The 52,746-nt window shown below is 47.4% G+C and carries 48 protein-coding genes, 1 tRNA gene, 1 other RNA gene and 1 riboswitch; of the genes, 36 read left to right on the top strand and 14 right to left on the bottom strand.

What is annotated here, in order from left to right:
- The first annotated feature begins 454 nt into the window (after nt 1-454).
- The 6 genes from guaB (at nt 455) to ABEQ74_RS11190 (ending at nt 6,768) form a co-directional block, all read left to right on the top strand.
- Entirely contained in the window at nt 455-1,912 is a 1,458-nt protein-coding gene (guaB, locus tag ABEQ74_RS11215; RefSeq protein WP_430122262.1) for an IMP dehydrogenase, read from the top strand.
- A gap of 159 nt (nt 1,913-2,071) precedes the next feature.
- Entirely contained in the window at nt 2,072-3,490 is a 1,419-nt protein-coding gene (locus ABEQ74_RS11210) for a D-alanyl-D-alanine carboxypeptidase family protein (protein ID WP_430122261.1), read from the top strand.
- Between the two features lie 162 nt (nt 3,491-3,652).
- Complete coding sequence (gene pdxS, locus ABEQ74_RS11205) at nt 3,653-4,534, top strand: pyridoxal 5'-phosphate synthase lyase subunit PdxS (RefSeq protein ID WP_430122260.1); 882 nt, start codon at nt 3,653-3,655, stop codon at nt 4,532-4,534.
- A gap of 15 nt (nt 4,535-4,549) precedes the next feature.
- Nucleotides 4,550-5,140, top strand: coding sequence for a pyridoxal 5'-phosphate synthase glutaminase subunit PdxT (pdxT, locus tag ABEQ74_RS11200; protein ID WP_430122259.1), 591 nt, complete (start codon nt 4,550-4,552; stop codon nt 5,138-5,140).
- 183 nt (nt 5,141-5,323) lie between these two features.
- A complete protein-coding gene (gene serS, locus ABEQ74_RS11195) occupies nt 5,324-6,607 on the top strand; it encodes a serine--tRNA ligase (RefSeq protein ID WP_430122258.1) in 1,284 nt (427 codons plus the stop codon).
- Between the two features lie 72 nt (nt 6,608-6,679).
- A tRNA-Ser gene (locus tag ABEQ74_RS11190) sits at nt 6,680-6,768 on the top strand.
- Nucleotides 6,769-7,017: 249 nt separating this feature from the next.
- Here ABEQ74_RS11190 and ABEQ74_RS11185 read toward each other — a convergent pair.
- Nucleotides 7,018-7,362, bottom strand: a complete 345-nt coding sequence (locus ABEQ74_RS11185; protein WP_430122257.1) for a hypothetical protein — start codon at nt 7,360-7,362, stop codon at nt 7,018-7,020.
- 203 nt (nt 7,363-7,565) lie between these two features.
- On the opposite strand from ABEQ74_RS11185, the gene ABEQ74_RS11180 reads away from it, so the two are divergent.
- The 3 genes from ABEQ74_RS11180 (at nt 7,566) to ABEQ74_RS11170 (ending at nt 9,553) form a co-directional block, all read left to right on the top strand.
- On the top strand, nt 7,566-7,907 hold the full coding sequence (locus tag ABEQ74_RS11180; RefSeq protein WP_430122256.1) for a hypothetical protein: 342 nt from the start codon (nt 7,566-7,568) through the stop codon (nt 7,905-7,907).
- A gap of 114 nt (nt 7,908-8,021) precedes the next feature.
- Nucleotides 8,022-8,171 carry a hypothetical protein gene (locus ABEQ74_RS11175; protein ID WP_054404963.1) on the top strand — a complete coding sequence of 50 codons (150 nt, stop codon included), beginning with the start codon at nt 8,022-8,024 and terminating at the stop codon, nt 8,169-8,171.
- Between the two features lie 305 nt (nt 8,172-8,476).
- Nucleotides 8,477-9,553: a hypothetical protein gene (locus ABEQ74_RS11170; protein ID WP_430122255.1), complete on the top strand. Its 1,077-nt coding sequence runs from the start codon at nt 8,477-8,479 to the stop codon at nt 9,551-9,553.
- Between the two features lie 80 nt (nt 9,554-9,633).
- Here ABEQ74_RS11170 and tadA read toward each other — a convergent pair whose 3' ends face one another.
- Nucleotides 9,634-10,143, bottom strand: a complete 510-nt coding sequence (tadA, locus tag ABEQ74_RS11165; protein WP_430122254.1) for a tRNA adenosine(34) deaminase TadA — start codon at nt 10,141-10,143, stop codon at nt 9,634-9,636.
- A 343-nt stretch (nt 10,144-10,486) separates the two neighbouring features.
- Between tadA and ABEQ74_RS11160 the strand changes: the two genes are divergently transcribed.
- Together ABEQ74_RS11160 and rluF are read left to right on the top strand one after the other, a co-directional pair.
- A complete protein-coding gene (locus ABEQ74_RS11160) occupies nt 10,487-12,772 on the top strand; it encodes an ATP-binding protein (protein WP_430122253.1) in 2,286 nt (761 codons plus the stop codon).
- Nucleotides 12,773-12,794: 22 nt separating this feature from the next.
- Entirely contained in the window at nt 12,795-13,496 is a 702-nt protein-coding gene (rluF, locus tag ABEQ74_RS11155; protein WP_430122252.1) for a 23S rRNA pseudouridine(2604) synthase RluF, read from the top strand.
- A gap of 117 nt (nt 13,497-13,613) precedes the next feature.
- Here the strand turns inward: rluF and ABEQ74_RS11150 are convergent, their stop codons facing one another.
- Both ABEQ74_RS11150 and motA read right to left on the bottom strand, forming a co-directional pair.
- Nucleotides 13,614-14,420, bottom strand: a complete 807-nt coding sequence (locus tag ABEQ74_RS11150; protein ID WP_430122251.1) for a flagellar motor protein MotB — start codon at nt 14,418-14,420, stop codon at nt 13,614-13,616.
- Complete coding sequence (gene motA, locus ABEQ74_RS11145) at nt 14,404-15,204, bottom strand: flagellar motor stator protein MotA (protein WP_430122250.1); 801 nt, start codon at nt 15,202-15,204, stop codon at nt 14,404-14,406. The genes ABEQ74_RS11150 and motA overlap by 17 nt, the downstream gene beginning before the upstream one ends.
- Before the next feature lie 190 nt (nt 15,205-15,394).
- Between motA and ABEQ74_RS11140 the strand changes: the two genes are divergently transcribed.
- Nucleotides 15,395-15,688 (top strand): hypothetical protein, encoded by a 294-nt coding sequence (locus ABEQ74_RS11140; RefSeq protein WP_430122264.1) that lies wholly within the window; start codon nt 15,395-15,397, stop codon nt 15,686-15,688.
- Between the two features lie 106 nt (nt 15,689-15,794).
- Nucleotides 15,795-16,106 (top strand): 4a-hydroxytetrahydrobiopterin dehydratase, encoded by a 312-nt coding sequence (locus tag ABEQ74_RS11135; protein ID WP_430122249.1) that lies wholly within the window; start codon nt 15,795-15,797, stop codon nt 16,104-16,106.
- Between the two features lie 105 nt (nt 16,107-16,211).
- Here ABEQ74_RS11135 and ABEQ74_RS11130 read toward each other — a convergent pair whose 3' ends face one another.
- From ABEQ74_RS11130 to ABEQ74_RS11110, 5 genes are all read right to left on the bottom strand, one after another.
- Nucleotides 16,212-16,568, bottom strand: coding sequence for a c-type cytochrome (locus ABEQ74_RS11130; RefSeq protein WP_430122248.1), 357 nt, complete (start codon nt 16,566-16,568; stop codon nt 16,212-16,214).
- A 161-nt stretch (nt 16,569-16,729) separates the two neighbouring features.
- Entirely contained in the window at nt 16,730-17,239 is a 510-nt protein-coding gene (locus tag ABEQ74_RS11125; RefSeq protein ID WP_430122263.1) for a GNAT family N-acetyltransferase, read from the bottom strand.
- Nucleotides 17,240-17,611: 372 nt separating this feature from the next.
- On the bottom strand, nt 17,612-18,085 hold the full coding sequence (locus ABEQ74_RS11120; protein WP_430122247.1) for a C40 family peptidase: 474 nt from the start codon (nt 18,083-18,085) through the stop codon (nt 17,612-17,614).
- A gap of 4 nt (nt 18,086-18,089) precedes the next feature.
- A riboswitch (cyclic di-AMP (ydaO/yuaA leader) is annotated at nt 18,090-18,228 on the bottom strand.
- Nucleotides 18,229-18,563: 335 nt separating this feature from the next.
- A complete protein-coding gene (locus tag ABEQ74_RS11115) occupies nt 18,564-19,391 on the bottom strand; it encodes a hypothetical protein (RefSeq protein WP_430122246.1) in 828 nt (275 codons plus the stop codon).
- A gap of 11 nt (nt 19,392-19,402) precedes the next feature.
- Complete coding sequence (locus ABEQ74_RS11110) at nt 19,403-21,394, bottom strand: M1 family metallopeptidase (protein WP_430122245.1); 1,992 nt, start codon at nt 21,392-21,394, stop codon at nt 19,403-19,405.
- Between the two features lie 149 nt (nt 21,395-21,543).
- Between ABEQ74_RS11110 and ABEQ74_RS11105 the strand changes: the two genes are divergently transcribed.
- Nucleotides 21,544-22,062 carry a YwhD family protein gene (locus ABEQ74_RS11105; protein WP_430122244.1) on the top strand — a complete coding sequence of 173 codons (519 nt, stop codon included), beginning with the start codon at nt 21,544-21,546 and terminating at the stop codon, nt 22,060-22,062.
- Nucleotides 22,063-22,194: 132 nt separating this feature from the next.
- Here ABEQ74_RS11105 and ABEQ74_RS11100 read toward each other — a convergent pair whose 3' ends face one another.
- Nucleotides 22,195-23,364: a stalk domain-containing protein gene (locus tag ABEQ74_RS11100; RefSeq protein ID WP_430122243.1), complete on the bottom strand. Its 1,170-nt coding sequence runs from the start codon at nt 23,362-23,364 to the stop codon at nt 22,195-22,197.
- Between the two features lie 350 nt (nt 23,365-23,714).
- Between ABEQ74_RS11100 and ABEQ74_RS11095 the strand changes: the two genes are divergently transcribed.
- Entirely contained in the window at nt 23,715-24,593 is an 879-nt protein-coding gene (locus ABEQ74_RS11095) for a hypothetical protein (protein WP_430122242.1), read from the top strand.
- Nucleotides 24,594-24,698: 105 nt separating this feature from the next.
- On the opposite strand, the gene ABEQ74_RS11090 is transcribed toward ABEQ74_RS11095, so the two are convergent.
- Nucleotides 24,699-26,759 (bottom strand): transglycosylase domain-containing protein, encoded by a 2,061-nt coding sequence (locus ABEQ74_RS11090; RefSeq protein WP_430122241.1) that lies wholly within the window; start codon nt 26,757-26,759, stop codon nt 24,699-24,701.
- A gap of 332 nt (nt 26,760-27,091) precedes the next feature.
- On the opposite strand from ABEQ74_RS11090, the gene speE reads away from it, so the two are divergent.
- Together speE and speB are read left to right on the top strand one after the other, a co-directional pair.
- Nucleotides 27,092-27,919: a polyamine aminopropyltransferase gene (speE, locus tag ABEQ74_RS11085; RefSeq protein ID WP_053490655.1), complete on the top strand. Its 828-nt coding sequence runs from the start codon at nt 27,092-27,094 to the stop codon at nt 27,917-27,919.
- Between the two features lie 18 nt (nt 27,920-27,937).
- Nucleotides 27,938-28,807 (top strand): agmatinase, encoded by an 870-nt coding sequence (gene speB / locus ABEQ74_RS11080; protein WP_430122240.1) that lies wholly within the window; start codon nt 27,938-27,940, stop codon nt 28,805-28,807.
- A 462-nt stretch (nt 28,808-29,269) separates the two neighbouring features.
- Here speB and ABEQ74_RS11075 read toward each other — a convergent pair whose 3' ends face one another.
- The gene (locus ABEQ74_RS11075) at nt 29,270-31,342 is read right to left on the bottom strand and encodes a serine hydrolase domain-containing protein (protein WP_430122239.1); all 2,073 of its coding nucleotides are present in this window, start codon (nt 31,340-31,342) and stop codon (nt 29,270-29,272) included.
- Nucleotides 31,343-31,574: 232 nt separating this feature from the next.
- Entirely contained in the window at nt 31,575-32,099 is a 525-nt protein-coding gene (locus tag ABEQ74_RS11070) for a phosphatase PAP2 family protein (RefSeq protein ID WP_430122238.1), read from the bottom strand.
- A 341-nt stretch (nt 32,100-32,440) separates the two neighbouring features.
- Between ABEQ74_RS11070 and ABEQ74_RS11065 the strand changes: the two genes are divergently transcribed.
- The 5 genes from ABEQ74_RS11065 to argS all read left to right on the top strand — a co-directional run bounded on the left by ABEQ74_RS11065 (nt 32,441) and on the right by argS (nt 37,405).
- Nucleotides 32,441-33,298: a carbon-nitrogen hydrolase family protein gene (locus ABEQ74_RS11065; protein WP_430122237.1), complete on the top strand. Its 858-nt coding sequence runs from the start codon at nt 32,441-32,443 to the stop codon at nt 33,296-33,298.
- A 48-nt stretch (nt 33,299-33,346) separates the two neighbouring features.
- Nucleotides 33,347-34,018: a GNAT family N-acetyltransferase gene (locus tag ABEQ74_RS11060; protein WP_430122236.1), complete on the top strand. Its 672-nt coding sequence runs from the start codon at nt 33,347-33,349 to the stop codon at nt 34,016-34,018.
- 336 nt (nt 34,019-34,354) lie between these two features.
- Nucleotides 34,355-35,026: a GNAT family N-acetyltransferase gene (locus ABEQ74_RS11055; protein ID WP_430122235.1), complete on the top strand. Its 672-nt coding sequence runs from the start codon at nt 34,355-34,357 to the stop codon at nt 35,024-35,026.
- 277 nt (nt 35,027-35,303) lie between these two features.
- Entirely contained in the window at nt 35,304-35,726 is a 423-nt protein-coding gene (locus ABEQ74_RS11050; RefSeq protein ID WP_430122234.1) for a DUF1934 domain-containing protein, read from the top strand.
- Complete coding sequence (argS, locus tag ABEQ74_RS11045; RefSeq protein ID WP_430122233.1) at nt 35,726-37,405, top strand: arginine--tRNA ligase; 1,680 nt, start codon at nt 35,726-35,728, stop codon at nt 37,403-37,405. The genes ABEQ74_RS11050 and argS overlap by 1 nt, the downstream gene beginning before the upstream one ends.
- Nucleotides 37,406-37,503: 98 nt before the next feature.
- On the opposite strand, the gene ABEQ74_RS11040 is transcribed toward argS, so the two are convergent.
- Complete coding sequence (locus ABEQ74_RS11040) at nt 37,504-38,649, bottom strand: S8 family peptidase (RefSeq protein WP_430122232.1); 1,146 nt, start codon at nt 38,647-38,649, stop codon at nt 37,504-37,506.
- A 367-nt stretch (nt 38,650-39,016) separates the two neighbouring features.
- On the opposite strand from ABEQ74_RS11040, the gene rpoE reads away from it, so the two are divergent.
- From rpoE to ABEQ74_RS10970, 14 genes are all read left to right on the top strand, one after another.
- The gene (rpoE, locus tag ABEQ74_RS11035; RefSeq protein ID WP_430122231.1) at nt 39,017-39,571 is read left to right on the top strand and encodes a DNA-directed RNA polymerase subunit delta; all 555 of its coding nucleotides are present in this window, start codon (nt 39,017-39,019) and stop codon (nt 39,569-39,571) included.
- Nucleotides 39,572-40,263: 692 nt separating this feature from the next.
- Nucleotides 40,264-41,865 (top strand): CTP synthase, encoded by a 1,602-nt coding sequence (locus tag ABEQ74_RS11030; RefSeq protein ID WP_430122230.1) that lies wholly within the window; start codon nt 40,264-40,266, stop codon nt 41,863-41,865.
- Between the two features lie 265 nt (nt 41,866-42,130).
- A complete protein-coding gene (locus ABEQ74_RS11025) occupies nt 42,131-42,523 on the top strand; it encodes a response regulator (protein ID WP_053490642.1) in 393 nt (130 codons plus the stop codon).
- A 173-nt stretch (nt 42,524-42,696) separates the two neighbouring features.
- Nucleotides 42,697-43,551: a class II fructose-1,6-bisphosphate aldolase gene (gene fba / locus ABEQ74_RS11020; protein WP_430122229.1), complete on the top strand. Its 855-nt coding sequence runs from the start codon at nt 42,697-42,699 to the stop codon at nt 43,549-43,551.
- Between the two features lie 239 nt (nt 43,552-43,790).
- Entirely contained in the window at nt 43,791-45,050 is a 1,260-nt protein-coding gene (locus ABEQ74_RS11015; protein ID WP_430122228.1) for a UDP-N-acetylglucosamine 1-carboxyvinyltransferase, read from the top strand.
- A gap of 154 nt (nt 45,051-45,204) precedes the next feature.
- Nucleotides 45,205-46,533 carry a transcription termination factor Rho gene (rho, locus tag ABEQ74_RS11010; RefSeq protein ID WP_430122227.1) on the top strand — a complete coding sequence of 443 codons (1,329 nt, stop codon included), beginning with the start codon at nt 45,205-45,207 and terminating at the stop codon, nt 46,531-46,533.
- Between the two features lie 35 nt (nt 46,534-46,568).
- On the top strand, nt 46,569-47,846 hold the full coding sequence (locus ABEQ74_RS11005; protein ID WP_430122226.1) for a radical SAM protein: 1,278 nt from the start codon (nt 46,569-46,571) through the stop codon (nt 47,844-47,846).
- Between the two features lie 182 nt (nt 47,847-48,028).
- Nucleotides 48,029-48,226 (top strand): 50S ribosomal protein L31, encoded by a 198-nt coding sequence (gene rpmE, locus ABEQ74_RS11000; RefSeq protein ID WP_006207505.1) that lies wholly within the window; start codon nt 48,029-48,031, stop codon nt 48,224-48,226.
- Between the two features lie 117 nt (nt 48,227-48,343).
- Nucleotides 48,344-48,610: signal recognition particle sRNA large type (gene ffs, locus ABEQ74_RS10995), an RNA gene on the top strand.
- Nucleotides 48,611-48,917: 307 nt separating this feature from the next.
- The gene (gene dnaX, locus ABEQ74_RS10990) at nt 48,918-50,633 is read left to right on the top strand and encodes a DNA polymerase III subunit gamma/tau (RefSeq protein WP_430122225.1); all 1,716 of its coding nucleotides are present in this window, start codon (nt 48,918-48,920) and stop codon (nt 50,631-50,633) included.
- Between the two features lie 40 nt (nt 50,634-50,673).
- Nucleotides 50,674-50,985 (top strand): YbaB/EbfC family nucleoid-associated protein, encoded by a 312-nt coding sequence (locus ABEQ74_RS10985; protein ID WP_009595540.1) that lies wholly within the window; start codon nt 50,674-50,676, stop codon nt 50,983-50,985.
- A 25-nt stretch (nt 50,986-51,010) separates the two neighbouring features.
- Nucleotides 51,011-51,610, top strand: coding sequence for a recombination mediator RecR (gene recR / locus ABEQ74_RS10980; protein ID WP_430122224.1), 600 nt, complete (start codon nt 51,011-51,013; stop codon nt 51,608-51,610).
- 222 nt (nt 51,611-51,832) lie between these two features.
- Nucleotides 51,833-52,123, top strand: coding sequence for a hypothetical protein (locus ABEQ74_RS10975; protein WP_430122223.1), 291 nt, complete (start codon nt 51,833-51,835; stop codon nt 52,121-52,123).
- 43 nt (nt 52,124-52,166) lie between these two features.
- A complete protein-coding gene (locus ABEQ74_RS10970) occupies nt 52,167-52,436 on the top strand; it encodes a pro-sigmaK processing inhibitor BofA family protein (protein ID WP_430122222.1) in 270 nt (89 codons plus the stop codon).
- Nucleotides 52,437-52,746 lie beyond the last annotated feature (310 nt).

Here is a 52,746-nt window from a genome sequence, read left to right as displayed (position 1 = left end):
GAGTAGGACGTCGCCAAGCGAACAACCATAAAGACCGTTATCGAATCATCGATAACGGTCTTTTCCTATTTTCCAATCGAACATTTACGAATTGCAGACTATCTCTTGCCGGCTTGGGTGATACTAAACGACAGTGATTCCTGCTGATTAGATGGTTCTAATCAAACGAGTATTTAAATGGAGTTTAATGGACAAAAGATATCAAAGGTGGAAGGTGGACCACTTATTATAGGAAACTACGTACATTTGTCCTCTCTGCGTAGACAAGATAACACACAGGGCGGATACTTGGATGGCCGTAAAAAAGGGGCATATTCAATCCTTGACAGCCTATGGGCCCTTTGCTAAGATGGCAATAATATATTTTCTGAAAATACTTGAAAATGCCGTCCGGTCCAGCACTGACAGTAATTAAAAGTCCGCAGGAAGACGACAAAAAGGAGGAATAACCCAGGTGTGGGAAGATAAGTTTAGCAAGGAAGGCTTCACTTTTGACGATGTATTGTTGGTTCCTAGAAAATCCGAGGTACTTCCAAAAGAAGTGGATGTTAGCACTAAATTAAGTGAGCATGTAAAATTGAACATCCCGCTTATCAGTGCAGGAATGGACACCGTAACGGAGGCTCCCTTGGCAATTGCCATTGCCAGAGAGGGCGGAATCGGCATTATTCATAAAAATATGACGGTTGAACAACAGGCTGAGGAAGTCGATCGTGTAAAACGTTCTGAGAGTGGCGTTATTACGAATCCGTTCTCGCTGCATGCACATAACCTGGTTTCTGATGCTGAGAAGCTCATGGGTAAATTCCGGATCTCCGGTGTGCCAATTGTGGATGAGAACAATAAGCTGATCGGGATTTTGACGAATCGCGACCTTCGCTTCGTGCACGATTACAATACGGTGATCAGCGATGTGATGACGAGCGAGAACCTCGTAACTGCACCTGTAGGCACAACGCTTCAAGATGCTGAAATGATTCTACAGAAGCATAAGATTGAGAAGCTGCCTCTGGTAGACGAGAACAACACGCTTAAAGGACTTATTACCATTAAAGATATTGAGAAAGCTATTCAGTTCCCAAGAGCAGCGAAAGACGCGCAAGGTCGTTTGCTTGTAGGGGCAGCAATCGGTATCTCTAAGGATACATTCGAAAGAGCTGAAGCGCTTGTAAAAGCAGGGGTAGACGTCATTACCGTTGACTCCGCTCATGGACATCATATCAATATCATTGATTCTGTTCGCAAGCTGCGCGAAATTTATCCGGAGCTCACGATCATTGCAGGTAACGTGGCTACAGGCGAAGCTACAAGAGACCTTATTGAAGCCGGAGCATCCGTTGTTAAAGTCGGGATTGGACCAGGTTCGATCTGTACCACCCGTGTCATTGCGGGGATTGGCGTACCGCAAATCACAGCGATTTATGACTGTGCAACGGTGGCTAAAGAGTATGGAGTACCGATTATAGCAGACGGCGGTATTAAATACTCCGGAGAGATCACCAAAGCCATCGCAGCTGGCGCAAGTGCCGTTATGCTGGGCAGCATGTTTGCGGGTACGGAAGAAAGCCCAGGCGAATCTGAGATCTATCAAGGACGTCGCTTCAAGGCTTACCGCGGCATGGGATCCCTCGCTGCTATGAAACAAGGCAGTAAGGACCGTTATTTCCAGGATGATGACAAGAAACTTGTACCGGAAGGCATCGAAGGACGCGTTGCTTATAAAGGACCATTGGCGGATACCATCCATCAGTTGATCGGTGGATTGCGTTCCGGTATGGGCTATTGTGGTACGGGGAACCTGGAGGAGCTGCGTAATGATACACAATTCATTCGTATTTCCGGTGCTGGACTGCGCGAAAGCCATCCGCACGATATTCAAATTACGAAGGAAGCTCCTAACTATTCATTGTAATTCAATGGAAGCAATAAACTTTACAAATATGACGAATATGTAATTTATTCCCTGGACAAGCTGGATGGAATTCATCTAGCTTGTCTTTTTTTGATAGTCTCCCTATGGTAGAATAGAACGAGTTAATGACTTATTGAGAAGTAGAGGGGAGTAATTCCATTGGTAGACAAGTCTGTGAAGAAGAACAAGCGCCAACGAATTCAAAGAACGCTGGCCTCCTTGATGCTGTTTAATATACTATGTTTCTCTGCGGCACCAGCAGTTTCACTGGCAGCGCCAAATCAGCTGGCTACAGCGGATACAACGAAAGCTGTGGAGGACAAAGCGACAACCGAGAAGGCAACCAACGATAAAGCAAAACCGGACAAAGTGCCTTCTGTTGATCAACTTGGACTCCAGGTAAGCTCGGCCGTTCTGATTGAGCCATCAACAGGAGAGATCCTGTTATCCATAAATGCAGATGAAGCTTTGCCACCGGCGAGTATGACGAAGATGATGACGGAATACATCGTGGCAGAGAAAGTTAAGCAAGGTGAACTGTCATGGGACGAGAAGGTCACGGTAGGAGAGAACGCAGCCAAAACCGTGGGGTCGCGAATATTCTTGGCTGAAGGCGATCAACATACAGTGGAAGAGCTCTACATAGCTATGGCTGTCGGTTCAGCCAACGATGCTACAGTGGCATTGGCTGAACATGTCGCTGGTTCCGAAGCAGAGTTTGTTACCATGATGAACGATACGGCGAAAAAGATGGGATTAAAGACCGCTTACTTCATTAATTCCACAGGTCTTAGCCGTGCAGATATGCCGGAGAAATACCGTCCAGAAGAAGATAAAGAAACCGTGATGTCGGCAATGGATACCGCATTGCTTGCCAAGTATATCGTTGAGGATCATCCTGATTTTGCGAGATTTACGGCCATTCAGTCCTATAAATTCCGGCCGCGCGATACGAATCCGATCATCAACTACAACTGGATGCTAGAAGCGAACAAAGACATTACAAACTTTAAGGCCTATGCTTATGAAGGTTTAGATGGTTTGAAAACAGGTCATACGAACGCAGCGAAATATTGCTTTGCCGGTACTGCCGAACGTGATGGCATGCGATTGATTAGCGTGGTTATGGGAACGAAAAACGAAGGGGCCCGTTTTAAAGAGACCAAGAAAGTCCTGGATTACGGCTTTGACAATTTTGAAGTAAAAGAAGTTCAAGCAGCTGGTGCAACCGTGGAAGGCTTCGACAAGATTGAAGTAAAAAAAGGTAAAGCTAAGACAGCGGCGTTGGTGACGGATAAAGCTGTAACTTTTGTTGTTCCAAAAGGTTCAAGCGGCAAAAATATTACCTTTGAAGCTAAGCTAGATTCCGCCAACATCACGGGCCCGGTTGCTAAGGGGACGAAGGTAGGCGCGGTGACCTACACATATAAAATAGAAGGAATGAAGGATGCTCAGACGGAAACAGTAAATCTGATTACAGCCGACGAAGTAGAGAAGGCGGGCTGGTTCAGCCTCTTCCTGCGGGCGATCGGGGACTTTTTCGCAGATTTATTCGATTCCATTAAAAATCTTTTCTAACCTCCTTTGAATTCCGAGTAAATGGGTTGTATATTTGATTTTAATGCGGTAAAATATCAAGTTAGATTCATTACATGTATGCATCTGCAGAGTTCAGACCATATCGCCAGGGGAAGTTATGGTGGCGATGAGATACAACATATAATCGGGAGGCTAGGAGACATGGAAACTGGAACATCAACTGTAAAAAGAGGTATGGCGGAAATGCAAAAAGGCGGCGTCATTATGGACGTCATGAATGCGGAACAAGCGAAGATCGCTGAAGCAGCCGGCGCAACGGCAGTAATGGCACTTGAGCGCGTTCCTTCCGATATTCGTGCGGCCGGGGGAGTTGCACGGATGGCTGACCCAACCATCGTTGAGGAAGTCATGAAGGTTGTTTCCATTCCAGTTATGGCCAAAGCTCGCATCGGGCATTACGTTGAAGCTAAAGTGCTGGAATCGCTCGGTGTTGATTACCTGGATGAGAGTGAAGTGCTGACACCGGCCGATGAAGTGTTCCATATCGACAAGTGGGATTTCACCGTGCCGTTCGTATGCGGCGCGAAGGATATTGGAGAGGCGCTGCGCCGAATCGGTGAGGGTGCATCCATGATCCGCACGAAGGGCGAGCCAGGAACAGGCAATATCGTAGAAGCTGTCCGCCATATGCGTTTGATCAACAGCCAGATCCGTAAAGTACGCAATATGTCGAAAGACGAGTTGTACGCGGAAGCGAAGAACCTCGGTGTCTCCTATGATCTCCTGAAGGGCGTTCATGAGACGGGCAAGCTGCCTGTCGTAAATTTTGCAGCTGGCGGCGTGGCAACACCTGCTGATGCCGCACTCATGATGCATTTGGGCGCAGACGGCGTCTTTGTAGGATCCGGTATTTTTAAATCAGACAATCCTGAGAAATTTGCGCGTGCGATCGTTGAAGCGACTACGCACTATGATGATTATAAATTGATTGCTGAAGTTTCCAAGAATCTGGGTGCTCCGATGAAGGGTATCGAGATATCCAAGCTTAGCCCGTCTGAGCGCATGCAGGACCGCGGCTGGTAAGAGAGAAGGGGTAACATGAAGATCGGTGTACTGGCACTTCAAGGAGCCGTTGCAGAGCATATTCGAAGCATTACGCTTGCTGGCGCCGAAGGAGTACCGATCAAGAAGGTAGAGCAGTTAGACGACATAGATGGCCTGATTATCCCTGGCGGCGAGAGCACGACCATCGGCAAGTTAATGCGCAAGTATGAGTTTATGGATGCCATTCGTCAGTTCTCTGCAGATGGCAAACCGATATTCGGAACCTGTGCCGGGCTGATTGTGCTTGCTGAGCGGATTCAAGGCGACGAAGAGGCTCATTTGAAGCTGATGGACATCACGGTGGCGCGAAATGCATTCGGACGGCAGCGTGAAAGCTTCGAAACCGATCTGCCTGTGAAGGGAATCGAGGAACCGATAAGAGCTGTCTTTATCCGTGCACCGCTCATTCTGGAGGTAGGTGCAGGCGTAGAGGTCCTGTCCACGTATAAGGATGAGATTGTAACGGCGAGACAGGGACATCTGCTGGCTGCATCGTACCATCCGGAGCTGACCGATGATTACCGGCTCCATCAGTATTTTGTGGAGATGGTTGGCTCTCGGTCCTTGTCCCCAGAGCTGTTATAGTTACAAGAGAAGACATCTTGACTCTTTAGCGTTATATAGGGTCAAGTTGTCTTTTTCGCTGAAATACAATAAGATGTATCGTATGTAATAATGGAAAATGCAGCCTTGTCCAAGGCTTGTCAACATGTGGAGGGCAGCTGCTTCGATATACTTGATGGATGTTTTACTTTAGGAGGGTTTCCCGTGTTAGACGTAAAAATATTGCGCAGCGAGTACAGTCGTGTAGAAGAAGCGCTGAAGAATCGAGGCAAATCGCTCGATCTGATCGCGGATTTTCCCAAGCTTGACGCCCGGCGCCGGGAGTTGCTGCAGGAAAGCGAAAGTTTGAAGAATCGCCGCAACACCGTATCGGCTGAAGTAGCCAAGCTGAAGAAGAATCGCGAGAATGCGGATGAGCTGATCCTGGAGATGAGACAGGTTTCCGATCAGATCAAAGCCATGGATGAAGAGGTTCGTGAACTGGAGGCCAGCATTTCCGAGCTTACTTTGGCGATCCCGAATATCCCGCATGAGAGTGTGCCAGTAGGTGCCTCTGAAGAGGATAACGTGGAACTCCGCCGCTGGGCGGAGCCAAGAGCTTTCGATTTCGAACCTAAGGCTCACTGGGAGCTTGCTCAGAACCTGGATATTTTGGATTTTGAGGCAGGTGCCAAGGTTACGGGGTCTCGCTTTACGTTCTACAAAGGTCTGGGTGCACGGCTTGAACGTGCCTTAATCAATTTCATGATGGATCTGCACAGCGACAAACACGGCTACGAGGAAATGCTGCCACCTTATATCGTCAACCGGGACAGCCTGTACGGAACAGGACAGCTGCCTAAGTTCGAAGAAGACTTATTTAAGATTAGCGATACCGACTATTATTTGATCCCTACCGCTGAAGTTCCTGTAACGAACTACCATCGTGAGGAAATCTTAAATAGTGAGGATCTGCCTAAACATTACGTCGCTTACAGCTCTTGTTTCCGTTCGGAAGCCGGCGCGGCAGGGCGCGACACACGCGGTCTTATTCGTCAGCATCAATTTAACAAAGTTGAAATGGTGAAGATTGTCCACCCGGAAATGTCTTTTGATGAGCTTGAGAAAATGACAGCGGATGCGGAGCGAGTGCTCCAGCTGTTGAATTTGCCTTATCGCATCATGACTCTCTGTACGGGTGACATGGGCTTTGGATCGATGAAGACCTATGATCTGGAAGTATGGCTTCCAGAGAGCGGAGTATATCGTGAAATCTCCTCATGCTCGAATATCGGCGACTTTCAGGCTCGTCGTGCCAATATTCGCTTCCGTCCGGAACCGAAGAGCAAGCCGGAATTTGTTCACACATTGAATGGTTCAGGCCTTGCAGTCGGCCGAACGGTAGCTGCTATCCTGGAGAATTATCAACAGGCAGACGGCTCCGTTGTCATCCCGGAAGTGCTTCGTCCGTATATGGGGAATGTTGGCATCATTGAGAAGAAGAAATAAGTTGATTAATTAATTTAATATGTGGTATAATGATTCTTGCACGTGATTCATATGGTTGGATCATTATCACCTGGAGAGGTACCGAAGCGGTCATAACGGGGCGGTCTTGAAAACCGTTAGGGGGCAACTCCACATGGGTTCGAATCCCATCCTCTCCGCCATACATAAACATTCATTGTCGCATAGGTATTGCGGCGATTATGACAGAAACGCATTAGACTGTTGAACAGCAGTCTAGTGCGTTTTTTTGTTTACATGGCCGTTAGACAAAACCTAATCGTGATACCGAATTATGTATACCAACCGATTTCATTTTAATGTTTTGCTCTTTGCTTCCACAATAAGTTCGGCCTTTCTGGTGGGGAAATAAAAAAGGCATACCTTGGATCGGTATACCTTATTAGCGAGACCTATGTAGTTTTGACTTGTTTAGCCGCCATTTTCTTCTTGTTTAACTCATTGTGTCCAACCAAGCTCATAATCACGAAGATAAGGTTAACGACAGCAAAGATCATGTAGCTAGGTTGATATGTAAGTGCTAATAATAGAGCTATCAGTTCTGCGATGACTAAAATAACGAAGGTTATAAATGGCTTGGTGAAAATAAAAGCCCATGCAACGAACTGGATAAAGATCAGCCCTCCGCTTAAAGTACGTGTGATCTCCCCATCATAGCCTACTGGTTGTGTCGTTAGGAACTTAAAAAACATGAATATTAGCCAAAATGCGAAGATAATACCTGTAGCAACTCTCAATGAATAAATCCCCCTTAATATTTGCTTTATATATGAAATAATTATACCATCGTACGCTTATATTTGTATTTTTTTGAAAACATTGCTGTAGCCTTTTTTACCAAGGCTTTGGATGTTACCTTCATGTAGGTTTCTGCTTTATGGAGGGTGCTGTATAAAACATCCCCGGTTATCGCAATTTATAGAGAAGGGGAGGTGTGAAGATGAACTCAGAGCTGAATGTAGACCAGTTAACCTTGGTGAATGCTTGGCAGGAAAACCTGCCGAGTATCCTAAAGCCGGGCGATGTCGCAGAAGTGGCTGCAGACGAAGGAAATCCGAACGCGATCCGCATTCATATCGGTGCAGCCGGGCGGCAGGAATATTCGTTTGATTTTCAATGTACGTATGTAGACTCACGGGAAGTGAAGGTTGATCTCATCGACGTGGAACGAGGCGGCGCAACGACGGATGAACGCAATGAGAATGTACAGGGTATGGTAGGCGATTATACCCGCCATATTCATGAATGTGCCCAGACCCTACAGCAAATCACGCATCACTAATGTTCATGAATGAATATCGATGCTCCTGACCAGTCCCTTTAGGTTGTGAGCATTAGGGCAGAATTACGTAATCCATCATTATTAGGTTTAGGTCATGAAATGGAGGGCTATTAGATGAGTAAGCCAAAGTCGATTCCCGTGCCAGAAGCGCAGGAGCAGCCGAGACAGCGTAAGGACCGTGACCGCGGCGGTCAGGAGCCACTCTCAGGCTCGCACAGAGCGAAGATCCGGAAACAGGATGGACATTTCAACCCGGAAGGCTAAAAGCCTGTAAGAGCAGTACAGGAGCATTAGAGAGCAACATTCGAGGGAACTTTCTGTCATTCGACAGCAAGTTCTTTTTTTTGTTATGAAACCTTTTCGTAAAGCTTCCGTATTAGTGTTTAAGTGTAATATTTTGGGGCCCCATTTTATTCACATCTTAAGAAGTTTCATTTTAAGATGGTTGGAAATTGAAAGGGAAAAAATTTTCAGTAAATCTTCCAGAAAGTGTTTCTCATTTTGAGTAAATGGTTTATGATTAGAAGGTCTGTTATTTTTTCGATGTTAAGAGGGGAGAGAGTTTTTTAATGAACAAGAAGTTTGCAGCTATCGTACTGACACTGCTGCTCACAGTGACAGTTGTACTTTCGGGCTGCGCCAAGAAGGAAGAGCCTAAGACAGCAATGACCAATGCTGCGATGAACGCCATGAAGATGACATCTTATGGTATGAAGAGTAAATTTGTCATTGAAGACCTTCAAGTTAACATACCTGCAGTTGAAGGCGACTCCGAAGTAACGCAAGCGATGACGATGTTGAAAAATGCAGAGCTCACGCTCGATGGTATCTATCAAGCGGATCCTATGCAAACCGAAATGAAATTGGGCATCAATCTGAAGGGTGACATGGCAATGTCCTTCAATGTTGATATGGTAATGACCCAAGAGAAAATTTACATCAAGATCCCAAGCATTCCGATGCTGCCATTCCCTGAGGATGTTGTAGGCAAGTTCCTCGTTATGGACTTGAAAGAGCTTGCTGAGCAGTCCGGTGAGACATTCAGCCCGGAAACTCTGGATACTGAGAAATCCCAGAAGTTCGCCAATGAAATCCTTGAAGCTGTGCTGACCGAATATGATCAAGCGAAATACTTCAAAGAGATCAATGTGAAAGATGCAAATCTTCCAGAAGGCGTAGATGCTAAACAAGTCGTTCAATTCTTTATAACCAATGATACGCTGAAAGAAGCAATGGAAATTTTGGTAAACAAGGTAGCTCCTAAAGTTGTTGACATTGCAGCTAAAGATGAGTACCGCGAATTCCTGGGTCTGACCCAAGAAGATATCGATACGGCTAAAGCTGAAGTATCTACAGTGAATCAAGATGAATTCAAGGCAGATATGGAAGAAATGCAGAAATATATGAAGATCAATACATTCAACATCAATACGGCGATCGACAAGAAGGACTTCCCTGCTTATCAGGATGTCGTAATGAATGTGGATTTCAATGATCCAGAAACAAACGAGAATGTGAAGTTGGCTGTAAAGGGCAGCACCCAGTACACCAACATCAACGAGAAAGCAGAATTCAAAATCGGTATTCCAAAAGATGCTGACGTCATCACGATGGAGCAATTTGAGGAATCGATGGGCAGTTATTAATCATTACTCATAACAGATAAACAGAACCCGGCCATATGGCCGGGTTCTGCTGTTTCTTTACATATGAATCATACATTGGTTCATTTACCTCGCAAGCGACGAAAGAACGAAGTCAGCAAGTCGGCACATTCTTCCTGCAACACACCATCCACCACGATTGTCCTGTGATTAAAACGGGGTTCTTGTAGTAAATTCATCAGGGTTCCCGCACAGCCTGCCTTAGGATCACTCGTTCCATAGATGAGCTGTGGAATTCGGGACTGGACGATTGCACCGGCACACATGGGGCATGGTTCCAGCGTCACATACAGCCGGCAGTCGAGCAGCCGCCAGGCACCTAGATGTTTGCTCGCACTGCGTATGGCGACCATCTCAGCATGGGCTGTTCCATCATATGTAGTTTCTCTAAGGTTAAATCCCCGTCCAATAATTTCATCATCACGCACAATGACAGCACCAATGGGGACTTCACCCAGGGCTTCAGCCTTTCGCGCCTCGGCGATGGCTTCTCTCATCCAGTATTCATGATTGTGGTTATCCACAGCATTTAGGTCTATTGAATTTGATATCAAACTAAAGTCTCCTTTCATAACCACTCAAAACCCTGCATTTATACCCAATGTTCAACGAACATTTATTCGTTTGTTAACATGATGTGGACAGAACTGTGGATAAATAAATGGTTATGCACAAAGTTATACACATTATCCCCAGATAAGTTGTGTATTTGTGCGCAAAATGTGGATACGTCGTTTTTATAAGGGAAGCTGACCTCTTAATTGTAATGGATTCCTGATTTCATTAGCAATGAAAGGTGGGAAAAAGCTTGTCGCCTTGCGGTGACTTGTCTTTTCAAACGTTCGTGATCAAGGTATCATGAGGATATTAGATTCGCAAGTCGTCTATGTGACAGCAGAAAGGTGAAGATGCCACTTGTCGATTAAGACGAAATTATCGATGGTTTTATCTATATCGGTATTATTTATTCTGCTGCTCAACATCGCGCTGAACTATTACACAACCCAGGAAAATTTGCAGCAGGACAGTGAAACCAAAATGGTGATGGCAGCTAAACAAATTGCCATTACGGTCCAGCAAACCCGATTCAGTTCTGGATATGTGGATGAGATATTCGGTGATATGCTGAAGGTGGCTGCAATCAGTGCGGCGAAATCTTTGGATCCGGATATTAATAATATAACCAATCAGCAATTGGAGGAATTGAGTAAGGAGATTGGTGTCAATCATATTTCATTGCTTGTGCGTAGAGACAATGATATTGTTGTCGCCCGTTCCTCCGCTCCGGAAGAAATCGGCCTTCCGACAAAGAATTGGGGATACTGGCATACGGCTTTTCTCGAATTGTTCCAATATGGTAAAGTTGTTTCCGTTACGGAGGGACAGCGTGGGGACCATTTCTGGTCAGGACCGTTTGAGTTCTCCACTTCTAATCCCGAATTTATTGATAAATGGGGATATTATTATGATGGAAACCGCAATTATATCATTGATCCCTTCATTCGGAATTCGAATATTAAAGACTTTGTCAAGATCATTAGCCCGGACACGGTTGTGGAGGAGACGCTCCGATCAAATCCACGGATATTGGAAGTAACGGGAATCAACCCGGAAACATTTGGCAATGAATATATGAGTGAAGATGGAACGGATGTAGTCCATCATAAGCTCCGCAATCGGCCGATTACCTTTGGCACATACGACTATGGAATTCTGGATGAAGACGCGGCAGCTGTGAAGAGAGCCGTCTCCACTCTGGATAATGTCGTATTCGTGAGCAACATCCATAATAAAAAGGTACTGAAAAGTTTCATCCCCATCCTATCTGAAGGTAAACCAACCAGTGTGATTAGTGTTGTCATGGATTATGAAGCGATCTCCTCCGTGATGAGAGAGCAAATGATTAGTCTAGTGGCAATCTCATTGGTCTTATTGGAAATTGTCATTTTTGGCAGTTATATTGTAGCGGGTTACTTTACGAGACCGATTCAGGCTATCCTTGGGACTGTTAATGATGTATCGGACGGGCATTTTGATCGCAGGCTGGAGGTAAGCAGCCGGGATGAGCTGGGTCAGCTTGCAGGACGGATTAATGCGATGACCCGTAATCTAGGCAATTATACAAGCCAGTTGAAGCAAATGGTCGAGGAGAATCAATCCGTTAAGGAATATTTGGAGTCGGTCATTAATCAGACGGCGGATGCGATTCACACAACGGATATCCATCAGCGGGTAATTAGTGTGAATAAAGCATTTGAACAATTATATGGATGGAAGGCGCATGAGGTTATAGGACAGAAGCTTGCGTTTGTGCCACCGGAAAAAGAAGAGCTCGAGAAGGAGCGTATTCGAAGCCTGCTGGCGGGAGAAAGGCTCTCTCCGGTCGAGACGGATCGTTTCCGGAAGGATGGCAGCAGGATCGAAGTCAGCATCACGACCTCACTTGTGCGAGATGAGGATGGCAAGGTCACTTCGATGATTAGTGTATCTCGCGACGTGACAGAACGAAATCGGATTGAGGAGCTTCTGCGGCGGTCGGAAAAGCTGAATACCGTTGGTCAGTTGGCAGCGGGAGTTGCGCATGAAATACGAAATCCACTTACAACACTCCGGGGATTTCTGCAGCTCCAGCAGCAGACTCGTCAAGTGAAACCAGACCATCTTGATCTGATGCTGTCAGAACTGGATCGAATTAATCTTATCGTTAGCGAATTTTTAATATTGGCTAAACCGCAGGCCATTCATTTCCAGGAGAGGGATGTGCGGATCATTATGGGGGATGTAATCTCATTCCTCGATAGTCAGGCGCATCTGCATGGCATTGAGTTTCAATTGAATTTTGCATTGGAGCCAACCTATCTACACTGTGAGGAGAATCAACTCAAACAAGTGTTCATCAATCTGCTTAAGAATGCCATTGAAGCGATGCCGGAAGGCGGGAATGTATGGATTGAGCTTACTCGTCCTGCGGATGATTTGGTGCGAATTGATATTCGGGATGAGGGTGAAGGCATTCCAAAAGATCTGATGCCGCATCTTGGCGAGCCATTTATTACAAGTAAGGAGACGGGCACGGGACTCGGCCTCATGGTTAGCCAGCGCATTATACAGGGACATCGGGGCACGATGGAAATCGAAAGCGAAGAGGGAGTAGGCACGAAGGTGAGTATCGTCCTGCCCGTGGACACTAGCGAGAAGTAATTATAGATAAGGGGATGGCATCTTGAGAATCAATAAATTTATCAGTGAAACCGGATACTGCTCACGCAGGGAAGCAGATAAACTGGTAGAGAGCGGGAAGGTGACCATTAATGGGGTGGTAGCTGTCCTGGGCAGCCAGGCAGAGGAAGGCGACGATGTCCGTATTGATGGAAAACCGCTTCAGGATAAGAAGAAGCATGTGTATATTGCTCTCAATAAGCCGGTAGGCATTACGAGCACTACTGAATCGCATATTAAGGGGAATATCGTGGACTTTGTAGGGCATAAAGAGCGTATTTTCCCCATAGGGCGTTTGGACAAGGACTCGGAAGGGTTGATCTTGTTAACGAATGATGGAGACATCGTGAATAAGATCCTCCGATCTGAAGGAAAGCATGAGAAGGAATATATCGTGACGGTGGACCGCCCGGTAACAGAGTCCTTTCTTAACGGCATGGCTAGCGGTGTAAGAATCTTGGGAGAGATGACGCTTCCGTGCAAGATTACACGTATGTCCGAGCGCGTATTTCGGATCATCCTGACGGAGGGGAAAAATCGACAAATCCGTAGAATGTGCAGCGCCTTTGGGTATGAGGTTCGTAAGCTGCAGCGAATCCGGATCATGAATATCCGGCTTGGCAATCAACGAATCGGCTCTTGGCGCGATCTAAGCGACCGCGAGAAGGAAGAGCTTGGTCAGCTATTGAACTACAAGCTGGAATAAGAATAACCAGAATGGAATTAGCGAATATATTTACATAATAAACAACCGATGTCATCTGTACGAGCCAGATGCATCGGTTGTTTATGGTGTGTTATAGTCTGAAGGAGTTATCTGCGTTTAGTCATTAACGCTGGTGAAAGTAGCACTATCCTGGTATTTACGTAGGATGGATACTTCTACCCTGCGATTCTTTGCTCTTCCAGCGGGAGTGGCATTATCGGCAATCGGATGGTATTCCCCATAACCGATTGGCATAAACCGTTTAGGATCAAGTTCCGAGTTTAGGAGCAATATTTTCAAGAACTGCAAGGCTCGGTCGGAGCTCAAATCCCAGTTTGACGGATATCGGCTGTTGGAGATAGGAACATTGTCCGTATGGCCTGATACAACGATTTCATAATCCGGGAATTTGTGCAGCATTTGCGATATGGCTTTAGCCAGTTTACGGGCTTCCGGTTTTACTACAGCTTCGCCCGAAGGGAACAAGGCATTATCCCGTATCGTAATCACGAGCTGAGAATGGTTTAACTCGGTACTGAGCTCCGAGGTTAAACCACTGTTCTTAATATAATTATCAAGCTGCTTCTTTAGCCGCTCCAGATCCTCTTGCTCTTGACGCATGAGCTCTGCCCGTCGTTGATCAGGCGTTGATTTTGGAATGGCTGGCGTCGAAGATTTATAATCTTTAATATCAGGCGGGCTATCACTGGGTTCTGTTTTGTTGTAGTCCAGTACGCCGGTTCCGCTGGTAAGAGCAACGCTAAACGCTGCGCTCATTTCCTCGAACTTGCGTGCATCCGTTGCGCTCATGGCATACAGTACAAGGAACAGGGCGAGAAGCAGTGTCAGCAGGTCGGCATAGGGAAGCAGCCAAGACTCGTCGGCATGTTCCTCATGCGGCTCGTGTCTAGTCTTCTTGCTCACTAGCACCAGCCTCCCTCTCACTGAGCTCTGCACGTTCGGATGGTGTCAAGAACACGGAGAGCTTCTGATTGATTGCAATGGTGGATACACCTGACTGAATGGACAGCAAGCCTTCAACCATCATCAAACGAATTTCAACTTCGCGCTTGGATAGACGCCTGAGTTTGTTCGCAATAGGGTGACAGATAACATAACCCGTGAAGATACCGAGCAAGGTAGCGATGAACGCAGCCCCGATGGCCATGGCCAGTTCGCCCATATCCTCCATATGGGAGAGTGCAGCGATCAAACCGATAACGGCACCAAGTACCCCCAGAGAAGGTGCATACATACCGGCTTGCGAGAAGATCAGTGCGCCGGAGCGATGGCGCTCTTCTGTAGCATTGATGTCTTCCATTAATACGTCGCGCACGAATTCCTGATCGTTGCCATCGATGATCATGCGCATCCCGTTACGAAGGAAGCTGTCATCGATTTCATCAACTTTCGTTTCCAAAGCCAGGAGTCCTTCGCGGCGTGTAATCGAAGCCCATTCCATAAACAGCTTGATCATGTCCGTTTTGTCCATCAGACTCTGTTTGACAAACGTCATTTTGACCAGCTTCGGAATCTTTTTCAACTCGGAAAGCGGGAACCCGATGAATAAGGTTGCTGCTGTACCGGCAAGAATGATGACGTAGGCTGCCGGATTATACAAAGCGAGAAGGGAGGCGCCTTTCAGAATCATGCCCACCAGTACCGCAACGATACCGAGAATTAAGCCTATAATTGTTGAAATTTCCATACCACACCTCATCCATGAGAAATAAAATAACGAATCCATTCGTAGAAGCGGCTCTCGTCAAGAACCGGGGCCTTTTACAGGGCGTTATCCTATTTATCGTCAGATCGGGCTTTTTTTTTTAGTTGTAATTTCCGGTATAATGGAAGTATGGGGAATGAAGCTTAGCACGGCAAGGAAAGGAGTGATCGAAATGGGTGTGAAGCATGGAAGAGATTACGGTGAGATTTTGACAGATTTGACTGAAGCGGTCGGACGGATATCTGACAGTTATGTTTTTTTTGAAATGGAAGCGGAAGACTGGGGCAATTTAGGCGAGGCCGAGCGAAACGAGGTTCATGAAGCGCTGGCAGAGGATTTGTTCTATGCCTTGGGCACAGAACCGGTGATTCAGGTCGGCAGCGGCGTTGTTATGCATGATCAGAGTAACCATCGAATACATATTTTGATTGGTGAAGAAGAGCTGGCCTTTGTGGCTTTGGTGTAACCCGCTCCAGTTATGAACAGAAACCGGGCAGATTAAACGAGATGACAGAAGCCCGTATCTATATGTCGGCTAAATGATAGGTTTTTTTCGGGGAGGAAGATAAAAGATGCTTTATACGCAGCAAGAAGTAGAGGCTCATCTGGAAAAGCTTGAGGGTTGGGAATTTGAACAAGGAAGATGGATTATACGAAAGTATACCTTTTCCTCCTTCATGAAGGGAATCGCTTTTGTTGATGAAGTGGCAGCTATTTCGGAAGCTTTCGGACATCACCCCTACATCACAATAGATTATAAAGTCGTTACCCTGCGTCTTACCTCATGGGACGACGGTGGAATTACGGCCGTGGATATCAAGGAAGCGCAGCAGTTTAATGAAGTATATGAGAAAAGCCGCTCCAATGACGGCCCATCGGCGTAATAGACGGGGAGCGATCCTGTGACCTAAGATTCTAAAATATGAAAAACACGCTTGTGCCCGGAAGAATGACCAGGTTCAAGCGTGTTTTTGGCGTTATAAGCTGATTTATTTTTTCTCCGCAAGGTAAAGCGCGATGTTTGCGATTTCTTCAGGCTTGAGTTGATCTTTAAAGGAAGGCATTCCCTTACGACCTTTGGTCACCACGTTGAAGATCGCATCCGCATCCATATGTCCGCCTACTTGATTCAAAGCTGGTCCAACGCCGCCTTGAAGCTGGTCGCCGTGACAGCTAATGCAGCTAGCCTTCACTGTAGCCTCTGCTGCGCCCGCATCCAAAGTCACTTCCGGCATGGTCGGCTTCTCTTCCTGAGCTACCTGCTCCTTGCCTGGGAGCGTAAACATCAGCGTAACAGCCAACAAACATGCGACGAAGAACAATCCGCCCATGATCCATTTTTGCATCGTCATATCGTCCCTTTCTATGTATACTCCACTTTTGCACTTGTCTCCATTATAAACCAACATCGATAGACAGCATAGCCAGTTGTGACAAAAAAAGCAACGATCCACTGCTGCTTCATAAAAAGTACACAAAATTGTGCTTTTTCCTATAGACAAAAATACTATTCCTCATTAGGGGCTGCCTCATACACCATACAGTGAAAAAGAGCCTTTCCCGTCGGGGTAGCACGCTCGTATGTGTCAGTGATGGAGAAGCCCGCCTGCTCGTAGGCGCGAATCGCACGTACATTCCAGGTCATCACTTCCAGATCGATTTCATCAGTGGGACGTCTATGCACCGCTTCCGCTACAATAGCTTCCATGAACCGTTTACCCATTCCATGACCACACCAATCAGGCCGCATGCCAAGTCCGATTCGTGTAACTTCATGCATAGGAAACAGCTGGGCGAACCCCCAGAGTGATCCCTTGTCATCAAGGACGGATATGTACTGCTCCTGGCGAATATTTGCATCTCCAAACTCTATTTCCAATCCCTTCATTTGCTCCCAGGGAAGAAAGCCGTAGATATTGTAAGGAGGGGGATAAACCCATGAGCATATCATCTTTGAATGTTCTTCTGTCATGATAACGGTTCGGAAAGAAGTTGGTGTTATGTCCATATCCGTGATCCTCCTTAACTGATCTATGGAAGGTATAACCTGCACTCATTTTTTATATAAGAGCAGTGTATCAGACAATAAGTGGTGTCTACAATCAAGGGCATTTGCTAAGGGGGATTTGAGTTTATCAATTTTTTTCCACTAGGGTGTTTGATGACTGAGGGGGAGGGTAAATAAAGAATAAGAGGTTTATCCCATAGTAATTTCTCAATCTTAAAAAAGAATGTATATTTTTTTGTGGGAAGTGGAAACTTTTTTGCAACATCAAACGTTATAGAGGTATAGACAGCAAGAAGACAAAAGAAAAAGCCGCTGGATGAGATCGGCACAATCTCATTTACCAGGGCTTCATGTAAGTACTTAAGAACAAGTTCATAAAATTTAATTGTAGTTCGCAGCTACAGATTTATACGTACTTTGACTCATGACTCTTTTGGCACCTACGTAACGCTTGGCATAGTAGCTCTGACTTAACGGACTGATCATTACACCGCGCGAAGTTGAGGAATGAGCGAACTTGCCATCTCCTACATAAACACCTACATGGGATATCCCTCTTCCGGACGTATTGAAGAATACCAGATCGCCAGCTTTCAGATTACTCTTGGATACTGCGGTACCTACTTTGTATTGGGCAGTAGACGTACGCGGCAAGCTTAGACCAAGTTTCTTGTAGACATAGCTGGTGAAACCGGAGCAGTCGAAACCACTTGTTGTAGTCCCACCTGTTTTATAAGAGACACCAATGACTGGTTTGATTGCAGTATTTAATTTAGAATCGGCGAAAGCGCTTCCGGTCCCTAATGTGAGTGCAAGTGCCAGGCCTAAAGATACGGCCGCTAGCTTCTTTTTCAAAACAAAGTGCTCCTTCCATTGCCTGCGAGGTTAGCTTAAGGGTTCGGTTGAAGGTCCCCTATGATCCCTCTCTTGCGAGATCAATTCACCCAAAACGGATCCCCCGCTTCCCAATTCATATGGGAATTCGGCTCCTTAAAATGTTGATGAACCCATTCATTGACGTTTGATGTTCCAACATCGTTAACAAAATTACATAGTTACAGCAAAAGGTTACAGTAAAGATGACAAAGTTGTTACTAACATATTCGTTATTTTAGCAGAGTATTAACAATTTGGCAAACGAGGAAGTGTCTATTTCTAAACAAAAAACCTGTCCCGGACGTCCGGAAACAGGTTTTTTTGTGATTTGGCTCTTATAAATTGTTATATAGAGGAAAAATCACCTCTTAAAATTTGTAAATTTATAGCGATGAAGAAGATATAAGTTTCGGATGACAACATATAATCGACATGTTAGGAACACACCTGGAATGATTTAGGGAGAATCCAAGGTTGCATCTTTCCATACATGATATTGAGCGGAAATTACCCAAATTTGGAACAACCCATTTAAGAAATAGGAGGCCTGCTGAATGATTAAGCCGATCAGACCTGCCCAGAAAATAGAGGCCGAGCTTAGGAGCAGAAGGATGACAAAGGCCGATCCTCCAATGGAGATGGATAACAACACTGCTGTACCCGACCGGCGGACGAGGGCGAGCATAGAGCTAATCATACCCGACTCACTCGTAAGACCGAATTGTATATAAAGCAAGAGCAGGCGAATCAAATAGGCAAACAGGAACCAGCCTGCCGCATAGGGCAGAGCATGAAGCAGCAAAATGGGCTCTTTGACACCGCTCAGTAATATAGGAAGAACTTTGGGAAGTATCCAGTAACCAGGCACGAAGGTGAGAATGAGCTCGACAACATAGAAGAGAGCCACTGGTTTCCATAATTTCCGCATGCCGATGAAAAAGAACAACCCCCGTTCGCCCTTGGCCTCCTGGTGAAGATTATAGAAGATACCCGCCCGAATAAGCGGCGTGAGGATCATCCGAATCAGGAGCAACCCGGCTAGAAGCCATCCATAGGTGTGGACCGTGTTGCTTAGAGATAAACTCATCTCCCCTTCATAGAAGAATAATAGGCGGCTTAGCTCATTAGGAGCGGAATCCGGATATCGCATCAACAGGGGCACGACCGCCGATTTAACAAGTCGATATAAGCAGTATCCCCACAGCAACCGGTATAAGAACAGTAGAATGGAGACGTATAACTGATCTTTAACACTGATCCACCCCTGGCTTGCATAACTTTTCATACGCTCCCCCCTCACCATGACAGGCTGCTAAACAGCGTTTCCACAAGTTTGGCAATGCTGAGATTCCAGCGTGTAACCACCTTTGGATCCATTTGTGCCTTCATAAAGTTATTGATATGTTTGTTCTCCAGGACGATGGAGTATTTCGGATCAACCATAGCCCAGGCAAGCGGAGTGCTGTACTCCAAGGTGTAGGTTACTTTACCGTTCTTGCCGCTCCAGGTACGTTCCACGGTTTTGCCATCCTCAAAAGCGAACACGATAGGTACATTGGTGATATCTCCATCCTTGCTCGTAATTTTGACCGTCGATTCATAGCGGGGTTGATCCGCTGAGCCTGTATTTTTGGTTTTGATCACATCAATGGCGACATCGGCCATTTGGCTTCCATATACATATTGGTCAAAATACGATTGCCAGGAGGTCTTGCTCACTTGCTCCACGACTTTTTGGAAGTCGGATGTAGTTGGATGCTTGAAGCGGTATTTCTGGGCATAGGTGTATAGAATCTTCTCCATCTTCTGAGGTCCGACCAGTCGTTCGATACCTTGCAGCACCAGTTTCCCCCGCGTGTAAACATTCAGCGCGTAATGTTCATGAGAATTGTATTTCCAGGATTCCATTTTCAGTGGTGCAGGAGAGGTAATCGACGCTCCTTGAGCAGCGGTGTTCGAGGTAATGCCGTATTCCTTCTCCATTACTCTCTCTTCTGCATAGGTTGCAAAGGCCTCGTCCAGCCATGCTTCTTCAAATTCATTACTTGCAACCATGCCGTAAAAATACTGATGGGCGATCTCATGGATAACCGTCCGTTCCAGCTCATATCCCGGAGAATCATTCTTGGCGCCAAAGGCCGTGATCAATGTAGGGTATTCCATACCGCCCGCGCCGTTGCCCGACGCTGGCGGAACGACAATCGATAACGTGGAATAAGGATAGGTCCCGTACCATTTTCCAAACGAAGCGAGCGCCGACTGGGCAGCATCAAAATAACGGTCCTTTAAGTCTTTGTGCAAGGGGTCCAGATACAGCTTGATGCGGACGCCCGGCACGCCTGGAGCAGAGAACGCTTCTTCTGCCGTGATAAAGTTAGGCGAGGCTGACCAGGCGAAATCATGTACATCATCAGCATAGAAATGATAAATATGTTCTCCGCCTGACTTCTGGATAGGTTTGGTCGGGAAACCGGTGGCGGCTACGATATAGTTGTCAGGGACCCGAATGCGGACGCTGTAAATGCCGAAGTTGGAATAAAACTCGGAGTTGCCATGATATTGGTGGAGATTCCACCCTTCCTCGGCTCTTCCGCGAAGACCAACCGGTTCATAGACTGAAATTTTAGGAAACCATTGGCCTGCCATAATAAAATTATCTGTGGACCCCATGCGTGCGAATATTTTGGGGAGCTCCACTTCAAACTCCATATTAATTGTAATACTTTCTCCGCCTTTGATAGGTTTGGGTAATCGGAGTTTGGCAAGGCTGCGGTCCTTAATGTTGCCGTCATCGGGCTGGACGAATTGAAGACGATGAGTCAGGACCATACCTTCGGTTGTTTTCACGCTAGTAATGGTCATGGATCCGTATCCATCCGCTGGCATCGGGTCCGAGCGAAGTCTTCCGCCAGACTCTTTCATAAAGGTCGTTTCATTCGAAGCAAAAGCATTGGGATACAGGTGAAAGTACAGCTCATTTACACTTTTTTTGCCTGGGTGAGTCCAAGTGAGTGTCTGTTTTCCCTTCAGTTTGTTCTCCTCGGGCTCGTACCGAACATCCATATGATATTCCACCTGCCTGTCGCTTAAGGCCGGAGCCGGATGTGCAGGCTGTGCTTTAGGCGGTGAGAGCGGAGCCTTCTCGACGGCAGAGACAGGGGGCTTGCCCATATTCGGAGCAAGCACAGACGCTGAGGACCCCGGATTTAGAAATATCGGCATCGATCCTGCAAGCAAGCCTATGGCTAGCAAGGATGATAGAAAGACTTTGGCACGTGGTGGGACCATAATCGAACAACCTCCCGTTGACAAGCATCTAGTGCATGTATATGTTTGCTTTTGGAGGATTATTAGTTAAAATAAAATTAATGGGACAAAGGTTAACAATTCAGCAGCCGATAAGTTCGAATCGGCTCTTATATAGGAGGTCGGCAGCAGTGGAGAACGGAGAACAGAAGCAAGGTGCCAAAAAGCCAATTGCTTTGAATATTATTAATAGTAAAAGTAAGCATAAAGGATTTGGCTCAGGCTCCATCGATCTGAACAGTTTGTCGCCAGTCATAATTGATCAAGGCGAGGCAAGAGTTGATATTGGAGCCATGCATGCGAAGAGCAAGGTAGAGAAGGGGATCCGGTTCAGCATGAATCGGGATGAAGTGCCTAACGGACGCCAAGTCTGGATCGTATGGGTGGCTGTGGATCGTACCGCCGAAGGGCAGCATTATGCAGGCATGACCGCATGCGAAATGTGGATTGACCAGGAGGCCCGCCGTGGATGGAAGATTCTCGCCGATCATGTGAATAAAATGGATGCCGCGATGAAACGTAAGATCATTCTGGACGGTTTAGGCGACGTAGAGAAGAAAGCTCTGCGCGAGCTGTTGATCTCACGCAACGAGGAATGGTGGAATGCTTCGCCTGAAGAGTTCAAGCAAGCACTTCAGACAGCGGAATAATTTTAGGCAGATCATAAACCGCATATAGAACAGGCAGGATTCGCATATCGAATCCTGCCTGTTTTTTTTGGGGAATTATCGAACGGCCAGCTGAATCGCCTATCTAAGCGCAGCCCTTCATGACGAAACTCTTTAGAAAGGAAGGGTATAGGTGTATTTCTCGCTTTTTCCTAAAACCGGGTTCTTGAAGTCGAAATGAAGCTTACCGCTGGTATACCCTGTATAGGTCAATCCGTCTCCGAAATAGCCGACCTCATTCGATGGATACTCTTCAATCATCTTTTGGCTCTCTTCATCCACAATTTCAGGATAAATCAACTCGGCCTTATTCGCCGAAGGATGCACAGCATACAGCACGGCTTGTTTATACGAGCGCACGAGCAGGAAGTCCGCTTCAATGGCCTCTACAACAAAATGGTCATCCACGCCTGTGAGCGCAGCCAGATCATATGTTTTAACGGTTTTCCCGGTCGGATGAACCAGCTCCAGCGTGCTGCCGTTCATCATGGCAATCAGACCTTTATAGCCGAGCTGATCCTTATTGTAGTTAATTCCGGCAAAATTGGAGTGAGTGGTTTTCGTTTGTTTCAAGATTTTGTTGTCCCGAATGAGCAGCCGGTATCTTCCTTCGTGAATATGAGGCTCGCCGTAGTAATTGGACAAGTTGAGAACATAGGTGCTGGAATTGACCTGATGTGCATTTAAGGTGACGATATCCATATCCTCAACTGGCACTGTGCCTACTTGAACAGGTGTTGTCCCGGCTTTACCCATGGATAGCATCCCGTTCTCTTTATTCAGCCAGAACAGCATATTGGCTTGGGAAGTGGCGGCATAGCTTGACCAAGAATTAAAGGTCGTTCGCAGACCGGATTTACTGTCATACTTCAGCGGTATACCGAAGGCCTTCGTAATCAGACTGGCCGGAACGTAAGTCACACCTTTCTTCACCACCGGAGGTGCCTCGAGCTTTAGAGCAGTTCCCTTGGCAGGGACAGCCCGCGATTGTCCAATGATGATGCGGACAGATTGCGTAGGACTGTTAATATACAGATCATGTTTACCCGAAACCGTCAGCTGCAGCTGGAGCTGCTCTGAAACTTCTTTCAGTGGAATGAATACGACGCCTTTATTCAAATAAGGTTTATGCTTTACATCCAGCACACTCCATGTCGTCTTGCTCTGTGACGCGGAGGAGGCTGCTGCGTGAGCAGGAATCGTACTAAAAGATGAAGACGTGAGCATTAATGTCATGGCTAGGGAAGCGGTACCTGCGATTTTGATGAGTTGCCTGGATTTCATGTCATTTCCTCCTTCTTGTTTTCAGTCTCGCTTATATAAACGACTATAAAATGGGAAATGTTTCATCAAAACACGATATCAGGTAAAAAAATGACCGCAGTAAACCAGGTGTCGAAAAAATTAGAGCCGTGGTCGAATGCTGGTCAGCATCAGAAATTCCTTCCATTTCATAACAGTCCAACTTATACTATTAGCAAAAAGATGTAAATTCGTGATGAGGGATACCTGCGGCTCAAATCTTCCAACAGCTCAGGCATCTTGTTGTGGGCCAAGCGTTTCGTTTCGAATGTGAACATGTTCTAATACCTATCCTTCAATTTGCAGATGCGTATAACTAAGGGGGCCGGAGTATGACTTGTCCAATATGCCGATATGAAACTGAAGATGGAAAGTATTGCAAAAAGTGCGGGGCAAGACTAATAACACAGGACACTTCCGTAATACCCGCCCTGCCAGAGCAAGGAGCAGCGCCTCAAATCCATCGTGTCAGGCAAAATGTCAGCGGCAGAGGCGAGAGGCCCCAGGTATCCGGGGACGAATCTGTTCTGCCTATGTACACACCGCCGGATATCCCGGTCCTTACGGCAAGCCGGCAGTATTCAGAGGAGGCAGTTAAAGCGAATCCTTATTGGACCAGCTTGAAATTGTACGGACAGCTATACGGAGATTATTTTCTCAAAGGGTTAAGACATCCTTTCCGTGCAGCTGCCGCAATCGAAAAGAGTCAGTTTCTATATGCGATCGTATCCATGATGCTTTACGTCTTGCTCTTACCGCTCGCGATGTACGCTGCGACTCAGCATGAATGGGGAGGAGTTTCTCAAGGCACATTCGCGGATCACTTCCTGAAGCCCGTCATGTCGATTTCGATATTTGTAATCTTGCTGAATCTCTTTATCTTCGCTGCAATCAAGCTGTCGTTTAACCCCGCTGTGAAGCTCAAAGAAGTCATGACGCGGTTTGGCTCGATGCTGCCCGTATTCATTGTCCTGTATGTGGTCAGCTTTATATGCTTGATTATGAATGGCAATATCTCGAAGATGATTATCCTTCTAACGTTCATATGCACGGTGATGACCGTACCGTTATTTGTTATGACCAGCTATAAGAGAAGAGTGACTGGCGGCCTTGACCCCATGTATGCGATCCTACTGGTATATGCCGCATCGATGCTGGTGCTTTCGCTTATGGGCAGTTCCGTGATTGAATCTATATTTGCTCCTCTATAAGGAAACTTAATATGTATAATGAAAAAAACAGCAGGCTCCTGCGGGTAAGACCCGAAACAGGAGCTTGCTGTTTTTAGGGGGCGACCATGGCGGGATCTCCCGGCTTTACTCGACCCACCACCGTTTGAAATCCTTCCACCAGGAGCGTTCTTCCTGTTTTTCGGTGGACTCGGCAGGTTCTTCCTTCTTCGCGGGTTCACCGTTTCCGTGTTCATCACAATACTCGGTAGGCTCCGTGCCCTTTACAAAGACCTCCAGTATCTTGTCTGGACAGTCTGCACCTGCAAGCTTGCCGGTCTTTGGATCAACATAAGTACTGATGACCTGATTCGGAATCGGAAAAATTTTGGGTGGCACATTCTCCAAGGCTTTCTCCGTATACTGTGCGAAGATGGGTGCTGCCCGGCGTCCATCGATTTTGTTGATTTCTCGTCCCTTGTCATATCCAACCCATACGGCCGTCGACAGTTCGGGAGTATAACCCACGAGCCAGGCATCTGTGTCGGTCGTCCCTGTCTTTCCGGCAACCGGACGTTTCATCAGAGAAGATACGCGGTTGCCTGTGCCGCCTGTCTCGAATACTCCCTCCATCATGCGAGTCATCACGTAAGCTGCTGCAGGCTCCACCACTTGTTCGCCTGTATCATCGGGAGCCGTATACAATATGCGGCCGGCAGCATCTGTAATGCTCAGCACGGCAACAGGGGGAACACGCTTCCCGTTGTTGGCCATCACGGCATAAGCAGAGGCCATTTCCAGCGGGCTGATGGGCGAGGTCCCCAGAGCAAGGGAAGGAACGGGCTCCAGTGGGCTGGTAATGCCCATCTTCTTCGCCATATCGGCGACTTTCTCGGGACCGATCTTCATTATCGTATTCACGGCGTATATATTATCCGAGGCAGCAATGGCCTCACGCATGGGGATTTCCCCTAAATATTTATCGCCGAAGTTGCTGGGCTGGTAAGTCTTTCGGTTGTTATCGTAATGAAACAGCGTAGGCTGGCTGTTAAATACGCTGGTGCTCGTCATATCTTTGGATGCAATAGCCGTCAAGTACATAATAGGTTTAAACGATGAGCCAGGCTGCCTCGTTCTAGCTAAAGCATGATTATATTGATTCTCCCGGTAGTTCTTTCCGCCAACCAAGGCTTTGATGTGGCCGTTTCGGGGATCGATGGATACGAGGGCCGTCTCCAGCTCGCTCTTGCTGTCCATGCCCCCGGCAACCGCTTCTTCGGCTGCTTTCTGAGCCTGCGGGTCCAGCGTCGTATAGATGTTAAGTCCGCCTTGTTCGAGCTGCTGCTCTGTTATATTCAGCTGTTTGGTGACAAGTCCTCGGACATAGTCCCGGAAATAGGAAGCAATCACCTTGTTCTCCTGTCGGTCTTGCGGGAGCAGAGCGAGCTTGGTCGATGTGGCTTTTTTCGCCTCGGCCTCCGTGATGAATCCGGTCTCTGCCATGGCATTCAGGACAATATGCTGCCTTTTGATGGCGTTGTCCATATGATTGTAAGGCGAGTAATATGTAGGCCCTTTCGGAATGCCGGCTAGCATTGCACTTTCGGCTAGGGTCAGATTCTTCGCCGACTTGCCGAAGTAAAGCAGGGATGCCGATTCAATGCCATAAGCCCCGTGGCCGTAATAGATTTCGTTCAGATACATTTCAAGAATTTGGTCTTTCGTATATTTCATCTCAAGCTGGGCGGTGAATTTGGCCTCCTTGAGTTTGCGAGTCCACGTTTTTTCATGAGACAGGTATAGGTTTCGCGCGAGCTGCTGGGTTAATGTGCTTGCTCCCTGTTTGCGGTCCATATGCTGCAGATTGACCAGGAGAGCCCTAGCCATACCTTTTATATCAAAACCCGGATGATCATAAAATTTCCGGTCTTCGACCGCCAGAGTGGCCTGAACCAGAGAAGGCGATATATTGGCCAAGCTTACTTGTTCAGAGGTGTGTCCGGTGGCAGAGAAGGTAGCTATAAGGTCACCTCGGCTATCAAGCAGACGAGAGTAGCGGGATGTTTCCGCAACAGGCAGTGGTGTAATAAATAGGTAGGCGAGCAGAATGCCGCCAGCGATGATGGAAACACAGAGGAGTGTGAACAAAAATGCAGTGAGCCGGACGAAACGACGTTTGCGCTTGGTTGATTTTTTGTGTCCCGGCATCTGAGTTCTCCTTCCAATCCTTTTTGTATAAAAAAGCAGGGCTGCACACAGTCAGGCACGGAGGGAAATCCGCCGCCCTTATTTTCCTTTCTTTTCTATATAGTATGGGATTTCAGAGAGTAGGATATTCATCGAAGAGGGGATGTTTTGGTGATCGTTCGTCTAGGCGGCAACTTTTGGTTGCATTTTGGGCTTGATTTAATATAATACAATTTGTTTGGTACAATAGGAAAAGTGTGAAACTGTAAGCTAAAGGCACCTGCCCCGAATAAAGTTTTACGGCTTGGATCTGGACGGCTGAACATTATTCTAGCGGAAAGAAGGTAGAGACGATGGAATTATGGTACACAGAGAAGCAAACCCCGACTTTTGGTATTACGGCTAAAATCCGGGAAACGTTTGTACATGAGAAGACGGAGTTTCAACAACTGGATATGATCGATACCGAGGAATTCGGGCGCATGCTCGTTCTAGACGGGATGGTTATGACTACAATTAAGGATGAATTCGTCTATCATGAGATGGTCGCTCACCCTGCGCTAAACACGCATCCAAATCCGAAGAAGGTACTTGTTGTCGGCGGCGGTGACGGCGGTGTCATTCGTGAAGTGATCAAGCACCCGGGCGTAGAGAAGGCTGTGCTTGTTGAGATTGACGGAAAAGTAATTGAATACTCCAAACAGTACCTCCCTGAGATCGCGGGTAAACTGGACGATCCGAAGGTTGAAGTGCTGGTTAATGACGGATATATGCATATTATTGAGCATAAGAATGAATACGACGTGATTATGGTGGATTCCACCGAGCCTGTTGGCCCGGCTGCTCCATTGTTTGAACGCGGATTCTACCAAGGCATCTATGAGGCGCTGAAGGAAGACGGTATTTTCGTAGCGCAAACAGATAACCCTTGGTTTAAGGCAGACCTGATTCAGCAGGTTAACAAAGATGTGAAGGAAATCTTCCCGATCGTACGCGTATATGGAGCCAACATTCCAACTTACCCGAGCGGTCTGTGGACCTTTACGATGGGCAGCAAAACGTATGATCCGCTTGAAGTGGATGAGTCCAAGATTGATGAGATGGATACAAAATACTATTCGCCTCGCCTGCACAAAGCTGCATTCGTGCTGCCTAAATTTGTTGAAGACCTGGTGAAATAAGGAGGAGCGTATAAACTGATGAAACTGGATCAAGGTTACTCCGGCAACGTGTTTATTTTGAGCTCCGAGGATTATGAAGGGTCCAAGGCGGTCATTTACGGCATGCCGATGGATTTCACGGTTAGTTACCGTCCCGGCTCCCGCTTCGGCCCGGCTCGTATTCGCCAGGCGTCCGTAGGCTTGGAGGAATACAGTCCGTACTTGGATAAAAGTATCGAAGACATGACGTATTTCGATGCAGGCGACCTGATGCTGCCTTTCGGCAATGCCGGCCGCAGTCTTGATGTGATTGGCGATTATGTAGGCAAGCTGCTGGATGACGGGAAATTCCCGATCGGGCTTGGCGGCGAGCACCTCGTATCCTGGCCGATTATTCAGAAGGTGTATGAGAAGTATCCTGATCTCATTCTGATCCATATTGATGCCCATGCTGACCTGCGCGAGCATTATGAGGGAGAGCCATTGTCCCACTCCACGCCGGTCCGCAAAGCGGCGGGTATTATGGGCGGCAAAAATATTTATCAGTTCGGTATCCGTTCCGGCTCCCGCGAGGAGTTCCAGTATGGACGCGAGAACATCAATTTCTATCCGTTCGAAGTGGCGGCTCCTCTTAAGGAAGCCCTGCCTTCCATGGGTAATCGTCCGGTCTACGTTACTATCGACATCGATGTGCTTGATCCTTCAGCAGCACCGGGTACCGGTACAGCTGAAGCCGGTGGCATCACGTCGAAGGAACTGCTGGAGGCGGTACACCTCATTGCGGCTTCTGATGTGAATGTTGTAGGCTGTGATCTCGTGGAAGTGGCGCCGATCTATGATCCGACGGAGCAGACCCAGATTGTGGCTGCGAAGCTGATTCGTGAGATGTTGTTGGGATTCGTTAAGTAGTCCACCCACCCAAACCCTCCCTGCCAGGGAGGGCCCCAAGGGCGCTGCCCTCTGGACACCCGGAATGTTGGTGCTCGGCGTTGGTGTGAGGATGGGAGCGGGGCTGGTGCTTGTGCCCGGCCATCCTCGTCCTCCCCTGCGGGGACGTCCTCGTGGCCTTGGGTGCGACTCGTGTGCAGCCGCAGTTTCACCTCGCGGCTGCTACTGAAAAAGCAAGCCTTCCCTACCTAAGCCTAACGGCTATCGGGGATGGCTGCTTTTTCGCGTGGGCGCCTGTCAGCCGCGGCTTCACCCCGCGGCTGGATTGAAAAAGCAAGCCCTCCCTACCTAAGCCTGCGGCTATCGGGGCTGGGCTGCTTTTTCGTGTGCGGGTGTGCAGCCGTTGCTTCGCCCTCGGCTGTAAAGAAAAAGGAAGCATCCCTTGTCTAAGCCTAACGGCTATCGGGGGATGCTTCCTTTTTTTTATTTCAGGGCGATATCGAATGCGGAGCCAGGGGCGCCGGCAAATACTACGGCTCCATTAGCCGGGAGTTTTACCTCGTTAGAGCCGCTGATTAAGCTGTAGTTAACTGCCGTGCCTGCCTCGTCATATACAACGAATGCGCCTTGGGCTGGCAGGGCTACGGTCATCGTCTTGCCTGCAGATTGTTTCGGGATGGTATACCATTTCGCATAGCCGTCGGCTTGCAGAGTAACGGTAGATTTTTTTCCTTTATACAGCGGCTTTACATTCTTGCCGCTTACAAACAGGGAACCTGCAGCTTCGAGATATTCTACGCCTTTTTCCTTATAGAAATGGAATTCGGATGTATCGCGGCCGGCCATAGCCGGAATCTGATGCTGGCTTACAGCGGTATCCGCATCGATGATCTTCTTCTCGCTCGTATAGCCTTCCAGGCCGTTCTTGCTGCTAATCACCACGGTCGGTTTCGTGATAAGGTACATGAGCGATGTGAATTTCTCGTTTAACGGATAGAACGTTTCACCTTCACGCTTGTTCCAAGCAGCGGCGATGTCATTGGACAGAGGGTTCGCTTCCAATTTCTCGGCAGTATAATGGGATAACGCTATCTGTCCCAATCCAGGCATGGACATATATTGTCTTACCCATATATAGATGCGGTCATTACTTTCTTTGACGAAGCTGACCTTGGCGCTGCCATCTGGACTGACAAACGTTCCATCGGCTGTATATACATATTTCTCAGCAGGGTACTCCGGCATCATCGGTACGGTAATGGTCAGGTCGCCGTTCTTGATGTCGACTTTCATCTGCTGACCCGTCGCTCCATAGTAACCGGCAAATTGTGCGATGTCGTTTGGCATATCGGCCCTAATCGGTTCGCCGAATGATTTGTCTGGCTTGATTTCCTTGATCTCGCCTTTTTGCTTGAGTGCATTTAGCAGAATATCGTTGGCAAGCAGTTGGTTGGTTAAGCTGGAACCACCGGAAGATAACACGGCAGCGGCCATGTTTTGCTCAGGCAGAACAACGAGTGAAGCGTGATTCAGAATGGTATCGCCGCCTTTGGTTACAGCTTTCATATCATATTGATTAAAAGGGTACAGTCTTACGCTGTCCCAGCCAAGGCCGTAATCGAACGAGTTATCAGCATCTTCGGGCCACAGTCCCTTTTTATATTCCTCTTGCTCCATGGCTTTAACGGATTTGTCGGATAGGATGCCTTTCGCCTCTCCGGTGAAGATCTGCGCGAATTGCACCAGGTCTTCCGCCGTAGAATAGATGCCGCCGGTTCCGATCACGTTGACGGTTTCGTTAGGCAGTTGCCCTTGATATGTAGGGAAGTACAGGCCTGCCATTTCGTTTGACTTTAAAGTATCCTGAGATGTCTTGGTGTGATCCATATCAAGCGGCTCGGTAAAATTTTGATGAATGAATGCGGTAAAATCCTTGCCACTTACTTTCTCTACCAGAATCTCTGCAAGTGTGAAGCCATCGTTACAGTAGACCGAGAATGCACCTGGGTCTGCTTTCAGGTTCTGGGTGGACAGCTGCTTCAGCAGCGTATCATGTGCATGAGAATCATTGTCTTCGAACAGGAAAGCATTATTCAAGCTTGAGCCTTGCAGTCCGGAGGAATGGTTGAGCAGCATGCGCGGTGTGATTTTGGTATAGCGCTCATCTTTCATCTTGAATTCCGGTATGTACTGAACCAGAGGCGTATCCAGATTGATTTTTCCTTCATCTACTAATTTCATAACCGCAGCGGCGGTGAATACTTTACTTGTGGAGCCGATGCCGTACATCGTATCTTTTGTCAACGGGATCTTTCCTTCGATATCATTGACGCCTGCTTGCCCAGATACGGTAATTTGACCGTGGTCGATGAGGGCATATTGCACGCTAGTTGTCCCATACGTCTCGGTGAGCAGCTTCGCTTTTTCTGCGGCGGTTTTCTGCAGATCCTGGTTCGCAGCGGCAACATGGCTGTTATCTGCTGCCATGACGCTGGATGGAAGAACCAGTGTGACTGCCAGAAGGGCGGTGAGAAATCTTGATCGTCTTTTCCTCAATTAATCATTACCTCCTTATGGTGAATGTAATAGTTAGTACGTTTTACCAACCGATATGGTTCAAACTTTCTTGAAAATTTCCATGAGTTTGTTAGAGCAGCATATGTAGCAAGAGTGTGTAACTCCTTTAGTGGAGCGGGTTAGAGAGGATGTGTGCGGCTTAAAAATACCCATAGAAAAAAACCAGGCACCCCCTCACAGCATCAAGGCTATGTGGAGATACCTGGTTTTCTTAACTAAGCACTATCAGCAGTGCTGATGTGGTTCCGACAAAACAACCGGCCAAACAATCCGAAGGATAGTGGAAGCCGAGATATATGCGAGACAGACTGACCGTAAGCGCCAGCAGAAGTAGGAGCAGTGACAACCAAGGCGTTATAAACAGAAACGGGGTCACGATAGAAAATATGGCCGTTGAGTGTCCGGAAGGAAAAGAGTGGTCCTTCATCGGTTTTTTCTCAAACCTGACTTTTTCGAGCGCCAGGTAAGGTCTGATGCGCCGCATCTTCTTTTTGATAAGTGCAGTAACCAGAAAGCTGAGGGAGAGGGCAATAAAGCTTTGCCACCCCATCGTCCTCCATGGCTCGGGTGCAAAAAATGCAATCGAGAGTGTCAGCACAATGGTAAAGAGAGCACCCCCCATATGGGTGACCAGCGAGAGCATCGAATCCACCGTTTTGTTGCGGATCTTGCGGTTTAACCAGCGGAAGATAAGGTGGTCATGTTGCTGCAGCCATTCCACTGAACGAGTAATCATTGTGAACAGAACACCTCACATTGTATTTTAGTAAGCTGACAGCCTGACGTTAAAGCCGGGCCAGCGTGTGTGCTTGTAAGGGACAGAATCCTAAGGTAGACAAGAGCCTACATACGACAGTATACAGGAGAATTGTTAAGCGCGGGTATGATTGATATGTATTTTTTCATAAAATAAGTTTTTTTAGTTTTCGTTTTCTCAGGGATGATTGGTGTTTCAGTGTACGAGCCATACCACCAGAATTAGGGTTCCCCAGGATGGAGGACTTGATGTTCCCCATGTTCGATGGGCATAGAATCCGATATAATGAGAGCATCAAGCCAAGCATAAGGAGGACAAGCATGAAATTTCGCGTTTCTGCCGTGCAATATCATCTGCACACCATTCAATCCTTTGACGATTTCGCCCGCCAGTCGGAGCACTATATCCGGACGGCTGAGGAATTTGAAGTAGATTTTGTGCTGTTTCCGGAGTTTTTTACAACGCAGCTGATGTCCATTGGCGACGATCAGGGTAAGGCGTTAACGATCAATGACCTTCCGGATTTCACAGACCGTTACCGCGAGCTGTTCCAGGGCTTTGCGAAGCAATATAATATGCATATCATTGGCGGAACCCACGTCATTCGCCGGGAAGGAAAGCTGTACAATGTGGCGCATCTGTTCTATCCGGACGGCCGCATTGCAGAGCAGGCCAAAATTCATATTACACCTTCAGAGATTACGGGATGGAATATGGGGGCAGGCGAGGGGCTCCAAGTGTTCGAAACGGAAAAAGGCACGATTGCGATGCTGACCTGCTATGACATCGAGTTCCCTGAGATCGTGCGCATGGCCAAGGCCAAAGGAGCGGACGTTATTTTCTGTCCATCTTGCACAGATGACCGCCATGGATTCCACCGCGTGCGTTACACCAGTCATGCCCGCGCGATTGAGAATCAGGTTTACGTCGTGCTGACCGGTACTGTTGGCTCACTGCCTACGGTGGATCTGATGCGTGCCAACTTCGGACAGGCGGCCATCATTACCCCGAACGATATTCCTTTCCCTCCACAGGGCTTGCTGGCTGAGGGAGAGCTGAACAACGACATGATCATCACAGCCGATCTCGATCTGGATTTATTGTATCAAGTGCGCGAGAAAGGATCCGTCACAACATGGCGAGACCGCCGCACGGATTTGTATCCGGATTGGGAGTAAGCACGTTTATCTTCATTGAGAAAACAGGACAAAGGCGGTGTAGAGGTAATGGCCCGGTTTTATCAACAGTTCTATGTATTTGACGACACCCGGCCGGTGCCGGTTGTCATTCGAAGCTACACACAGGATGATTTTGATGAGCTGATCGTCATTCAATCCGAGACCTTCCCGCCTCCATATCCGCCGGAGCAGTGGTGGAACAAGGAACAGCTGATGCAGCATATCACCTTGTTTCCGGAGGGCGCCCTATGCGCCCAAGTGGATGGCATGCTCGCCGGGTCGATCACCTCGCTCATCGTAGATTATGATCCGATGAAGCCTGCGCATTCCTGGGCAGACGCTACGGATAATGGGTACATTCGTACGCATAAGCCGGACGGGAACACGCTGTACATCGCTGACATTTGCGTCAGACCACGCTTTCGCAAGCTTGGCCTCGGCAAATGGCTCATTCAGTCGCTGTATCATGTGACCGTGGAGCAAGGGCTGGAGCGGCTGCTTGGGGGCGGACGGATGCCGGGTTATCATCGGTATGCTCATGAAATGTCGGCAGCGGATTACTTGGATGCTGTTGTCCGCGGAGAACTTAAAGATCCGGTTATTACCTTTCTGCTGCGATGCGGCCGCACGCCCGTTGGAGTAGCAGCAGATTATCTGGAGGATGAGGAATCCTGTAATTATGGGGCCCTGATGGAATGGAAGAATCCATTTAGAGGATAATCGTTTCATTTTGCATCAGATATTTGAACACGGCTTCAACGAAGAGGGGGTCGTTCTTTGGTAATTATCATCGCACTTTTATTTCTTATAGCAGGAATCCTTTTTATTGTTAAAGCAAAGAAAGATAATAAGAATATGAGATTGTTTAAGTGGATCGGCATCTCACTTATTATCATGACTATATTTTTTCTCGTGTTTGGTACTTTGCAGATCTTGGATGTTCAATCTCATAGAGTGGGACATTGAGACATCACAATCCGAGTTATATTAAGATTGAAGTTATTCTGCCAAAGGTATACAGATTAGATTACTAGACTAATGAGGAGGTCTCATTTAATGGAATATATTCGCATAACGAGCATTGAGGATCCTTTGTTCCGCAGCATGCACAATCTGATGAAGGAAGTGTTCCCTCCGGAAGAGGTGCTGGAGTTCAGTCAATGGAAGGAGCCGCTGGAGGATCCAGGCATTCGGGTGTTTGTTGCCTTGCATGAGGGCGAGGTGGTAGGTACGACGGAATACCGCTATTACGAGGACTGGAATGTAGCGATGACCGATTTTACGATCATCGGGCGTGAAGGGCTTGGCATCGGACGCTTTCTGGCACAGCATCGCTTGAAGGATCTGAATCAATTGGCGGCTGCAAACGGCAAAGAGCTGCTGGGCATGTTTGCTGAGATTTATGATCCGTACCGGGTGCAGGATTATGCATTTGGCGGGGTAAAGCCGATGGATCCGTTCGTTCGACGCGAGGTATTGTCGCATCTTGGCTACAAACGCACGGATATTAATTATGTTCATCCTTCGTGGAGCCAGGATGGCGAAGCGGTAAGCGGCCTGGATCTCTGCTTCATGCCGGGAGACGAAATTGTTAATGAACTTCCAGCCGAGTTGATCGTGAACTTCCTGAAACGTTACTATTCGGTGCTGCCGGACAAACCACAAGCCTGGGTTGATATGGTGGCCAAGCTGGAGGCGCGGAAGATGGTATCCCTACTGCCGTTGTAACCTAAGTAATTACGTGAATGCCTGATTCGTTCCAGAATCAGGCTATTCCATTGTTCTTGTGCACATGGTGTGTAATGTTTTGGTATTCTATATAGTAGATTAGTTAGGCCAGACTGAACCATTCGATAAACGCAGGAAGAGCCTCTTTGCACGTGGTTTGTCTTAGTGAGTATGCGTTGTTCGGTGTTTTTTCTTCTTATTTTGCTAAAATCCTCATTTGAATTGCAAGGCTATACTGGATATAGTAATACAATAGGTAAGGAAAAGAGGAACGTATATGAACGACCGACATCGAGTAAGCATCCGTCTTCAGAGTCTTCATGAAGAAGAGAACACGGTGCAGGAGCTTCCAGGAGAAGCGTTTATCAAGGGAAACGTGCTGTATGTTCGTTATATCGAGCCAGCTGCTGGCCCGCATCAAGGGGAAACCCGGGCGATGCTTAAGCTGTCAGAGGATGAGTTGAAGCTGATCCGTCACGGCCAGGTGGAGTCCGAACAGTCGTTTCGTCTTGGACAGCAATTGCCGGGATATTACCGCTCCCCATTCACTTCATTTCAATTGTCTACGCACACCCGGCATTTGGAGCTGGAGCTTGATGGCTTATCCGGCCGAGCGGCTTGGGCGTATGATTTATATGTGTTCGGCGAGTTATCGGGACACTTTTCTATTAGTTTGACTATTCGGGAGGCACATGAATAATGACAATGAATCCATTAGATCACATTAACGGGCTGGTTGCAGAAGCGGTGGCGGATGCTGCCGTTGCTGCGGGACTGGTTTCCCGTGAGGAGCTGCCGGCCATTACGCTGGAAGTTCCGAAGGATAAGTCGCATGGCGATTTGGCTACAAACGTAGCAATGCAGCTGACGCGAATTGCCAAGAAGAACCCGCGTATGATTGCGGAGGCTATCCTGGAGCATCTGGATACGGCGAAGGCTTCCATTGAAAAAGCTGAAATTGCCGGACCAGGGTTCATTAACTTCACCTTGGACAAGGGATATCTCTATCCAATCGTTGCTTTGGTACAAGAGCAGGGCGATAACTACGGGCGGATTAGCACAGGCAAAGGGCAAAAGGTACAGATGGAGTTTGTTAGTGCCAACCCGACCGGAAGCCTGCACTTGGGCCATGCCCGCGGAGCAGCCGTAGGCGACGCGCTATGTAATGTGCTCGATTATGCAGGATATGAGGTAACACGGGAATACTACATTAATGATGCAGGTAACCAGGTCGTAAACCTGATTAAATCGCTGGAAGCCCGTTATTTGCAGGAACTGGGACAGAATGCCGAGATGCCGGAAGACGGATACCACGGTGAAGATATTAAAGGATTCGCCAAAGAGTTGGTAGCCGAGAAGGGCGATTCTTTGCTGTCCATGGAACCAGGGGAGAGAGCGGCATTCCTTCGCGAGTTTGGTCTGGAGAAAGAACTGGGTAAAATTAAGCGCGACTTGAATCGATTCCGCGTACATTTTGACGAGTGGTTCAGCGAAACGTCGCTGTATGACAATGGACTTGTAGAGAAGTCCTTGGAAGAGCTGAAAGCCAAGGGCGAAGCCTATGAGAAGGATGGGGCGACTTGGCTTCGTACAACCGACTATGGTGATGACAAGGACCGGGTCCTCGTTAAGAACGATGGAACCTATACGTACCTGACACCGGATATTGCATACCATCGCAATAAATATGAGCGCGGCTACGATAAGATCCTAAATATCTGGGGAGCTGACCACCACGGTTATGTTCCACGCATGAAAGCTGCGATGGAGGCCCTCGGCAATGACCCGGACAAGCTGATCGTATTGATCGCTCAGATGGTCAGCCTGTTCCAGGATGGCGAGAAAGTGAAGATGTCCAAGCGTACCGGTAAAGCGGTCACGATGGAAGATTTGATGGATGAAGTCGGCGTAGACGCTATTCGCTATTTCTTCACCATGCGCAGCATGGACTCGCATTTGGATTTCGATATGGATCTGGCGGTATCTACGTCCAATGAAAATCCGGTTTTCTACGTTCAGTATGCTCATGCTCGTATTTGCAGCGTATTCCGCCAAGCGGAGGAGCAAGGGGTCAGCGTGCTGCCACTTGCCGACGTGAACCTGAGTGTTCTTACGACCGAGCATGAATACGACATTTTACGCAAAATGGGAGAGCTGCCGCAAGAGGTGTCGCTTGCTGCGGAGAACTATGCACCGCATCGACTCATCCGGTATGTATATGAGCTGGCGTCTCTGTTCCACAGCTACTATAGAGCCGAGCGTGTAATTACGGAAGATGCGGACCAGACGCAGGCCCGCTTGGCATTGCTTGGAGCCGTTCGTACGGTTATCGCTAACGTGCTTCGTCTGATGGGCGTTTCAGCACCAGAACGGATGTAAGAGTCTAAACCTTAATATGTGAGAACAGCCGTCTTTCCTGAGGGAAGGCGGCTGTTGTTTCGTATAGGGATTTCCCACATTGGCTGTTAAAAGCAAGCTTATAATTTCATGCCCTCGCGTAGTAGTTTCAAGGCATTGACCTCTCCGTCTGAGATACTGGTGCCTTTTCTGAGCTTAAGCGGGGAGGAAGTTCGACGGAGAAGGGCCTTCACCGTCGCTGTATTCAGGCCCGGCTTTTGCGCAAGCAGCAGGGCGATTGCCCCACTGATGTGTGAAGTGGCCATGGAGGTGCCGCTCATTTCGTGGTATTTTCCTTGCAGCCAAGCTGACACAATTTTGTCGCCAGGTGCATAGATATCAACGAATTGCCCGCGGTTGCTGAAGGGAGGGACTCTCCGGTTGCGATCGGTAGCCCCGACAGATATGGTCTGAGGATAGCGAGCAGGGTAGTCGACTGTACGGCGTCTGCCGTCATTGCCTGAGGAAGCTACAATAATGACGCCCGCTTGGTTGGCCTTGTTTACAATATCAAGCAGCGCTCGGTTACGGGTTTGCATACCGAAACTCATATTAATGATATCGATTTCCGCGCGCACGCACCAATCGATGGCTAGAATGATATCCGATACAAAGGCAGATCCGTTATGATCAAAAGCTTTAACCGGATACACGGCGGACCTTGGAGCGACCCCAATCATACCCTGTTGGCTGTTAGCTGCAGCGATGGTCCCTGATATATGTGTTCCATGTCCATTGTCATCATAAGGCAGTATGTTTCGATGGACCAGGTTGATTCCCCGGGTCAGCGAATACTTTAGATCGGGATGGGAGAAATCCACGCCTGTGTCGATAACAGCAATTTTTATACGGTATCCTGTCGAGGTGGACCAGACTTGGGGCGCCTTGATTTGCTTGATACCCCATGGGACCCCGGTTACCGATCCGATGGTTCCCTGTATGGCATGGATATGAACTTGATCATCGTCTTCAATCATCAGCTCATTTCGAAACTCGGCCTCAAATTTCGCAGTTTGGGGAGCAGGAGCGATGATAGTGCGGGTAAGCGATGAATAGCTGACCGAACTTGGGAAACGCCTTTTCGCAGCAAGTCGGTTCCATTCACCGATACAACGCCGATATAGCTGGGGGTCATAAAACGTGAGGAGCCGCCGGTTCTTATCCCGGACGTTCCGCAGAGGGTTCGTCTGTGCAAGTAGTGATTGCATGATCCGGGTGTAATCCATGCGTGGCAATCTCCCTTCTCGAAGAACCGTTGCTTCAGTATTGTATGAGCTAGGGAGAGAGCCCGAATGGGAGGATGCCCTTTTTCCGGGAAATAGGCCCTGATTACCGTGTCAAAGCAGCAGGGAGAACATAAGATACATGGAGAGAATATCAAGGTTCTCTTATCTATCCCGTAAGGAGTCGATCCTTGGGGCGGGTACAGTCAGGAGGCGGAGAGAAAGTATCTCCGTCTTTTTCCATTTGGGGCTGTAAGCAAATGGCGCACATTAAAACTTGATTTTTATTTCCAAATAGGTTTTACTTAGTTTTGATAATGGATATGTTGAGGGTATAACGTGAAGATTGTGTGAGAGGAAGTGTGCGTTAGTGAGTAATCCGCTCAATTTAAAGCTCGATCCGGAGAAGATTCAGGAAATCCCAATGGTTGACCTGGCTTTTATGGTTCTGAAAGCGGCGAATACGCCGTATTATTACCGTGACCTTATGAATGAGGTGGCCAAGCTTCGCGGCTTTACGGAACAGGAAATTAACGAAACGATTGCCCAGTTATATACCGAGATCAATATAGACGGACGTTTCGCATGTGTAGGAACGAACCTGTGGGGACTGAAGCGCTGGTATCCACTGGAGAAGTCCGAAGATCCGATTGCGAATGCCAAGCGTCCGCGGATCATCAATGATGAAGACGATGATGATGATGACTTCACGGATGAAGAGGACACTTATACTGGTGACGATGCCGAGGAGGATTTCGACAGCATCAATGATGAAGATGACGACGATCTCTTCTCGGATGATGATGATGCCGATGATGATGAAGATGTTGTTCTGGATGACGACGAATTGGATGAAGAGGATTCGGATTCTGAGGATGAAGATGATCTGGAAGAGGAAGAATTTGAGGAAGACGATAAGGACTAACTAGTCTTGAAGCAAGGATTTTGCGGCCTGTTTGCGTTGTTTATGATTGTGTTTTACCTTCTTTGCCGGTTGGGTGATTTTGTGGTTGGTTCTTCTCTTGACAAGCAGACAAGGCACAGAGTAAACTATTGCTTGGGCTTATGATTGTGGTTTAAATATGTTTAATATAAAAGTGCCCCGTTATTTATTCGGGGTCACTTTTTTTGTTTTTAGGGAGCAGAATGTGAAAACAAAGCTAGCTTCTGGACCTCATATCGCAAGAGAAGCTATTTAATGAAAAGCGGTCTGTCTTCTTGAATGTACGTCGATGGTCGTTTTTTATTTTGAGCTGGGAGAGTATCCCTTCTGTAAGGGCTGGACTTTCCTGGTCTCTTGCAGTGAAATAATCTGCTGTCAATCGCCTAAAAAGGCGACAATGGATGGCGGAATTTTAGGTTTGCGATGGTTATAGAGGCATTAGGCCGCTGATCATGGTGACTCATTCATATCGGAAAAGCACTTGGTATGATGGCTCTGAAGTTTGGGTTTTCATGTATGCGGTTTGTAATAGGTCGGAGGTTAGCTCGCTCACCATTTGTGGAAGCGAGCGATGCTTTTTTGTTGATCCCTTTGATGAATCAGGGAAAAACGGGTTAGGATATACATCATATGTCGCCTGAAGTTATGGAGATTATATAGGAGGGTTTTTAACAGTGACAAAGTATATTTTTGTAACAGGCGGGGTCGTGTCATCACTTGGTAAGGGGATTACCGCCGCTTCGCTCGGCAGATTGCTGAAGAACAGAGGACTCAAAGTAACGATTCAGAAATTCGATCCGTACATTAATATAGACCCGGGCACAATGAGTCCATATCAGCATGGCGAAGTGTTCGTTACCGATGATGGTGCCGAAACGGACCTAGACCTGGGACACTACGAGCGTTTCATCGATATCAATTTATCGAAGAACAGCAATGTGACGACAGGGAAAGTATACTCCTCTGTTATCAGCAAGGAGCGCCGGGGCGAATATTTGGGCGGCACCGTGCAGGTTATCCCTCATATTACGAACGAAATCAAGGAGCGCGTATTCCGTGCAGGCCGTGAAGCGGGATCAGATGTCGTTATTACTGAAATCGGCGGTACGGTTGGCGATATTGAGAGTCTTCCTTTCCTTGAAGCGATCCGCCAGATCAAGAGCGATGTTGGTCGCGAGAACGTGATGTATATTCATGTAACCCTCATTCCATATATTAAGGCAGCCGGCGAAGTGAAAACAAAGCCGACCCAGCATAGTGTAAAAGAACTTCGCAGCATTGGTATTCAGCCGAATGTCATTGTGTGCCGTACGGAATATGAGCTTTCAACTGAGATGAAAGCAAAAATCGCCCTCTTCTGCGATATCGACCCTAATGCAGTTGTAGAATGCCGCGATGCATCCTCGCTGTATGAGGTGCCGCTGAATTTGCGCGACGAAGGCCTGGACGAAATTGTTGTCAATCATCTGAAGCTGACTACCCCTGCGCCGGATATGAGCGAGTGGGAAGCTCTGGTTGAGCGTGTATCCAAGCTGGAGAAAACGGTTGAAATTGCGATTGTTGGTAAGTATGTTGCACTTCATGACGCGTATCTCAGTGTTGTTGAATCCTTATCGCATGCGGGCTTTGATGCTAATGCCGATGTGAAGATCCGCTGGGTGAACGCTGAAGAGCTTACGGCGGATAATGTGGGAGAAATGCTAAGCGGCATAGGTGGTATTCTGGTGCCTGGCGGTTTCGGAGACCGGGGTATCGAGGGCAAGATCAGCGCGATTCGCTATGCTCGCGAGAAGAATATTCCGTTCTTCGGCATTTGTCTTGGTATGCAAGTGTCCGTTATCGAATACGCCCGCTCGATTCTGGATCTGCAAGGTGCGAACAGCTCGGAGATTGATCCAGCTACCGAATACCCGGTTATCGATTTGCTTCCAGAGCAGAAGGATATCGAGGATCTGGGCGGAACGATGCGCCTTGGCCTGTATCCATGTAAACTGGCTTCCGGTTCGCTTGCAGAGTCCTGCTATCAGGATGAGCTGGTTTATGAAAGACATCGTCACCGGTATGAGTTCAACAACCAATACCGCGAAGACATTGAAAAAGCGGGTCTGCGTATTTCCGGAACTTCCCCGGATGGGCGTCTCGTCGAAATCGTAGAGCTGCCAGGGCATCCATGGTTCCTTGCCGTGCAATTCCATCCGGAATTCACGTCCCGTCCGAATCGCCCGCAGCCGTTGTTCCGTGAATTTGTTAAAGCCTCGATCGAGCATCAGGCATAATGGAAGGAGCCTCTTTTGAAGAGGCTCTTTTTTTGTGATCCATATTGTCTTATGTATGGAAGACTTACAATAAATTCCCACAAATCTTATGTAAGGCTGCTTGAATCCATTCCATGATCTTTTTTTCTTTACTTTTTTTAGGATGGGAAGGATTTTTGAACACTACAAGCGAATACAAGTAATGGCCGGTTTATGGGAAAGTTAGGAACTTTTGAGTTTGCATTCATACTCATTGTGCGATTTAAGTATCGGGAGGTTGGAAGGGATGAGCAAACAAGGCAAACACAAAGTGCTGATTGTGGATGACCAGAATGGTATCCGCATCCTGCTTGTGGAAGTCTTCAGCAGTGAAGGATATGAGACGTTTCAAGCAGCAAACGGCAAGGCTGCGCTGGAAATTGTGAAGCTGCATGTACCGGATCTTGTGCTGCTGGATATGAAAATTCCTGGAATGGACGGGCTTGAGATCTTGAAGCATATAAAACAGATGAATCCGGACATTAAGGTGATCATGATGACAGCTTACGGAGAGCTGGATATGATCAAGGAAGCAACGGATCTTGGTGCATTGATGCATTTTACCAAACCGTTTGATATTGATGAGATGCGGCAAGCGGTGAATATGCAGTTGAAAGGGATCACGAATAACATCGGTTGAATAATGAATTCTGCTCACGGGGCGGAATTCTTTTTTTTCCAAAATGTGAGGTCCTTCGCATCCTTTTCGGAAATGCTTGTTTAGTATTTATGACGCGATGTGGTATAATAAGTCCGTATGTTATATCGGCTAAAAACCATAGACAAACTAAGCATCTATAGGAGGATGAAACCATGCCATTAGTATCAATGACAGACATGCTGAACAAAGCTCTTAAAGGTAAATATGCTGTTGGTCAATACAACATCAACAACCTGGAATGGACTTATGCCATTCTTGAAGCAGCTGAACAAGAAAAATCACCGGTAATTTTGGGTGTTTCCGAAGGCGCTGCTCGTTATATGGGTGGATTCAGCACCGTTGTTCACATGGTAAAAGGTTTGATGGAGGATCTGAAAGTTACAGTTCCTGTTGCCATTCACCTTGACCACGGTTCAAGTGTTGAGAAATGTAAAGAAGCTATCGACGCTGGATTCACTTCAGTTATGATTGATGATTCCCACAGCCCGATTGAGACGAATATTGCAACGACAAAACAAGTGGTTGAGTATGCTCATGCCAAAGGCGTATCCGTTGAAGCTGAAGTTGGCATGGTTGGTGGACAAGAGGATGATGTTATCGGTGACGTTATGTATGCGAAGCTTGACGACTGCGTACGCATCGTGAACGAAACAGGCATCGACACATTGGCACCGGCACTTGGTTCTGTTCATGGTCCTTACAAAGGCGAACCAAACCTTGGTTTCAAAGAGATGGAAGAAATCTGCAATGCAGTCAGCCTTCCACTGGTGCTTCATGGCGGAACAGGCATTCCTACTCATGACATCAAGAAAGCAATCTCGCTGGGCACATCCAAAATCAACGTGAACACCGAGAACCAAATTTCCTTCACTAAGGTTGTTCGTGAAGTGCTTGCTGCAAAACCAGAAGCATATGATCCGCGTACATTCTTGAAACCAGGCCGTGAGGCAATTAAGGAAACAGTTGTTGGCAAGATCCGTGAGTTTGGTTCCAACAACCAAGCTTAATTTCCGCTAAGCCTATGTCCGTTTGCATTAGCAGTTGCAATGCAATACGATATTGATATAAGCTACAAAGATATTTAGAACGTTTTTATGTTGCATACCGTGAAATGGAAAGTACACCGCCTAGCCGGTGTCTTTCCATTTCATTTATTAAGATATGGAATCAGTACAGCATGGTTGTGACTTTCACAACATCAGAACCATTTCCGGCTGCGAAGTGATGTAGGGGGACCCGAAAGCATATGGAGAAATTGATGATCAGCGGTGGACGCCCACTGCGTGGTACCGTAACGATCAGTGGTGCCAAGAACAGTGCAATTGCGTTAATTCCTGCCGCAATCCTGGCGGAATCGGAAGTCGTGCTTGATAATTTGCCGCTTCTTAGTGACGTGGCTGTTTATGCTGAGATTCTTGAGGAATTAGGCGGCCAAGTTTCATGGGAAGGTAATCAGATGAGAATTGATCCTTCTGATATCAAATCCATTCCGATGCCTAACGGACCCGTCAAGAAATTGCGTGCGTCCTATTACATGATGGGCGCTATGCTTGGAAGATTCAAGGAAGCCGTAATCGGTTTGCCGGGCGGCTGTAATTTTGAACCTCGTCCCATCGACCAGCACATTAAGGGCTTTGAAGCGCTTGGCGCAACCGTGACGAATGAACACGGTTCGATTCATTTGCATGCCAAAGAGCTGCGGGGTGCAAAGATCTACTTGGATGTGAGCAGTGTCGGTGCGACGATTAATATTATGCTGGCGGCTGCGAAAGCCAAAGGCTCCACAATTATCGAAAATGCGGCGAAAGAGCCTGAAATTATAGATGTTGCAACACTTTTAAATTCCATGGGAGCTGTCATTAAGGGAGCTGGTACGGAGACGATCCGGATTGAAGGCGTAACAGAGATGCATGGCTGCCGTCATTCCATCATTCCAGACCGGATTCAAGCCGGTACATATATGATTGCAGCTGCGGCTACACGTGGCGATGTATTGATTGACAACGTTATTCCAAAGCACCTCGAAGCTCTTACTGCCAAGTTAATTGAAATGGGCGTTGGGATCGAAGAGTTAGATGAAAGCATTCGTGTCATCGGTAAGGACCGCTATCAGCATGTAGACGTGAAGGCGCTGATCTATCCTGGATTTGCTACGGATCTGCAATCGCCGATGACCAGCTTGCTTACGCAAGCCGAAGGCGTCAGTGTCCTTAGCGATTTTGTGTACAGCAACCGGTTTAAACATGTTCCAGAGTTAGTTCGTATGGGGGCCAAAATCCGGGTGGAGGGACGCTCTGCCATCATTGAAGGCGGTCCGCTGAATGCAGCTAAAGTCAAAGCGACCGACCTGCGTGCAGGAGCGGCTCTTGTAATAGCGGGCTTAACCGTGCCTGAAGGGATCACGGAAGTTAGCGGCGTGGAGTACATTGACCGTGGCTATGACCATCTGGTGTCCAATCTGCGTATGCTGGGTGCGGACGTATGGCGGGAGACTGAGGAAGAATGATTTTTTAACATACCCGAGGGAAATATGCGGCGATAACTGCATATCTCCCTCTGATTTGGGTAATGCTCCTAATATAGCTTTCATAGAATAATAGACTATATGACAGCAGATTATCGCTGTGTCAGAAACAAATAATTGAATAGGTGGTTATTGAATGGATTTACAAATAGCCGATTTGGAAGGCATGAAGCTGACGGATCTGTATAAGCTGGCCAAAAAATATCAGATTCCTTATTACGGCCAATTGAAGAAGAAAGAATTAATATTTGCTATTCTACGGGCTCAGGCCGAACAGAGCGGCTTGATGTTCATGGAAGGTGTACTCGAGATTTTACCCGAGGGATACGGTTTTCTTAGACCCATCAACTATCTGCCAAGCACAGAGGACATCTATATTTCGGCCTCTCAGATTCGCAAATTCGATTTGCGTACCGGAGATTTAGTTTCGGGCAAATGCCGGACGCCCAAAGAGAACGAACGTTACTTTGGACTTCTGCAGGTCAATGCCGTGAACGGTGAGAACCCCGCGGTTGCTGCAGAACGATTACACTTCCCAGCCTTGACTCCTCTATATCCGCAAGAAAAGCTTGTTCTTGAAACATCCCCTAATCAGTTGTCAACCCGAATTATGGATCTGCTTGCACCTGTAGGTTTAGGACAACGCGGTTTGATCGTAGCACCGCCAAAAGCAGGGAAAACGCTCCTCTTAAAAGAAATAGCCAACAGTATTTCAACCAATAATCCAGAGATTGAACTGTTTGTTCTACTTATTGATGAACGACCTGAAGAAGTGACTGATATGCAGCGGTCCGTCAAGGGTGAGGTGGTCGCTTCTACTTTCGACGAGCTTCCGGAGAATCATATTAAGGTGGCGGAGCTAGTATTGTCACGTGCACTGCGGCTAGTAGAGCATAAGAAGGACGTTGTTATACTGCTGGACAGCATCACCCGTCTTGCGAGAGCGTATAACTTGGTTATTCCTCCTTCCGGTAGAACATTAAGCGGGGGTATTGATCCAGCGGCGTTCCACCGTCCGAAACGGTTCTTTGGTTCGGCGCGTAATGTGGAAGAAGGCGGAAGTCTGACGATTCTGGCCACAGCCTTGGTGGATACCGGGTCACGGATGGATGATATTATATATGAGGAATTTAAAGGCACAGGTAATATGGAGCTGCACTTGGATCGTCGCTTTGCTGAACGCCGTATATTTCCGGCAATCGACATTCGCCGTTCGGGTACCCGTCGTGAAGAGGTGCTCTTGAACAAGGATGAACTCGATACGATTTGGGCGATCCGTAAAAATATGAATGATTCCGCAGACTTTGTGGAAGGCTTCCTCAAAAAAATGCGGGACACGAAGACCAACGCCGAATTCTTGGCAACTTTTGATGTTAATGCTAATAACAGCAGTGGAACCGGAACTCCGAGCCAGACAGCCAGACGCCCATCGCGAGCATCTGCTGCGACGGCTCCTCAGAGCTAAAGCTCTGAATCGACCGGAGAATAGAGGAGATCAACATGTATTTGGTTTATGCAGATGAACAAGGGAATGTATATGATCATTCCGAGCTGTTTGGGCTTGCCCGCAGTGGAGATATGATCGTAGAGATATTGGATGATGAATTGATACCTTTGCCTGAAGGAGCTACGCTTGTTGGGCTGCCAAGCACCCACGCGATTGGAATGGACCCGGAAACGGGTGAAATGATGCCGCTTGAAAAAGGGTATACCGCTGTGGGAGCCCTCTTACCGCAGGGTTACACCCGTTTGTGCTTACCGGGTTACGTGAAATCAGACAAGGAATATAAGCTGCCGCTGTTTGGTTATTCGGCTGTTGTATGGAAGGATGGCGGGTTTTATACGACAGCTCGTATGTCCGATGATCCGGAGAAATGGAATCCTGTGAATTGTGATCTGGGCGACCTGGAGCTCGGGGTTAAGACATTGAAGGAGAAATATCCAGAGAATCGGCTCTATGAACACCTGTCTAACTGTGCATTAGGTTACGAATGCCTAACGGCATCCAACACCTTTTTGAATCGTTGGGAAGGCGCTGTTCCCGTGTCCTATTCTTGTAATGCAGGCTGCTTCGGCTGTATTTCGGAACAGCCGGATGACAGCGGATTTGTCTCGCCTCAGACACGAATGAATTTCCGTCCGAGAGTGGATGAACTGGTACAGGTCATGCTGGAGCATCTGAAAACACCGGAGTCAATCATTAGCTTTGGACAAGGGTGTGAGGGTGAGCCATCTACACAGGCTAAGATCATCATAGAAGCGATGCGGGAAGTACGGGCGCGAACTGATATGGGATATATTAATATCAATACCAACGCGGGTCTGACCGACTTTATCCGCGGTATTGTGGATGCTGGTCTTGATCTGATGAGGGTCAGCACGATCAGTGCATTGGATGCCCATTATAACGCATACTATAAGCCGAGAGGCTATACGCTAGCGAATGTGGAGAAGTCTCTCCGCTACGCTACGGATCAAGGTGTCTATACTTCCATAAACTATCTGATTTTCCCGGGCGTGACTGATCGCGAGGAAGAGCTTGAAGCCATGATAGAGTTTGCCCGCCGAACAGGTCTCAAATTAATTCAACTGCGTAACCTCAATATTGATCCTGAGAGCTATCTTGAGCTTATCCCGCCTGCACAAGGCGATATTCTGGGCATGAAGCAGGCGATCGAGATTATGCAGGAAGAGCTGCCGGATGTGGTAATTGGTTCTTATACACATGTTCCGCCTGCAGGACAAGCTAGGCCGAAGAAGAAACCATTGATTATTTAACTGGAGGATATTATTCGGCTGATGAGTATTCCATAAATAGGTCGAGGGCCCAATTATGGGCTTGTTTGATCAATTAAGTATAGGCTATTGCGCAATTAATATGCTCGTGATATACTGATTTTATGTGTCCATATAACTCTGGGTCCGCTTGAGGCTCAGGGCGGAAAGAGGTGAAAGCTACAATGAAACAGGATATTCAACCGAAATATCACGTTACTACAGTTACTTGTGCTTGCGGTAATACGTTTGAAACAGGTTCTGTAAAGCCAGATCTTCGTGTAGAGATTTGCTCGAACTGTCATCCATTCTTCACTGGTAAACAGAAGTTCTTGGATGCAGGTGGTCGTGTCGATCGATTCAAGAAGAAATACGGTATCTAATAAACGGACCCTTCGTCTTTATAGACGAAGGGTTTTTGTCTGAATATGGAACCATGTGACTAAGCAACTTTTTCCGTCGGTTGCTTTTTTGATAGCCATGCGATATACTAAAGTTCGCCGTGCTAGACGGGGAGGTAGCGGTGCCCTGTAACTCGCAATCCGCTGTAGCGAGGTTGAATTCCTGTTAGAGGTATTGTCGATGTGAGGCTGGTCCCTGCGCTCAGCGTTGACGGTTGGGTCCTCCGCAATGAGCACTTGTGAACCTGGTCAGGTCCGGAAGGAAGCAGCCATAAGCAAGACCGCTTTTGTGCCGGAGGGGTGCCTAGCCCGAGCTGTTGCTCAGGATTGCCGCTCGGATCGCAATCATCAATAACAGGTGCACGGTATACATATCTGCACGTTACACCCTTGCCTTTGGCAAGGGTGTTTTTGTCTTAATTTGCCAGGATTTTAAGCCCTTCCTCGCGAATCCCTTTATATATGGATTGGATAAAGATTTCCAAGTAAACGTTTTGCTAAGGCTGGGGAAAGTAGTATAGAATGTAGTATAATATAACCGTTAACTCAACTCTTTAGAATTGAGAAGGACTATAAACATAATAGTAAAGCACACGAGGAAGGGGTTCTTAACCTTTGGAGGTTGAGGCTCTCCATTTATCGTGAGGTGGAAGTTGAAAGAGGGTATAGCATAGTGGAACATATCGCGTTATATCGAGCTTGGCGGCCACAGTCATTTGGCGACATGGTGGGCCAGCAGCATATTATCCAGACCCTGCAGAACGCCATACGCGAGCAGCGGGTTTCCCATGCCTACCTGTTCAGCGGTCCACGGGGTACGGGCAAGACCAGTGCCGCTAAAATTTTGGCCAAAGCCGTGAACTGCGAGCGTGGTCCGGCTGAGGAGCCCTGCAATGAATGCGAGGCTTGCCGTCGTATAACGTCTGGAGCCGTTATGGATGTTCAAGAGATCGATGCTGCATCCAACCGCGGTGTCGAGGAAATTCGTGATTTGCGGGAGAAAGTCAAATATGCACCGACCGAGGTCCGGCGCAAGGTTTATATTATTGATGAAGTACACATGCTGACGACGGAGGCGTTTAACGCTTTGCTGAAAACGCTGGAGGAACCACCGGCACATGTGATGTTTATACTGGCTACAACAGAGCCGCACAAGCTTCCTGCAACGATCATCTCGCGCTGTCAGCGGTTTGACTTCCGCAGAGTTTCTCTGGAGGAACAAACCGGGCGCTTGGCGCAGATCTGCGGGGAAGAAGGGATAACAGCAGAGCAGGAGGCGCTGGAGTACATTGCACGTCTGTCTGATGGCGGTATGCGCGATGCGCTGAGCATTCTGGATCAGATTGCTTCATTCACAGGCGGAACGGTATCTTACCGTCAGGTCATGGACATGACCGGAGGAATTGCCTCAGAGCAGTTTGGTCGCCTGGCCAGTGCAGTGAAGCAAGGGGATGCCGGACTTGTACTGCAGATCGTAGAGCAGTTTATGCAAGAGGGGAAGAGTGCAGATAAGTGCATGGAGAATCTTCTGTATTATTTCCGCGATTTGCTTATGATTAAGATGGTGCCCAATGCCGACAAGCTGACCGATCGGGTACTGAATCCAGCCGAGTTTCAAGAAATGGCCGATGCTTTTAGCCGGGATGAATTATTCCAAATGATTGATACGCTTAATCGGTACCAGAGTGAGATGAAATACGCTTCGCAGCCACAGACCCTGTTTGAGGTGGCCCTGCTTAAGCTTTCCGGTATTACTCAATCGGCCGGCGGGTCAGCAGTATCTCGCCAATCCGCTGATGCGGGAGAGCTTGTCCAGTTAAAGCAGCATGTAGCTGCACTTGAGAAGAAGCTGGAGCGTCTGATACAGAATGGTGTCCCTGCTTCGAACCAGCGCGAACCGGCGAAGTCTACCCGTACACCTGCACCCAAAGCAGCCTCCTCAGCCAAGATCCCACAGCATATTGATCAATATGTATCTTGCCGAACAGGTGAGGACTTTACTTTGGTTCAGCGGCAATGGCCGCAGATTCTGCAGAATGTAAAAGAAGAGAAGGTGACCGTTCACGCGTGGCTGATGGACGGAGAGCCGGTATCCGTATGGGAAGACAAGGTTCTTGTCGCTTTCAAAAATAACATCCACCGCGAAACCACCGAGAAGCCTGCCAATAAGCAGGTGATTGAAGGGGTTCTGGAATCCATGCTTGGCAATCCGTATCACCTAGTCACCATGATGCTCCGCGACTGGAGCGAGGCGGTAGAAGGAGCCGGCAAGCCTCAAGCAGAAGAGCTGAAGCTTGAGCATGAGGAAGCGGATGACGGTGGAGAAAAACCATGGATTGATGAGGCGATCCAATTATTTGGAGAAGACCTCGTTGTCATAAAAGATTAGCACGCCCTAGCGTGCACCCTATTATAAGGAGAGATGAATTATGAATAATATGAACCAAATGATGAAGCAAGTGAAGAAAATGCAAGAACAAATGCTGAAAGCTCAAGAAGAGCTTGCTACCAAAACGGTTGAAGGAACATCCGGTGGCGGCGTAGTTACCGTTGAAGCGAATGGTCATAAACAAATTTTGTCCATCAACATCAAGCCAGAGGCTGTTGATCCGGATGATGTGGAAATGCTGCAAGACTTGGTGCTGACTGCAGTTAACGATGCACTTGCCAAGGCTGAAGAAATTGCAAATGCAGATATGGGTAAATTTACAGGCGGCATGAAGATCCCGGGCTTATTCTAATCTAACCTAGAAGGAGTAGTTACATTTGTACTATCCTGAACCGATAGCGAAGCTCATCGACGCCTTTACGCGACTGCCGGGTGTGGGGCCAAAAACGGCCGCCCGCCTGGCTTTTCATGTTCTGAACATGAAGGAAGATGATGTTATTGATTTTGCCAAGGCACTGGTAAGTGTCAAAAGAAATCTGCACTACTGCTCCATTTGCTGCAATATCACAGATACCGATCCATGCCGGGTATGCCAAGACAAAACCCGGGATGCCTCGGTCATTTGCGTTGTACAGGATGCGAAGGATCTGGTCGCTATGGAGCGTACGAAGGAGTTCGATGGCTATTATCATGTACTTCATGGAGCGATCTCCCCTATGGAGGGGATCGGACCGGATGAAATCCGTCTGAAGGAGTTGCTCACGCGTCTGAGTGATGAGAGAGTGAAAGAGCTGATACTGGCAACGAATGCGAATATTGAAGGGGAAGCAACAGCGATGTATATATCGCGTCTGGTTCGTCCTTTTGATATCAAAGTGACCCGGATTGCCCATGGACTGCCAGTTGGTGGTGATTTGGAATACGCAGACGAAGTCACTTTATCCAAGGCGCTTGAAGGACGACGTGAACTGAACTGATATTTTGGGTGTATTATGCATCCAAGGATTATATGAAAAAAACATAAGAACGAGCCTCAGAAGCAATCTGATGGCTCGTTTTTCTTTGCTCGCTTAGTAGGAGACAAAGTAGAGGATAGAGGATTCTTTTAGTTCTAAGTTTGTCCCTCTCTTGATATGAATGTTAAAAGACAGGTCTGATTATAAAGGTCTCTAACATTATATCCATAGGGGTGTGAGTAAATGAAAATATGGTGGAAACAGTCAAAGCAGCAGAAAGAGGAAGTATATATTACGGAAGAGGAGCAGGAGCGCATGTGGCATGTGTTCCTCGACGTTCGTAAATCGCAAATGGAGTGGGAGCGGGCTCAAATGCTGTTTCAAGAGGCTACAGGGCAGGACCAGATTGATTATGCGATCTACATACTGGAGGCAGCAGAACGCAAGTATCAGATGAATCTCAAACAAGCCAAGCAGTTAAATCTGGATGGAGCTAGAATGCAATACATCGAGCAGAAAAGAGAGAATGGATAGATCAGCAAGAAGAAGCCTAATAACCCTGGAAGGAGAAGTATATATGAAATTAATTGTGCTTGGTGTCTTGTGTATATCACTCTTGCTGCTCATCTATATTGTATTTAGAAAGAAACTCGGATTAGGATGGTTGACGTTATTCGGGGCACATCTTGCTCTTTCCGCTGTGGCGATCTATATCATAAATTTCACGGGTTTAGCGGCCCAGACGTATATTCCGCTGAATCCGATGACCATAGGAACCGTCATGACCTTGGGATTGCCAGGAGTCGCCCTTCTCGTTGGTTTAAAAATAATTATACTAGGTGGTTGACGCGGGATGATAATCTATGATACATTAATGTTCGCCCATTTGATTATTGGGTGATAGAGATTCACGGGTCAGGCAGAAAATTGATATAAAAATTATCGAAAAAAGTTCTTGACCAACAGCAAGCTAGTATGATATATTATAAAAGTCGCCGCTGAGATGCGGATGACAAACAAAATAACGATTGATCTTTGAAAACTGAACAACGAGTGAGTAAGGATTTCATCATTGGAATCCATTGTGAAATCATCATGTACAAGCATTTGCTTGTTGGATGATGGAACATAAAGAGAATGAACACATTCTCGTCAGT

Source organism: Paenibacillus solani (assembly GCF_050475945.1).
Classification (GTDB): Bacteria; Bacillota; Bacilli; order Paenibacillales; family Paenibacillaceae; genus Paenibacillus_AQ; species Paenibacillus_AQ solani_A.
Note: the sequence above shows the minus strand (reverse complement) of the source record. Positions and strands in the feature narration are given on the sequence as shown.

What these genes read in the sequence shown, in the direction of transcription:
- ABEQ74_RS11005 (WP_430122226.1), top strand. Translation starts at nt 46,569, where the DNA reads ATGTATTTGGTTTATGCAGATGAACAAGGGAATGTATATGATCATTCC.
- ABEQ74_RS11175 (WP_054404963.1), top strand. Translation starts at nt 8,022, where the DNA reads ATGAGTAAGCCAAAGTCGATTCCCGTGCCAGAAGCGCAGGAGCAGCCG.
- ABEQ74_RS11115 (WP_430122246.1), bottom strand. Translation starts at nt 19,391, where the DNA reads ATGAAAAGTTATGCAAGCCAGGGGTGGATCAGTGTTAAAGATCAGTTA.
- ABEQ74_RS11135 (WP_430122249.1), top strand. Translation starts at nt 15,795, where the DNA reads ATGCTTTATACGCAGCAAGAAGTAGAGGCTCATCTGGAAAAGCTTGAG.
- speE (WP_053490655.1), top strand. Translation starts at nt 27,092, where the DNA reads ATGGAATTATGGTACACAGAGAAGCAAACCCCGACTTTTGGTATTACG.
- speB (WP_430122240.1), top strand. Translation starts at nt 27,938, where the DNA reads ATGAAACTGGATCAAGGTTACTCCGGCAACGTGTTTATTTTGAGCTCC.
- ABEQ74_RS11180 (WP_430122256.1), top strand. Translation starts at nt 7,566, where the DNA reads ATGAACTCAGAGCTGAATGTAGACCAGTTAACCTTGGTGAATGCTTGG.
- ABEQ74_RS11025 (WP_053490642.1), top strand. Translation starts at nt 42,131, where the DNA reads ATGAGCAAACAAGGCAAACACAAAGTGCTGATTGTGGATGACCAGAAT.
- ABEQ74_RS11170 (WP_430122255.1), top strand. Translation starts at nt 8,477, where the DNA reads ATGAACAAGAAGTTTGCAGCTATCGTACTGACACTGCTGCTCACAGTG.
- ABEQ74_RS11015 (WP_430122228.1), top strand. Translation starts at nt 43,791, where the DNA reads ATGGAGAAATTGATGATCAGCGGTGGACGCCCACTGCGTGGTACCGTA.
- ABEQ74_RS10985 (WP_009595540.1), top strand. Translation starts at nt 50,674, where the DNA reads ATGAATAATATGAACCAAATGATGAAGCAAGTGAAGAAAATGCAAGAA.
- ABEQ74_RS11140 (WP_430122264.1), top strand. Translation starts at nt 15,395, where the DNA reads ATGGGTGTGAAGCATGGAAGAGATTACGGTGAGATTTTGACAGATTTG.
- ABEQ74_RS11065 (WP_430122237.1), top strand. Translation starts at nt 32,441, where the DNA reads ATGAAATTTCGCGTTTCTGCCGTGCAATATCATCTGCACACCATTCAA.
- ABEQ74_RS11060 (WP_430122236.1), top strand. Translation starts at nt 33,347, where the DNA reads ATGGCCCGGTTTTATCAACAGTTCTATGTATTTGACGACACCCGGCCG.
- ABEQ74_RS11055 (WP_430122235.1), top strand. Translation starts at nt 34,355, where the DNA reads ATGGAATATATTCGCATAACGAGCATTGAGGATCCTTTGTTCCGCAGC.
- ABEQ74_RS11050 (WP_430122234.1), top strand. Translation starts at nt 35,304, where the DNA reads ATGAACGACCGACATCGAGTAAGCATCCGTCTTCAGAGTCTTCATGAA.
- ABEQ74_RS10975 (WP_430122223.1), top strand. Translation starts at nt 51,833, where the DNA reads ATGAAAATATGGTGGAAACAGTCAAAGCAGCAGAAAGAGGAAGTATAT.
- pdxS (WP_430122260.1), top strand. Translation starts at nt 3,653, where the DNA reads ATGGAAACTGGAACATCAACTGTAAAAAGAGGTATGGCGGAAATGCAA.
- ABEQ74_RS11070 (WP_430122238.1), bottom strand. Translation starts at nt 32,099, where the DNA reads ATGATTACTCGTTCAGTGGAATGGCTGCAGCAACATGACCACCTTATC.
- motA (WP_430122250.1), bottom strand. Translation starts at nt 15,204, where the DNA reads ATGGAAATTTCAACAATTATAGGCTTAATTCTCGGTATCGTTGCGGTA.
- ABEQ74_RS11100 (WP_430122243.1), bottom strand. Translation starts at nt 23,364, where the DNA reads ATGAAATCCAGGCAACTCATCAAAATCGCAGGTACCGCTTCCCTAGCC.
- ABEQ74_RS11095 (WP_430122242.1), top strand. Translation starts at nt 23,715, where the DNA reads ATGACTTGTCCAATATGCCGATATGAAACTGAAGATGGAAAGTATTGC.
- ABEQ74_RS11090 (WP_430122241.1), bottom strand. Translation starts at nt 26,759, where the DNA reads ATGCCGGGACACAAAAAATCAACCAAGCGCAAACGTCGTTTCGTCCGG.
- fba (WP_430122229.1), top strand. Translation starts at nt 42,697, where the DNA reads ATGCCATTAGTATCAATGACAGACATGCTGAACAAAGCTCTTAAAGGT.
- argS (WP_430122233.1), top strand. Translation starts at nt 35,726, where the DNA reads ATGACAATGAATCCATTAGATCACATTAACGGGCTGGTTGCAGAAGCG.
- ABEQ74_RS11040 (WP_430122232.1), bottom strand. Translation starts at nt 38,649, where the DNA reads ATGGATTACACCCGGATCATGCAATCACTACTTGCACAGACGAACCCT.
- ABEQ74_RS11130 (WP_430122248.1), bottom strand. Translation starts at nt 16,568, where the DNA reads ATGCAAAAATGGATCATGGGCGGATTGTTCTTCGTCGCATGTTTGTTG.
- tadA (WP_430122254.1), bottom strand. Translation starts at nt 10,143, where the DNA reads ATGAAAGGAGACTTTAGTTTGATATCAAATTCAATAGACCTAAATGCT.
- rho (WP_430122227.1), top strand. Translation starts at nt 45,205, where the DNA reads ATGGATTTACAAATAGCCGATTTGGAAGGCATGAAGCTGACGGATCTG.
- ABEQ74_RS11110 (WP_430122245.1), bottom strand. Translation starts at nt 21,394, where the DNA reads ATGGTCCCACCACGTGCCAAAGTCTTTCTATCATCCTTGCTAGCCATA.
- pdxT (WP_430122259.1), top strand. Translation starts at nt 4,550, where the DNA reads ATGAAGATCGGTGTACTGGCACTTCAAGGAGCCGTTGCAGAGCATATT.
- ABEQ74_RS10970 (WP_430122222.1), top strand. Translation starts at nt 52,167, where the DNA reads ATGAAATTAATTGTGCTTGGTGTCTTGTGTATATCACTCTTGCTGCTC.
- rpmE (WP_006207505.1), top strand. Translation starts at nt 48,029, where the DNA reads ATGAAACAGGATATTCAACCGAAATATCACGTTACTACAGTTACTTGT.